A 57,671-nucleotide genomic window follows, 5' to 3' on the forward strand; every position below is an offset into this window, starting at 1 on the left:
CGAAGCGTTTGTGCCGGCCATCGGCAAGACCGGCGGGGAAATAATCCTGTCGTCCTTTTCCGACCCGAAATCCTTTAACCCGATAACTTCCATCGAAACCACGACGAGCGAATTCACCGGATACCTGTATGAGGGCCTCATCCACATCAACACCGTGACGCTCAGGCCCGAGCCCGGCCTCGCACAATCGTGGGACGTTTCGAAGGACGGCCTCACCTGGGTGTTCCATCTCAGGCCCGGCGTTGTCTGGTCGGACAACGCACCGTTCACCGCTGCCGACGTCGAGTTCACGTTCAACAGCCTCGTGCTCAACGATTCCGTCAACCCGAATTCGTCGCGCGACATGTTCGTGATCGACGGGAAAAAGCCGGTGGTGAAAGCGCTTGACAGCATGACCGTGCAGTTCACGCTGCCGACGCCGTTCGCGCCGTTCCTCCGTGCCATGGCGCAAGAGATCTTGCCCAAGCATAAGTATCAGAAATACCTGAAAAACGGGAGTGGAAACTTCTCGAATTCGCTCGGCATACAGACCCCGCCCGATTCAATGGTCAGTACGGGGCCGTTTCTCGTGGAATCGTTCATCTCCCAGCAGAAAATCACTTACAGGCGCAACCCGCTGTATTGGCGGAAAGATTCGGCGGGAAACCGTCTGCCCTATCTGTCGCGTATCGCGTACATGATCGTACTCGACCAGAACGCGGAGCTGCTGCGGTTCAAGCGCGGCGAGATCGACTACCTGCACGCGAACGGCGAGGACTTCCCGGGCCTCAAGAGGGACGAGGCGCGGGGCAACTACACGGTGTACCGGCTCGGCCCGTCCTCGGGCAGCTATTTCGTGTTCTTCAACCAGAACACGGGCCGCGATCCCAAGACCGGAAAATTATATGTTGATTCGGTAAAGCTGTCGTGGTTCCGCAATGTCAAATTTCGCAAGGCCGTCGCCTATGCGTTTGACAAGGAAAGCATGATCCGCATCGTGATGAACGGCCTGGGCTACCCCCAATGGGGCCCCATGAGCCCGTCGGAAGGTTATTTTTACAACCCGGACGTCGCCACCTACCCTTACGATCTTGCAAAAGCAAAGGCGACGCTCGCCGAGGCAGGGTTTACGGATAAGAATAACGACAGCATCGTCGAAGACCCGTCGGGGCACCCCGTTGATTTCTCTTTTGTCACCAACAGCGGCAACCCCGTCCGCCAGAAGCTCTCGGAGATCATCCGCAAGGACTTCGAGCGCCTCGGATTCAGGGTGCATTTTCAGCTCATTGAGTTCAACAGCCTCATCCAGCGCATCGACAACCCGCCGTACGAATGGGACGCCATCATGCTCGGCCTCACCGGCGGCGTTGAGCCGCATATGGGAAAGAACGTGTGGCACACCACGGGCTCGCTGCACATGTGGTTCCCGCGCCAGAAAACGCCCTCGACGCCGTGGGAGGCGCGTATCGACTCCATCTTCGACGCGGCGGTGAAGGAGCTTGACGAAAGCAAACGCAAGGCGCTCTACGACGAATGGCAGCGCATCGCGGCCGACCAACTTCCGCTCATCTATACCGCGCTGCCCGAGCAGATCTTCTGCCTCGCGAACAAGTTCGGCAACATCAACCCCTGTCCCAACGGCGGCGTCCTCCACAACATCGAGTGGATCTACCGCCTGCCGGTGAAGTGATGCGCGACGACCTCATCAGACGTACGCTCATTTTGCTCCCGCAGCTGCTCGTCGTGACGTTCATAACTTTCCTTTTTATCAACCTCGCGCCGGGCGACATCCTCGCCAAATACCGGTTCGACCCGCGCATCTCGCCCGAGTCGGTGAAGAAGATCGAGCAGAAATACCATTTCGACAAGCCCGCCGTGGTGCAATACGGCTACTGGCTCGGCCGGCTTTGCCACCTCGACCTCGGCTACTCGTTCTCGCGCGAGGCAAACGTCACCACCGTGATCGCGGAGCGCGTGGGCAACACCCTGCTCATGTCGTCGATGGCGATCATCTTCACCTGGCTCATCGCGCTGCCGCTCGGCATCTACGCGGCGGTCAAGCAGTATTCGTGGGGCGACCGGATCCTTTCCTTCATCTCCTATTTCGGCATGTCGCTGCCCGGTTTTTTTTTCGCGCTCATCCTCATGTTCTGCATCTATTCGCTCAGCAACATCCCGTTCTTCGCCGCGCTTCCCATCGGGGGCATGGTGTCGCCCAACCACGAATCGCTTCCCTGGTTCGCCAAGATCGGCGACGTGGCGCTCCACCTCATTTTGCCCGTGCTCGTGCTCACCGTGACCGCGCTCGCAGGGCTGCAGAGGATCGCGCGCGGCAACATGCTCGAGGAACTGCGCAAGCAGTATGTGATCACGGCGCGGGCCAAGGGGCTTCCCGAAAACCAGGTGATTTACAAACACGCATTGCGCAACGCCATCAACCCGCTCATCACCCTGTTCGGCTATTCGTTCTCCGAACTCCTGTCGGGCGCGGCGATCCTCGAGATCGTGATCAACTGGCCGGGCCTGGGAAGCCTCATTTACCAGGCGGTGCGCGCGCAGGACACCTTTCTCGTGATGGGCAGCATGCTCATGGGCGGCGTCATGCTCATCGTGGGCAACCTCATCGCCGACCTTTTGCTCGTGGTCGCGGACCCGAGGGTGCGCTCATGAACCTGTTCAGGAACCAGCGCGAACTGAGAAAGCTCTCCCGGCACCCGCTCGCCATCGCCGGGTTCGCCGTGCTCGCCGTGTTCTACTTTGTCATGCTGCTGGCGGAGTTCATCGCGCCCTACGGGTACGACAGCGGCGACCGAGAGCTTTCGTACGTGCCGCCGAGCAGGGTGCATTTTATTTACAAGGGGCATTTCTCTTTGCGGCCATTCATCTATCCGTATTCCTATACCTTCAACGCCTATGCCGAGCGCGCGTACGTGGAAGACAGCGCAACCCCCTATTACCTTTCGCTGTTCGCAAAGGGCGACAAGGTGAAGCTGTGGGGGTTCATTCCCCTCAGCCGCCACCTCTACGGCGTGCAGGGAATGCCGCAAAAATGCCGTTACTACTGCCTTGGCGGCGACGGCGTGGGCCGCGACCTTTTTTCGCGCATCGTGTACGGTTCGCGCGTGTCGCTCACCATTGGTTTTTTCGGCGTGGCGATCACGTTTTTGCTCGGGTTCCTCGTGGGCGGCATCTCGGGCTATTACGGCGGCATGGTCGACAGCGTGCTCATGCGGTTCGCCGAGTGCTTCATGCTCGTGCCCGGGTTCTTTCTCATGCTCGCGCTGCGCAGCGCGTTCCCGGTGAAGCTCTCGTCCACCGCCGTGTACCTTCTCATCGTGGTGATCATGAGCTTCATCGAATGGGCGGGGTTCGCGCGCATCATCCGCGGCATGGCCCTCTCCATCAGCAAACAGGACTTTGTCAAGGCGGCCAAGGCCCTCGGCGCGTCGGACCTGCGCATCATCACGCGCCACGTGCTGCCGCAGACGCTCAGCTATGCCATCGTGGCGCTCACCCTCACCATCCCGGCGTACATCCTCGGCGAGTCCACGCTCAGCTTCATCGGCCTCGGCATCCAGGACCCGCAGGCAAGCTGGGGCAACCTGCTCTCCGCCGCCATGAACGTGTCGGACATACAGTACCATCCGTGGATTCTGATTCCGGGGATTTTTATATTCTTGTCGGTGATGGCGTTTAATTTTGTGGGTGACGGATTGCGGGATGCTTTGGATCCAAATAAATGATAATAAAAATTATTCGGGGGAGAAGTATCTCCCCCGGCCTCGGCCTCCTCGCCGCGCTACGCGCGTCTGCGGGGTCCTCGGCACTCCCCTCTCCTGGGTGCGGCCGGGTACCGACAGTGGCAAGCTTCACACATCCGCTGGGCGCACCCACGGACGGCGGCTGAATTGGAATTGTGTACTGCCGAGTTAATTGTTTGATGATTGCCGGTGGTTATAAGATAATGGAGCGATTATAATTGTATCCGTTTGGTACTGATTCCAGCACTTATTACATTTCAAAAAGAGGGGGAGGTTTCTTGCGCCAGGGGCGACTGGAGGGTGCGCCAAAGCGCATTGCCGGCCGACCCCGCCGATAGGCATCGGGGCGGACCGGCAACGAGGCCGAATGGCCGAGCCCGTAAGGAGAACCGTTGCCGACTGGCAGGCGCCATGAATTTATAGTAAATTAATATTACAGGAGGATTGATGCCAGACATACTTTCCCAAATAGCAACGTGCGTGGAAAAAGGGAAAATCAGCGCGGCCGCGCCGTTTCCGCCCGACATGAAGGGCAAGGACGGGGCCGACGAGCTCACCGGGCTCGCCTTGACACAAGGGATTCCTCCCCAGGAGGTTCTGTCGAAAGGGCTCGTGCCGGGCATGTACAACGTGGGCGAGAAGTTCAGGCTCAACAAGGTGTTCATTCCCGACGTGCTCATGGCGGCCAAGGCCATGTACGCGGGCATGAAGCACCTCAAGCCGTATTTCCTGTCGGGCGCAGTGAAGCGCAGGGGCACGTTCGTGATCGGCACCGCAGCGGGGGACCTGCACGACATCGGCAAGAACCTCGTGGCCATGATCGTGGAGGGCGGCGGCTGGGAGGTGGTGGACCTCGGCGTGGACGTGTCCATTGACAAATTCGTAAAGGCCGCGGGCGAGCACCCGGGCTGCAGCGTGGGCATTTCCACCCTGCTCACCACCACCATGATGAACATGGAAAAAACGACCAGGGAACTCAAGGAAAAATTCCCCGGCATCAGGGTGATCGTGGGCGGCGCACCGCTCACCAGGGAGTTCGCGGACAAAATCGGCGCGGCATATTCCGCCGATCCCCAGGGAGCGGTTGATTTCTTGAATTCGGGAAAATAAAACAAGATGGCCACAGAGGCACAGAGACACTGAGATTAATAATGTTTTAATGGTAACCTTCACAAATGTTTAATTGATGTTGAAGCAATAAGCATTCCCTATCAAACTCTCATTTTGCCTTCTCTGTGCCTCCGTGTCTCTGTGGCTAAATCTTTTGAGGAAACCATGAAAACAATCGTCGAAACCGTCAAATCCGGTTCCATCCTCGTCTCCGACGGCGCATGGGGCACCTTTCTCCACAAGAAAGGGCTCGAGCCGGGCCAGTGCCCCGAGCTTTGGTGCATCACCCGGAAAAACGACGTGCTTGACATTGCGAAAAGCTACGCGGGCGCGGGCGCCGACATGATCGAATCGAACAGCTTCGGCGCCAACCGGTTCAAGCTCATTCATTACGGCCTCGAGGCACGCGCAAGGGAAATGAACCGCGCCGCTGCCGCGATCTCGCGCGAGGCAGCCGGTCCAAACCGGCACGTGATCGCGTCCGTCGGCCCCACGGGCAAGATCCTCATGATGGGCGACGTCACGGAAGAAGAAATCTACGGCGCGTTCAAGGAGCAGGCAGTTGCACTCGAGGAGGGCGGCGCCGACGCGTGCTGCATCGAGACCATGACCGCGCTCGACGAGGCGTGCATCGCGGTGAAGGCGGCCCGGGAGAACACGAGGCTCGAGGTCATCTGCACGTTCACATTCGACAAGACCGTCGACAACACCTTTCGCACCATGATGGGCGTGTCGCCCGCCGAAATGGCGGCCGCGCTTGTCAAGGCCGGCGCGCACGTCATCGGCACGAACTGCGGCAACGGCATGGAGCGGATGGTCGAGATCGTGCGGGAAATCCGCGCTGCCGACAAGGCCACGCCCGTGCTCGTGCACGCGAACGCCGGGCTGCCGCAGGCCAAGGACGGCCAGATCGTGTATCCCGAAACGCCGGAGATGATGGCGGGACTGGTGCCCGCGATTGTTTCCGCCGGCGCGAATATCGTCGGCGGGTGTTGCGGGACGACGCCGGAGCATATAGCGAAAATTGTAGCGGCTGTAAAATCGATTAGAAAATAATAATGCGGTCTCGGCCATAGGCCTCGGGCCGCCACGGCACTATTTGCAGAGACGCACTGCCGTGCGTCTCTGCAAAAGGCGGGTCCGGGCGGCATCGTGTTCCAGCACGACCTCCAGTCCGGCCTAACGCGAAAACCAAAGATTTCAATTGTGTTTTGTTTCTTCCCCATCAGCGCCGACTCCGAGGACGGTAGGCCATTCCGAACGGGCATACCCATTTATACCTCAGAATTCCAGGTTTTCCGCTAGAAAACACTTTTATCATCTATCGGTTTAAATATTATGAATTTTATTATATATTACTTTTAGCAGGCCTAAAACATGGAGAAATGCAATATGAAAAATAAAGTCATGGCATTTACAGTACTTTTTCTATTTTCCATGAATGCGAATGCGGAGATAGCGGTTGGCGATACTTTTGTACTTTGGGCCGGTTTTGGTAATTTTTTAGGCATGAGCGGTGGCTACATCGAGGGGACCGAAGTGCTCGATTCCTCCCTGGTAAAAGGAGATACCTCGGTCTACTTCTTCTCCTGCATTAAAACGACAGCATACCAGTTCTGGGAAGGCACGCCGCAAAGACTACCTGGATTATCGATGCAGTCTAAAATGACAATCCTGAACAAGACCCCGTCCACTATTGCAAGCAGTTCCGTCCGATTCAGGAATGCAACCTGGATAATTGGAGAAAAATCAGATTTCCTTTTTTATCCCGCGCTTAAAAATGCCTCTCCCTACTGGTCAATCCCGATCAACACAACGGATTCCGCGTTTCTTCCTAGTGATTATTACACAGTCAGGGTATCCGACACAACCGGCATAAAATGGTGCCGTGATCCCAGCGACGATCATTTGTTTAATGGAAAATTCCTTCAATTCAATGACCGGTTTGACACCATCGGAAAATATGACCCGGATTCCTTGAAGTATTCCAGTTTCAATGGCCCCCCGTCGTGGCGTGCAATCGGCGGGTATATGAGCGGCGACATCAATCCCTTTCATGTGTTGTATGTTGCAACATCGAGCACCATTCCCCCCTTACAAGCTGATTCCTTGACAATTGAGCAAGGCCTTTATAGCAACCAGATTACATATTATAGGCCCAAACAAACCGTAGGAGCCGTTATTCCCCCACCTGCGAAGAGTCCCGTTTATAATTGGAAGGTTGTCGGCCTGTATGATGTGCTTGGAAGGGAAATGCGTGGTTTTTCGCAACCAAAATCTTCAAACATCTTTATTATCAAAAAAACAGCTGCAATTAATTCAACGATGAAATACGAATTGAAATTTAAAAATTAGCACATTGAATTAAACTTTTATCTCGGCGTCGCATCCGGCAGCCCACCGTCAACAGGAATAGTCGCACCTGTCGTCGGGGTCTGGTGGGTGACAAAGAACAAAACCGCGTTCGCCACATGCCGGGCGGTGACCTTCGCCTTGAGCAGGTTCCGCTGGCGGTAATACTCTTCCAATCCCTTTTCGTCAAGCCCGCGCGCCTTCATGCGGTCGGGCCCCACCTGCTGCCACAGCCCGGACTTGGTCGCCCCGTGCGAAAACACGGCGTCGGGCGACACCATGTTCACGCGCACGCCCATCTCCGCGAATTCGAGACTCGCGATGCGGCCGAGCTGATGCGCGGCCGCCTTGGTGGCGCTGTATGCGCCGAACTTCGCGCCGGGCGCGAAAACGTTCTTGGTCGACACGAGCACAATATCGCCGCCCGTGTTTTGCGCCCTGAAGAGTCGGCCCGCCTCGGCGAGCAGGTTGAGCGTGCCGTCAATGTTGACGCGCTCGAGCCTGCGGAACGCCTCAACGTCCATTTCGACGAGCGGCGACACATGGGCAAGCCCGGCGTTTACGATCACGATATCAAGGCCGCCAAATACTTTTATTGCCGTTTCGAAGGCAGACGCGACCGAAGAGGAGTCGGTCACGTCGAGCGGGGCATGTGCGACGCGGTTTCCATGGGTTGCTTTAAGGGCCTTCGCCATCGCGTCGAGACGATCGCCCGCGAGGTCGGTGACCATGAGACTGCACCCCAGCTCAAGCAGCGCCTCGCAGATGCCCGAGCCTATCGCCCCCGCCGCGCCCGTGACCAGCGCCGCGGCGCCGCCAAGCGGCGCGTTTCCGCTTTTCATTTTCGCCACCTGGAAGCCGCGGAACTCCATTTCGAACAGATGGCTTTCCGCAAGCGCCTTGTAGGTGCCTCCGGTTTCAAAAATGTTGCGCTTGACAAACAGCGCCTGCTCGGTGATGTCTGCTACCGCAACGGCCCTTTTCGGGTTTTTAGCGGCGCACACGGCGCCGAGCCCGGGAATAAACACCACGCGCGGCAAGGCATCGAATCCTGGGGACGCGGTTTGGATTTTTGTTGACGAATATTTTTTGATACGCGACGCATACATTTCGGAAAACGAGGCGACGGCCTCGGCACATTGCCGTCTGAACGCGTTGCCATCACTAAAGTTTGGGTTGTCAATCCACAACGGATATGATTTTGTCCGTACGCAATAGTCCGGCGTGAGGGGCGCGGTGCAGAAAAGCTCTTTTGCACCATTGGCGCCCAGAAGGCCAAGCACTTCCTCGGAAATGAGCGGCGCAAGCGATATCTTGTCATGAGGATTGTCGGGATCGCCCGAATCCGGCGACAACAGGCCGCGCAGCATGGGCGCGACCGCGGCGTACCGCTTCCAGGCGGTCTCGACCGGCGTGTCGTTGACAACAGGCAGTTCGCGGCTGCGCGATTTTTTAAGATACGCCTCTGCCCGGCTCACCAGCTCTATGGTGTCGTCGTAGGCCTGCTTCGGCCCCGCGCCCCAGGTTATGAGCCCGTGATGCATCACCACGACGGCGCGCGCATCTTTTTTCTTTTGTACGGTGTCGGACACGGCGCGGCCGAGCGCGAGCCCGGCGTCGGCATAGGGCAGCACCGCGACGTTTTTACCGAGCGCCTCGGAAACCGTCTTCTCCCCGCCTTCCCTATTGCACAGCGCGAGTACGGCGGCCGGGTGCGTATGGATGATGCAGGGCTTGTCGAGAAACGCATGCATGAGCGTCTCCACCGACGCGGTGGCGTCCGATTGCTGGAGCAGGTGCGTTCGGAATTCATTTGCCATGCCTGAATCGCTTATTGACCGAAGCTGCCTGAACTTCTTGACGTATGCGAGATCGAGGCACACGAAACCCGACGGGCCTATCGAATCGAGCGCAAGGCCCGAGGCTTTGACAAACAGCGCGGCCGAGCCGCCCGCCATGGTCTTCACCGTTGCTTTTATGGAGGTGTTGCCGCCGCCGTGCAGGGCAAGCCCGGGCTCGCTTCCCACCAGCCGCGTTGCGTACGCCAGCAAGGCAACGGAGTTGCCGGCGGTCGCGCCATGTTTTGACACGAATTCCTTGGCGTTTTTTTCAGACCATTTGTTCTTCATGTATGATCCTATTGTTCAAATAAAATCACCACAGGGACACGGAGAGCACAGAGAAAAAACAGAGTTGAAAGTTGAAGGTTAAAAGTTGAAAGTCACAGCACACGCAAAACACATTTAACTTTCAGCTTCCAACTTTAAACTATCTGCATTCTCTGTGTCCTCCGCGTCTCTGTGGCGGACTGTTTTATTTTATCGCATCAGTCATCATCCTGATGTTTTGCGCCACATTCCTGTCCTCAAACACGGCGCTGCCGGTCACCACGATGTCCGGCTCCATCTTCGCCACCTCGTTGATGTTCTCCTTTGTCACCCCCCCGTCGATACACAGGAATATATCCCTGCCGCTCTCCTCGATGAGCTCCCACAGCTTCGCCGCGCGGGCCGCGGTGTCGGGATACAGGGTCTGGCCCGGATACCCCGGGTTGATGCCGAGCAACGTCACCACGTCGGCGTCCTCGAGCAGCGGCTTCACGTCGCACAGCGCCGTGCCGGGATTCACGGCCACGCCGGCGGCGATGCCGCGCTGCGCGTCGTTGATGTTCTTGAGCGTGCCGATGAACTGCAGGCACGCGCGCACGTGCACGCACGACTCCACGTGAACCGAGATGATGTCGGCCCCGGCCGACGCGTACTGCTTGATGGAATCGAAGGGGTCTTCGACCATCAGGTGCACGTCCTTGAGCATCTTGGTCTTCACCGCCTTGACAAACGCGGGCCCGACGGTGAGCTGCGGGACAAAATGCCCGTCCATCACGTCGAAATGGAGCATGCCCGCGCCGCTGTTCTCCAAAAGCGCGATGTCGTCCGCAAGGGACATGAGGTCGGCGCTCAGGACCCCAATGCTCAGCCTTCCGCTCATACTGTTGCTCCTTACGGGTCTTCCCGTCTATTCGTCATGTTCCAATAAAAATCTGCCACAGAGACACAGAGAACACGGAGAAAAATTACCCATAGTTGGAAGTTAAAGGTTGAAAGTTATAGGTTAGGAGCAAAGAAAAAAAACACCTTCAACTTTCAACTTCAAACATTAACCTTACATGTCTTCTCTGTGCCTCCGTGTCTCTACGGCTATCTCATTTTTCCTTCTGCTTCCGCAAATTCGCGTGCGCCAGGTACAGCTCGAACGCCTGCTCGGGCTTCATGTGCTCGTGCACCACCTTGCGCACGGCCTTGATCATTGCCACGGGCGCCTCGGACTGGAAGATGTTGCGGCCCATGTCGACCCCGGAGGCGCCCTGCTGGATCGCCTCGTACGCCATCTTGAGCGCGTCGAGCTCGGGCAGCTTCTTGCCGCCCGCGATCACGATGGGCACCGGGCAGGCCGAGGTGACCGTCTCGAAGTCCGGCACGAAATACGTCTTGACAAACGCGGCACCCAGCTCCGCGCACATGCGCGTGGCGAGCCGTATATACTTGGCGTCGCGCACCATGTCCTTGCCCACCGCGGTCACGCCGAGCACCGGCATGCCCACCTTGTTGCCCGCGTCCACCAGGCTGGTGAGGTTGGTCACCGACTGCGTCTCGTGCTCCCCGCCCACGAACACCTGCGTCGCCACCGCGCACGCATTCACGCGAAGGGCGTCGTCCATGTCCATGGCGATATGCTCGTTCGAAAGTTCCTTGAGGATGCTCGGCCCGCCGCTGGCGCGCAGCACCGTTGCCTTATTGAGCGACGGCGGGATCACGGAGCGCAGAATCCCGCGCGTGAGCATGAGTGCGTCCGCAAACGGCGCAAGCGGCAGTATCGTGATGTCGGGCCGCTCAAGGCCCGTGGTGGGACCCTGGAAATACCCGTGGTCGAACGCGAGCATCACGGTCTTTCCCGACTCGGCGTTGAAGATCCTGGCAAGCCTGTTCTTCATGCCCCAGTCGTAGCTGTTGGAGCCTTTTAGAAAGAAAAGCTCGCTCTTCTGCGGCACATCGGTGTAAAAGTTTTTTTCGACTTTTGAGGTGTCTGCTTCGGGCATGTGGGACTCCTTGTATTGGATGTTTTTCGTGGGTATTTGGCTGGAAAGGAAAATAATTAATAGGATAGATGCGGGATGGGAATTAATAGACGTATAATTTGCAATTCTAAAAAATAAAAATATAAATCCGGGCGTTCCGCCGCTCCGCGGCGGCGGCCCTCCTTCCGGGCTAGGCTATTCGCCTCGTTCCCGGACCGCCCGATGCCGCTTCGCGGTGGGGTCGGCCGGCAATGCGCTCCAGCGCACCCTACAGTCCGGCCTAACGCGAAGAGCAAATCTAAGGAATTCTGGCGGGGGTTGGAGTTGCGTTTGGGGAGAGGGATATTTAGTTTCTTGGTGTTATCGCAAGAACAGACCTATTCCGATGATGCGAAGAGCCTGTTGAAAAATGAAAGGCCGAAATTGATTAAATATCTCGTTACCGTATTACTCATCGTCGTGGTTTTAGTCGTGCTTCTTCTGACAATGAATCATTCTCATCCTATCAACATGAATGCAATTAACGTTGTAATGAACAGCCTCTTTATTGTTACAGCTCTTGCTGGCATCGTACTCTCGGTAGTTGCATATGGGCGGAAAAAGAACCTTGCATTGTTAACCATCTGTACAGTATTCGTACTTGAACTCGTTCTTGTTTACGGCAATTATGCTGTGACCAAGCATCTGCTTACAGTTAATCAATTGGAGATGCAAGGCACCGCTTACGCTGGATACAGTTCGGACACTACAGTGAATGCTCGATTTGTTCAAGAAAAGAGGGTCGGCGGCTATCGGTTTAAAATCCCCCTTGGCAATATCCTTTTGCTGCTTGCTGTTTGGCAGTTAGGATGGGATAGAAAGAATAACAATTCTCCGTGACCTCCTTTAAAAAATGTTTAATTCTTCGGGACGAACCATTTTTTGTCGTGCAATTCCAACGCGGCAGTTTAATTGAAGTTAAAGGATAACAAACATGGCAAAACTCCTCGTCTTCAACAACATTTCCCTCGACGGCTTCTTCACCGACGCGAACAGCGACATGAGCTTCGCGCACAATGACGTGCCTGATCCCGAGTGGGACGCGTTTGTGCAGGGCAATGCTGCCGGCGGCGGTACGCTTTTGTTCGGAAGAAAAACCTACGAAATGATGGCTGGATTCTGGACCTCGCCGCTCGCGAAAAAAAACATGCCTGTTGTGGCGGAACAGATGAACAGGCATTCCAAGGTGGTGTTTTCAAAAACGCTTGAAAAGGCGTCATGGAACAACACGCGGCTGGTGAAAACCGGCATGATCGCCGAAGTCCGGAACATGAAAAAGGAGCCCGGACCCGGCCTGGCCATTCTCGGGAGCGGCAGCATCGTTGCGCAGCTGGCGCAGGAGGGGTTGATTGACGAATACCAATTCGTGGTGAACCCCGTGGTGATCGGCAGGGGAAGGACGATGTTTGAGGGAGTGAAGGAAAAAATTTCGCTCAAACTGACAAAGACCCGGGCTTTTAGAAATGGCAACGTCTTCCTATGTCATGAGCAAATCAACTGAGAAATAAACCGGTTTTTTCTTCTCGCCGCACAACCGTTCTTATACGTCCTGTCAAGGAACATTAAAACATTCGTTGCCATTTTTTCGTGAGTATGGCATAATCAATGAGCGGGTTGACAACTCATAAAACCGGTAAAAAGAGAACCGCCGATGCCGTTTTCCATTTCATACGATCCTAATGACGGGATTGTCTGCGTGCAGATTTCCGGCGATGCCACGCATGAGGCCTACTGCGGTTTTCGCGACGAGGCGCTGCGGATGTACCGCGAAAAATCATGTTCATGCCTCCTTGTTGACCTGAGAAACCTGGTCACCTCGAAGAGCTCGATACTCACCTGCTTTGATTTCGGGCAATCTTTCGCGCATGTTTTGCCGCACCTCCGGATCGCCCATGTGCTGCCGGAGGACGAAAAATCCAGGAACGACGTGGTTTTCACCTCAACGGTGGGCGCGAACCGGGGGCTGATATCAAAGGAATTCATGACGGTTGAAGAGGCGAAGCAATGGCAGATGGAGTGACTGCGCGAATAACTATACCTGATATTTTCTTAGGTTTCTCCTATGTCCTTTTGGATCCACAAAACCGATAAAAATGGTAAAGGGTATTATTATCTCTCTTCAGCGCATCTTGTTCTTGGCTTGCCGGTACCAATAATTATTGTTGGAATAATGGTCTCCTTCGTACTTCCGAAATTCCTAGACTCTCACAGAATTGTTTTAGCAAAAGTTCAAGCGGAGAAAATGGGGCTTACGGTCTTGACTGATAATAGTAAAATCAACACGGATCAGAAGCAGATAATCGGCAATCTGCGGGGATATATTTCAGAAAATCATCTTGATCCAAAATATTTTTACATTGATATAAAACAAATCAATCCGAAAAACAATTCTTTTGATTTGTGGCACATCAGCGCATTTTTTCCGGAAAACCGGGGCATGAAGGGAAATCCTGGCGGGTTGTGCCGGACATTATATACTGATTCATCAGGGCATATCATAAATCAATTACTTTGGAAATAATGAGCGAATTTTTTCGTGACCATGCCTACCCTTCTCCTCATCACCGCATCCTCCCCCGAAATCCGACGCATCAGAAAGCCGCGCGTGCTCAATTTCCAGCAGATCACCATGCCCTATCTTGCCGCGCGGGTGCCCGGTCATTGGCGGGTTTTTCACGTTGACGAAGAAGCGGAAAAAATCGATTGGAACGCGAAGCCCGACGTGGTCGGCATCACCTTTCACACGCCGAGCGCGTATCATGCGTACGAGATCGCCGCGCATTTCAGGTCGCGTGGCGCGTGCGTGGCGCTGGGCGGCCCGCACGTGACGCTCGTGCCCGAAGAGGCGCAGCAGCATGGCGATGTGATTTTCATCGGCGAGGCCGAAGGCCTGTGGGAGAAATTCCTGAGGGAGTATGAAGCCGGGGTTTGCTCTCGCGTTTATCAACAGACAGCCGCGCCGCCGCTCGAAAACATTCCCATGGCCCGCAAGGGATTGTTCCACCGGCGCGATCGCACAAGCGGCGTTCTCTTTGCCACGCGCGGCTGCCCGCATTGCTGCGATTTCTGCACCGTTGCCGTGATGTACTGTCACGGGCTGCGCAGAAGGCCCGTTGCCGAGGTCGCGGCCGAATACGGTTCGTTCAAGGGCAAGGTGATTATTTTCTGGGACGACAACATCGCCGGCGACATGGCATACGCCAAGGAACTGTTCGCCGCCATTGCTCCCCATAAAAAATGGTGGAGCAGCCAGGCGGCCGTTCAGGCGGGAAAAGACGAGGGTTTTCTGGAGGCGGCCAAAGCCAGCGGGTGCAGGCAGTTGTTTCTGGGGCTGGAGTCCATTTCCCAGCCGAGCATGAGCGGGGTGAACAAGGGGTTCAACCGCGTGGAGGAATACGCGGAGATCATCGGGCGCATTCATGCGCACGGCATCGCAGTGCAGGCCGGGATCGTTTTCGGGTTTGACAACGACACGCCCGAGATATTCCGCGACACGCTTGACTTTCTAGAAAAGACCGGCGTGCAGAACGCGACGTTCAACATTTTGACGCCGTTCCCGGGCACGCCGCTTTTCAGCAGGCTCGAGGCGCAAGGCCGCATCGTGACGCGCGACTGGCGGAAGTACAACAGCCGCAATGATGTGGTCTTTTTGCCAAAGCTTATGAGCGCGGCCGAACTGTCGGCCGGTTTCCGATATGCAAACGAACGGTTTTATTCACCCGCCTGCATTGTCAAACGGGCGCTGCGCTCGCCCGTTCAGGCATGGTGGACAATGCCGCTGAATATGGCGTACCGGCATCGATGGAGGAAGATGGCACACTATGCCGGTCAAACGTCCGGAACGGTCCCGGTCGCCTTTCCTACTCCAGCTCCAAGCATTTTAACAAGCAAATGAAACAACGGCCTCGTCGATTTTTTCCGCCTCATGTTTGAGATATTGTTGATAATACCGGATATATTTTTAATAATTCCCGTTCGGATTATGAACCGGTTTTTTCCAAACCTCTTGACAGCACCATGAGGGAAAAATCATGGCCACTATCGGCGTTTGCGGCGACAATTGCGACGTATGCCCCCGGTACCATGCCACTAAATCCGGCAAGATTGAGGATTTGGAAAAAATAAAGTCATTATACGTCCGACTCGGCATGCGCAAGGAATCCTCCCTTGCTGCCGAACTGGCCTGCAACAGCTGTTCGCCGGAAAAGCCGTGTGCTTATCCTGATTTGTTGCAGTGCGCAAATTCCAAGAGGATGAAAAATTGCGGATTTTGCTGCGAATATCCATGCGGAAAGATAAACGCCGTTTTCGCGAAAACCGATTCATGGCTGGATGCAATACAGGGTAGCTGCACAGAAGAAGAATTTCAGATGCTGGCAAAGGCGTTCGGTAAGAAGAAATGTTATCTGGACGAAATTCATAAAGAAAAACATTCCTGACCTATCCCATCATTTTATAACCGCGATTGGATCAAATTCATGAAAAATTTCTTTGCCGTCATCCCTAGTGTTCTTTACCTCATCGTCGGCGTCATTTCATTGACCATGGCGCAAAAATCCCTGTTTGCAATAAATTTCCTGCCTTTTCATGAACATGCCGCCGGCGGGTCATTCAACGCGCTGAGCAAAGGACTGCAACAAGTCATCCTCGCCTTAATGGAAACAACGGGCCTCGGCTTCTTGATTGCCGGCATATTATTGATCCTCTCTCCGCTCCTATTCATATTCAAGGCCGGTACATTGGTAAAAATCGAAATTCCTTCCCTGTGCGCGCTGTATTCCCTTGGATTGTGTCTGACCAACCTTCGCTTTCACCGGAATACCGGCGCGGACACACCGTGGAAAGGCTCGCTGATTGCGGCGGTGCTGATTATCGTCGGCATTGTGCTGTCAAGCTTTTCATTTTAAACGGCTGGATCTCGGGTGAAAGCCGGGCACTTCCTTAATCAAACCTGAAAAGCAAAAAAAAGTCCTACCGGAATCCGGCAGGACCTAAAAAGCCAAGCACAATCCATTTTACATTTCCGGGGCGAAATCATCGCTCCCGCCGTCGATGAACGGCAACGGCCGGGGCGGCACTTGCGCGAATTCATAATAGATGGTCAGGACATCGGCGGTATGATACATGCCCGCGTCATAATGAAACTCAACATCGACCACGTTGTTGTTCTCCCGGTTGCCCATGCCCGTGCCGGCCCTGCTGGATTTTTCCTGCCTTGACTCGTCCGCCGCAGCCGATCGTGCCGCCGAAGGCGCGCCTGCGAGGAACTTGTCCTTTTTGCACTCCTCTTCCCTTTGGGCAAACGGTGTGGGCGGGCGGAGGACCGCGTCGAGCTCGGCGCGGTTCCAGAAATAGGCGACACCGATAACGCCGAGGTTCCGGATGTAATTCTTATTGTCGCGGCTTCCTTTCCAGTCCGCATAGGAATTGCCTTGGTCGGTAAAAATGAACCGCCGCAAAGACCCGCGGTCAGTCTGCCATCCGCGGAGGGTGAGCGACGAATTCGCGTCAATCATCCATTTCTGCGCTTTTTCCGGCGTGGTCCGCTTGCCGTCTATGGTATTGAGGCCGTCAATGGTCACCGCCACCGCCACCCTGACCGGAAGCGGGTTATTGATGACTATTGAATATTCCGATCCCGGCTGCACCTGCAGCCAGGGCCTGCCGTTCTTTCTGACTTCCGGGAAACTTCCGTAATCGTTTGCGATGACCCGGGATTCGAAGTTGTAACCCTGAAAACGGGTGGTCGCCGCATCGGCGGAAGAAAGGAGTGCGGCGCAGATCCCGCAGAGAACTAGGCGCTTGAACATAGAACCTCCTTGAAAAAGTGATTGGTTGTTTTCATTGCCCTTATACCGTTTTGGACAGAGCAGAACGGAAAAAGTTCCATGAAATTGAAACGGAGGGATTTTGAGGAAAATCCAAGAAGGTCGAACATACTTGGATGAGGCCGGAATGAAGATATTTTTTAATTAAGGAGAAAAAGATCTCAATCGGCAAACTGCGGTCAAGGTATATGCTAGGACAAACGCGCTTGATGGTCGCTTTTTTCCAACACTATTTATGCGACGCAATAAACTTCGCGAGTATATCCTGAGAGGTTCCTGCGCCGATGTCGAACCATTTGCGGGAGAAATTCGTAATCGATTTCTTAAATTTTGTCCCCTTTGCATCGGCCCAATACACCACCCGCATCACAGGCCTTGATTTAGTGAGCGGGACGTTGAATTCGTACTGGAGCTCGCAGACCAGGCACTTCTTTTTGTAGGTGTTCACATTATCGAAATAGGCGATGAGGCATTTGTAGGTCCCCCGGGGGGTCGTGACGATGCTGTTCTTGACATATGCGCATAACGGGTTCTTGTCGGCGGCTTCGGTGCCGCCCTTGAGCGCACCGTCGGTTTTTGTCCACACGCTCTCCGGGAATACCACCGCCGCCACCTTGGCCTCCACCTCGAGAAACACGGAGGATTTCGGGCAGCGCTCCGACGAGCACTGGCCAAAAACGCAATTCGCCATCACAACAAGCAAAACGGCGGCAAGTTTTTTCATAACATCCCCTTGCAAAACGATTTTGCCGCCCAGCCGGTCAATTTCCGGCGTGGAAGGCTGCACTATGGTAAAATAAAGCATGTCTTTGTTTCTGTCAACTTTGACAAATCGAACTATCCGTTATTGGTTTCCGGGCAGGACACGTGCATTTCAATGTTGGCCGCTACCATCCGGGCAGATAATAAAATTAAGCGCCATGGAAGAACCGTTGAAATCCCGGCAATAGTAAGAACTCCATTACTAATTATCACATTTTATCACAATTCGGATTTATCAATTATGAGAACATTTCTCATCCTTGAGAAGTTTTCCAGCTGGTGCAAATCCCCAATATCTTTATTTTTAAATTGTTTAAGAGATTTTCGCTTTATCGAATTCTCCTCGCTTTTTAATGCATGACATGAATGGTATGGCAGTTGCTGATTCCAATATGCTTTTCAGATTCACGCCCTCAAAGATCAGTAATATTTTTACACCGGTATCCGACATTATTTTGGAAGGTTTCCGCAAATGGACATTCATCCTACCGCCGTTATTGATCCGGATGCCCGATTGGCCAGCGGAGTCGTTGTCGGCCCTTATGTGGTGATTGAAAGCGGAGTGACGATCGGCCCCCGCACCACAATAGGGGCTCATGCGATTATCCACCGTTTTGTACGAATGGGGGAAGATAACCGCGTGCATCCGAACGCCATCATCGGCGGATTGCCGCAGGACATTTCTTTTACGGGAAAAGAAACCTGGGTTGAGATCGCCAATCGTAATGTTTTCCGGGAGGGCGTTACAGTCAACCGGTCCACTACACCGGACGCACCAACAAAAATCGGATCGGACTGCCTGCTCATGGCAAACGTACACGTCGCCCACGATTGTTGCCTCGGCGACCGGGTCATTCTCGCCAATAACACGGCGCTCGGGGGCCATGTGAAAATCGAAGATTTGGCGTTTATCGGCGGTGGAGTCGTGGTACACCAGTTTTGCAGGATAGGATCGCTCGCAATGGTGGCGGGATTCATCGCCGTCCGCCAGGACGTGCTCCCCTATTGCATGGTTGCGGGAACGCCGGTGCGGCATTACCGTCTCAACACCATCGGCCTGCGGAGAAACGGCATCACCGGCGAACGTTATCACGCACTTGAAACAGCGTTCCGCGCGCTGCGCGACGGAAGAAACCCGGGCCCCGGCGCAGCATTTCCGGAGGTGGAACACCTTCGGCGGTGGCGAGCGCAGCCTTCGCGGCGCGGCGTTTATCGTTTCTTTCGTCCTGAATCAAAGACGGTTGAAGCAGAGCTACTTACATTTTAGGAAAACATGCCGGACGGCACAGACCCGCCCACCTGATACCGCGTCTGCGAAATTTTCCCTTCTCCCGCGTGCGGCGATTAGTCATCTTCTTTTACTTTTCGGTTTCGCATTTTCATTCCCAAATCCGACGTTGCGCCGCCATCTGTGGCATTTTGCTTGCTCATTTTTTCCTGATTAGTCATCAGTCAATACGAGGCGCTCGCGATGCCAGTACTGCAGCTCATTAAAAAGAAGGCCACCTCAGTGTTGCCGCGCCGCCCGGTTACCGAAGCCCGGGAGAAAAGCGATCGGCCTGTGCAAACCACCAGGCATTATTTCCCGATTTTCCACACCGTGGCAATGCAGTGGAGCCAGGATTACCGGCGCGATCAGTCTGTTCCCGCCCGACAAAGAAAAATATGGTCCCGGCCGCTCTGCACGCCCGCGTTCACTGCCGCCGCGGCAATCGCTACGGTGCTGCTTGTCTTTGTGGAATTGACCTTCTCGCCGTTTGAGGAATGGTATTTCACGCGGCTTGCCAAAAAGTGCACCTTCACCGTTGAGCAGGGGCCTTCCACGAGCATCCGGTTTCCCGCAAACGGCCCCTATGACTTGCGGCTCGGCTACAGCAGAATACCAGGATTTATCGCGGCATTGTCAAGCGCCGGGTTTGCCGTTGTGCGCCAGGCAAGAATTTCGCCCGAAATGGGCGCCGCTTTCGACCACGGCTATAACCTGCCATTCAATGAAAAACAGCAGGCCGGCATGACCATGCGCGACAAGAACGGCCGCATCATTTTTCAATCGCTGTTTCCTTCCCCGGTCTATGCATCCTTCGACTCGATCCCGGACATCACCGTCAAGTCGCTCCTTGCCATCGAGGACAAGAAACTGCTTGACCGACGCCATCCTTCGCTCAACCCCGCGGTGAACTGGCAACGGTTTTTTCTTGCCGCTTTCCGGTACGCCGAGTCCAGACTGGGCATCCGCTCCCGCGTGCCGGGCGCAAGCACCCTCGCAACGCAAATGGAAAAATACCGCCATTCAAGCCGGGGAAAAACGTCGGGGGCCTCGGAAAAATTCCGGCAAATGAAATCCGCTTCGCTTCTGGCCTACCGCGGGGGCGGCAACACGGTTCCGGCGCGCAGGGAAATCACTCTCCAATATATCAACACTTCGCCCCTCGGTGCCGTTCCGGGTTACGGCGAGATATTCGGGCTCGGCGAAGGCCTCCGCAGCCTGTACGGCGTGAATTTCGATTCTGTCAATGCTGCGCTCCGCGGGGACGGTACAGCGTCCCTCGAAACGCGGGCGCGTTACTTTCGCATGGTCCTGAGCCTGCTGTTCGCCCACCAGCGCCCCGGATTTTACCTCGGCTCCCATCCCGACGCGCTGGCGAGGAAAACCGACGCCTATCTGCGGCTGCTCGCAAACCGCGGCGTCGTTCCCGAGGCATTGTGCGACGCCGCGCTTTCGTGCCGCGTGAGCATCGGGCGTCCGGCGCAGGCCCTCGACCCGCCCGCGTTCCCCCTGCTCAAACCCGTCAACAGCGTGCTCGACCCGCTCGCCGAGATGCTCCCGGTGCGCACCGTGTACGACCTGGCCCGCCTTGACTGCGGCGTGGACTGCACCCTCGATTCGGCCGCCACGGCATACGCGACGGGGTTCTTCCGGAACCTCGAAACCAGGCTGCCGTTCTTGGACTCGCTCGGACTCCGTGCGCCCAAGATGCTTGACAAAGGCGACCCGTCGGCGGCGATCTACAGCCTGATCCTTTTCGAACGGAAAAACGGCGTCAACATGGTCCGGGTCCAGGCCGACTCCTACGGCGCGCCCCTCAACTTTACCAGCGGCATCAGGCTCGATCTCGGATCGACGGCAAAGCTGCGGACCCTCATCACCTACCTCGAGATCGTCGAGGACCTTCACCGGCGGTTCTCCGCTTTCGGCAAAAAGGAGCTTGCCGCCCTTGCCCCGCGCGACCGCCTCAGCGCCTGGGGGAAGTCGTACCTGCTCGCGGCGGCGGACACAAGCCTCGGCGCCATGCTTGACGCCGCCCTTGACCGTACGTATTCGGCAAGCCCGCACGAAGTTTTTTTCACCGCGGGTGGAGTGCACCAGTTCGAAAACTTCGACCGCGGAGACGACGGCCGCATCGTGTCGGTGCGGGAGGCGTTCAAATTCTCGATAAATCTCGCGTTTGTCAGAGTGATGCGCGACATCGTGGATTACTACATCGCGATGGCCCCGGGCACGGCGGACCTTTCGTCCACCGCCGGCGCGCAGGAATGGATGTATTACCTCAACCGGTTCATCGTTCTTGAAAGCGACGTGTTCCTCGCGGAATTCCACCGGCAGTTGAAGGCCGTTCCCCCCGGCAAAATGGCGGACACCCTCGTGGCGGAAATTCGGTCGTCGCCGCGCAGACTCGCCGCGATCTACTGCGCCGTTGAAAAAAACCCAGCCCCGGAAGGGCTCATGAAGTTCATGCAGCGCCACGGCATCACCGACACCTCGCTCGACAACGTCACGAGGCTGGTTAACAAAACGCAGGGATTCAGCCTTTCGGACCGCGGGTTTGTGGCCGGCATCCATCCGCTCAAGTTGCTGACCGCAGGCTATCTCGCGCAGAATCCCGGCGCATCCCTCGCCGCCCTTCGGCTCGCAAGCATTCCCTCGTTCCAGGACGCGTATAAATGGATTTACAGCCGCAACCGGATCTCGTTCCAGAGATCCCGCATCCGCATCATGCTCGAAACGGACGCCTTTGTGGCGATCCTTCACAACTGGCAACGGCAGGGGTACCCCTTTGCCGAATTAACGCCGTCGTACGCCACGGCCATCGGCGCGTCGGCGGACCGTCCCTCGTCGCTTGCGCAGCTCGCCGGGATCATCCAAAACGGCGGCGTAAAACTGAAAACGGTGCGGATTGAACGCCTGACGTTCGGCGCGGGCACGCCCTACGAAACCGTGCTGAGCGACACGGGCGGGGACGCGAGCCGGGTTCTGTCGGAAGCGGTCGCGGCTAAGGTGCGCTCGTGCATGTTGGGCGTGGTGACGCAAGGCACGGCCGTGCGCGCCTGCAAGACTTTCGACGCGTCTACCGCCGTTGGGGGAAAGACCGGGACCGGCGACCACCGCCAGCGTTTTTTCGGGCCCGGCGGGGTCCTGAAAGGCGAAGTGTTCGTGGACCGGGCCGCAACGTTTGTGTTTTTGATCGGCGACCGGTTCTTCGGGGCCATTACCGTCGCGGTGCTCGGCCCGCGATCGAAGGATTACGACTTCACGAGTTCCTACCCTGTCCAGCTCTTCGTTGATCTCGCGCCAAAGCTGATTTCCCTGATGGACGGTAATAAAAACGGCATGGATCGTACTCCGGACAAGAGCCATTCAGTGGACATCGTGCAACGCAAAATGTCCGAGACCCGACCAGCCTGGCTGGCGGCCGCGCCCGACGCGGCCGGCCTTTCTCTTTTGTCAATATCCGGGGGCTTGCCGTCGCCATTCTTATTCTCGTCCGCGGAATCAAAAAGATAAATGTAACGATGACCGAGTTTCCGCCCGTATTCACGCCTGACTAATTGTCATTTTTCCAAAGCCCATATTGATCAACTCCCAAAACCCGACCCGAAGATCAGACCGTGCAAATCCCCATACCTTCCGTATAAAACTCCAGGCGTCATTTTAAAGGCAATCAAAAAATCATCTTGCAGCTTCTGAGTCTATCTTATATTTATTGCCGGACAGGAAGAACGATTAAGGTAGTATCCGCTTTTAATAAAAATGAATCTCAAACTCCTCGCCTGCGAGACCTTCACCCGCGAAATCTGCGCGTGCATGGAGGGCCTGCCCCACACGGTGGACCTGGAATTCACCGCCATCGACTCGCACGACCACCCCGACGCGCTGCGAAAGCAGCTCCAGGAAAAAATCGACGCCGAGGAGCAATCAGGCAGGGAATACGACGCCGTCCTTTTATGCTACGGCCTCTGCGGAAACGCCACGGCCGGTCTTATCGCCCGCTCGGTGCAATTGGTTATTCCGCGCGCGCATGACTGCTGCACCATCCTGCTCGGATCAAAACATGAGTTCAAACGGCATTTTGAATCGTGCCCCAGCCAGGCGTTTCTCTCGCGCGGCCATATCGAGCGGAATTCCGGCGCGCATGTCCACCATTTGTGGGTGAAGGCGCCGGAAGAACGGAAGACCGCTTTAGCCAAAATGTACGGTGATGAAAACGCCGAATCATTGATCAGGGCAATGAACCCGCCAGACTCGAACAGGATCGTTTACATTTCCATTAAACCAACCGAGAGCAGCGAGTGCATCCGGATTTGCAAGGAAAAGGCGGATAAGGAAAAGAAGGAATACCTCCAGATCGACGGCAGCCTCGCCCTCATCCGCAACCTCATGTCGGGAAATTGGTATGCCGACGACTTCTTGATTGTCAAGCCAGGAAAGAAAATAGTCGGCGTTTATGATTGGGACACGATAATCCAGTCATCTTGAATTTCGGGGGAGAAGTATCTCCCCCGGCCCCGGCCTCCTCGCCGCGTTAGGATGTGTTGCGAAGGGGCGGCGCCTCGCGAGCGTCATGCGAGCGAACTCGCGCGCCCCGTTGCTGGAGGGGGTGTGCCCCCGGATCACCGACGCCTCATGGATCTCGTTTTTCCATTTTAGCAAGGGAGGCGGCGGAAGCCGGGGGCCAGGGGGAAACGCGAAGCGGTGCCACCACCAAGTCTCAAAAACTATTTTATATAACTCACCAGCAGCATCACGTTCAATACAATCGCAATTCCGGCAATCAACAACAGGGCGATCAGCTCAAACGGCCGGTTGGCGTACTTCCCCATCACTTTCTTTGACGACGTCAAATAGATCTGCAGGCACACCGTGATCGGCAGCTGGATGCTGAGCAGCATCTGCGAAATCAGCAGCGCCTCAAACGAATTCCTCACGAAAAACAGCACGAACAGCGCGGCAATAATCGTGACGGCGATCCCGGACGTGGTGTGCCGGGTACGCACGTCGTAGGATTTGCCGAACAGGCCGGCGAAAATGGTCCCGCCGGCCATGCCCGCGGTGACGCTCGAGGCGATGCCGGAAAACAGGAGCGCGAACGCGAAAATGAACGACGAGACGCGGCCTGCGATGGGACGCAGCACTTCTTCCGCATGGTCAAGCGAATCGACCGCGATGCCCGTCTTGAAAAACGTCGCGGCCGCGAGGATGATCATGGCGCCGTTGATGGCCCAGCCCACGACCATGGAAAAAAACGTGTCGAATATCTCGAACCTGAGGTGGCGCACCATGGACGGCTCGCCTTCCTGCCGCCACTGCCGCGACTGGATCACCTCCGAGTGAAGGAACAAGTTGTGCGGCATCACCACGGCGCCGAGCACGCTCATCACCAGCGGCATGGCGCCGCTCGGCATGGACGGCACGAAAGCGCCCGACGCGGCCGCGGCAGGGTTCCATTTGACAAGGAACAGCTCGGCCAGGAACGACAGCCCGATGAGCGACACGAACCCGACGATTACCCGCTCGAGTTTTTTGTAGGAGCTTCCGAACAGCAGCCACACGGCCAGTCCGGCGCACAACACTGCCCCGATGCGAAGGGGGAGATGAAAGAGCATGTTGAGCGCGATTGCGCCGCCGAGTATTTCGGCCAGCGCGGTTGAAACCGCGGCCACCATGGCCGAAGCAAGCACCGGCCGCGAGAGCCACGCCGGCATGAAGGCGGTGGCCGCTTCAGCGTGGCACATGCCGGTGACGATGCCGAGGTGCGCCGCGTTGTGCTGGAGCACGATGAGCATGAGGGTGGAGAGCGTCACGACCCACAGGAGGCTGTATCCGAACTGCGATCCGGCCGCGAGGTTCGCGGCCCAGTTGCCCGGATCAATAAACCCCACGGTGACGAGCAGGCCGGGGCCGATATATTTGAGCAGGCTGTCGGTTCCGGAAAAAAGGTGCCTTATTTTTTTTAAATCGGGCTTCATGGCGGAACATTGCCGGGACCGCGGTCCCGCATCAACGCGTTGATCGTTTTCTGTAAATTTGGAAAATGACTGCCCTGCCAAAATACTTTGCCGCATCGGCCGCATTGGAAAAACTCGTCGTAGCATTCCCGCGTTTTTTCGGGAAGTGCGGAAGCCACCGACGCCTTGTCAACGCGGGAAATTGCGCCTCCGCATTCGATGCACAGGGTGAATGGTTTCATTGACGAATACAAATCGAACCGGCCGAGCACCTCGCGAATCTGTTGTTCCGGATCGGTGCTCCTGAGACAGTATCCGTGCGTGACCGCCTTGCGCTTTAAAATTCCCCGGTCCCTGGTAAGGATGCAACGGTTTTCCGCCAAAGCGATCTCTACGATCAGCTCGTCGCCGTAATCGTTGCGGTACAGGGTGTCGAACCCGGCAAGCCGCAAAAGGCGCGCGAGCGTTCCGAGATGCACGTCGCAGATGAATTTCGGCTCGCGCAGCGGCGCCTCGCGCAGGTGTAAAAGCGGCGTGATGTCCAATGCTTCGAACATGGGATATACCGATACGACGTCGTTGTTCCTGAGCCGATAATCGAATCCAACGGATGCCCCGTCGACAATGATGAGATCGATTTCGGTATGCGGGACGCCGATGGCTTCAATGGCGTCCTTTATTGAGGGTTTGCCGGAAAATCCGTATTCGAACTGCTGCTTGCGTTTACGGGAAGGGAGAAAATCGTTGAGTTCTTCGTAAAATCTGAAGCGGCATGTGTTGGACATAATCTTTAAATGATTATTTGATATCTAAAGATATGTTTTCTGCTTACTATAATTGTTTTAAATATACTCGACCGCAGCGGTCAATCGTCGCGCGCCAAAAAAAACATTCCACCTTCAGCAAGCATCATGGTATAATAAGGGCGACCTACCTCCATATCCTGTCCGCAGTCAAAACAAGGAGGGTCCTGATGCGCCTCATGATTACAACCGTATCATTTGCTCTTTGGGCGTTTACTTTGGAAATTTTAGGAGCTACCCACCATGTTCCGAATGATTATCCCCTTTTGCAATCCGCGATCGCCGCTTCGGGAAACAACGACACCATAGTCTGCGACACGGTCAAGGACGCGGACACAATCAAAATCGCGGGGAAAACCAACCTTGTCGTGACCGGCCCGTCGGCGGCGCCTCTCACAAAAATAACCAAGGTCTTTTTCATTACCAACAGCACTTGCGTGTTGACGATGCTGTCTTTTACCGGAGCAAAGGGCCTCGACGGCACGAACAACTTCAGCTGCAAAAGCGCGCCGGGTCTCGACGGCCGGCCGGGTGTGGACGCGATCATCATCGACAGTTCGACGGTGGCAATATTAGGATGCACGGTAAAGGGCGGCGACGGCGGCACGTACGGGGTCAGCTATCAGGGCACCATGCTTTGCACGTGCGGATCAAAAGGCACGCCGGGGACCGCTTTGAGGGCGGACAACTCAACCATTTCCTTATTGGGCGATTCACTGTTGCCCGGCTATTGCGCCGGTACATCGATAGCGGGATGCTTTACCAATACCTGTTCGGCTCAGGGATATGGTTGTGCCGGGCTAAACGGCTCCACAATAGACACCATTAATTCAATTGTCAACTCTTTATGGCTGGACTCGACCTCTCGTACGGGCGTGCTGACACGGGCAATTGAGGGCGGATTTCAGCCTTCATCATACCCAAAACATAGCGGCATTACCGTTTCCATGTCAGGCACGGTATCGGTTCCAAACAATTTTAAAGCGCCGTACACTGTTTCGGTCTATAACGCCAGAGGGAAGCTGCTCCTTTTCCAAAGCAATCAGGCGGCGACGGATTTCTCCCTTGCCAATAAGCTGCCCCACGGTATATTTATCATTTCTTTGCTATCGCACGAATCCAGACTTACCGAGAGGGTGGTGATTTCTAAATAGGAAACAGCGGTCAACCGGCGCACTTTCAGCCCGTTTTACAAAGAACCGTGTCATTCTGCGGGACAATCTTGGCTTAACCGCCGGTCGGGGCATCGTCGCAGAAAAACCGAAACAACAAGAGCGCGCCGGAGCCATCATGGGATCGGTATTCTCTAAAATCAACGAGTGTGAGGGGAAGCTCTTCAAGACCCATGCCATACAGCAAGAAGACGTGCAGCGTCTCGCCCTCATCGCCGCGATCATCCACACCCACTTCATCAATCCCAAGGAATGGAAGCGCTGCAAATCCTACAACGGCAGCCTCACCTTCCAGCACAAACGGGACGGCCACAAGGCGATAAAAATCTTCGTGGATCCGGGAAACGCGCTCGCCATTGAAAACCGCGTCTTCATCGACACCGACCCGCTCGTGGTAGGCGTAGAGCTTTCCACGTGGGAACCGTTCCCGCGCGAGTGCGTGCGCAACCAGCTGGCCGCAATGTCGCCGCACAAATATTTGGACCCGAGAAAGGGGCATCCGAAATATTTCATCGCGCCGCAACCGCAGCATTTTTATGACATCCTGTTCTTGACAAAAGCGCCGAGGTCATGCCCGGTGAAACAGGAAGTACTGGAGATGTATGTGAGGATCGTGGAGAAGGGGATGGAGGAAGATAAAGTTAAAAAAGAAAATAATAAAGAATAAAATATAAAGCTGGAAGGGCCTCGACGGCCCTTAGACCCGGCAAGGAAAATGCTTGTTGTAACAACCAACGGCGCTGAAAGCGCCTCCCCCTTGGAAAGGGGGAATTAAACAATTATTAGTCCACTGACTTCCGTAATAAATCGCGCGTCATCAAGCGCCACCATGAGTACATTCAAAAAAACAGGCGTTGTGGCCATTCCTATCTGCCAACTGTCTTCTTCCCCAATGCACATTCCATCATCACCTCAAACATCCCTATCCCCTTCCACCGCATCGCCGCAACTTCCCGGTATCTTTCGCACCAGGTAAAGAGCATGACAAGCGGGACAAGCTCCTCCTTTGTCCCGGTCAGCCCGGCCGCTGCCCTGGCGAGCGCGGTTGTCATTTTCCGGTGCACGGTAAGGCGTTTGATTTTTCCCTGCAGCGGATCGGCGCAGAATTCCGGCTCCGACGTCACGTTGTATTCCCTGCACGCGCAGGGACGCACCGGATGAATACCGCACGATTCTTCTGAGAGAAACGGGCACGGGACGCCGAGCCTGAAATAAGCCAGTGCCGTTTCCGGCCCGCGCTCATGCCCGTCCGCAATGCGCAGCGTGTCAAGAAGACCGCCGCAGCGCAGGACGTCCAGGGCATCATCAAAACGTTCTTTCAAAGCGATACGTTTTTCCGGCGCAAGCCCTTCGATATACCCGGCCAGAAAAATCGTCTCGGGAATTGACAAAGGGACAAGCTGCCTGCAGCACGCGCCGCAGCCGGGGCCGCACGTCACCGTTCTCCCCTGCCGCCGGCTTTTCTTTATCGCGAGCGCGGTTGCGCCGTTGCATAATTCATAGACCGGAGGCACGAGATCGGAAAGGCCCATGGGCGCATCGGGCACCTGCACCCGCGCCGGAGGCATTGCCCCGTCCGGGGTTTCCACAATTATTGTGAAGGCCTTGACCGGAATTTCCAAAGGGTCTGAACGGTCGGTCATGATTGGTATTCCGCCCTCACGGCAACCCGTCCTCAATATGCCATAAAAAATATTCCCTGAGCATGGGATCGATTTCCGATTTCCGCAAAACGGAAATCGCCCTTTCTTTCTGCTGCCGGCATAGTACGGCCGCTTTTTTATTCTGGCCCTTGGAAAGCTTCTGAGCCTGGTCCAGCATATAGCGCATCTGTGCGGCCTTGAGAAAGACCGGATAAAAGGAATAATCCTGTCTCAGCCTGAAAGGGACGGGGTGCAGTTTTTCCGCTTCCGAAGAATCAATGGCCGTGCACTGCCACCGCACCAGGTTCACGTCCCGCCGCAAGAAGTAGTTGCTGGTGTCAAAACCGGCGATGCGTTCGGGTACCCAACCGAATCTGTTGCCCGAAAAGGCGTCCTTCCGGTGAAATGCCATTGCCTCGTCAACTTCCTGAAACACGTAATACGCGGTGCCGGGAAATTCGGCCTGGAGGGACTTGAAAACCGCCTGCTTCCGCTCGGCCTCGGCCGCCTTGAACGGAGAAAGGAACTGGATGAGATATTCCTTTGCGGTGAACCTGGTGTACTGGGCGCTGTCGGCGCAGGTCTGAAGAAACACGAGGCCCGAATCGAGGCTGACATACAGCCCGTTGAAAAGCCGCAAGGCGAAATGGATGATGCCCGGCTCGTTTGCAAGCGCGCATTGGAAAAGCCCGAGCCCAAGGTAAACATCCTTCGCCTGCGGAACGAGCGTACGCACCGAGTCCATGGTCCGGTAGGCTCGGAGCCCGAGCGAGAGTGCCGTGAGCGGTTTCGCACGAATGAAAAGCGTGGCGTTGAAACCGTTGATGCCGGCCTCCAGGAACATACGCGTGGGACGGGTCGAGTCAGCGAAATGCCGCTGATGAAGGATGCGCAGGCCTTCGCCGCGGAAAAGCCCAACCTCACGGCGCAGGATTTCGGATTCCTCCTGTGTTGCGTATTCGTCGTTGAGGATGCGCCATGCTCGCGTGGCAACGCCGAGCATGCAACTCATGGGCAGCAGGTTGCCGGCCGCCTCCAACCGCCGCATTTCACGGCACACCGTGTCGGTGCGGTTATAGCGTTTTGAAAAAAAATCGTGCATGATCTCCTGCACAAGCATGTGCTGGCGGGTAGTGATGCCGGGAAACATGGTCGTCTTGGACGGCTGGGCGACAAGGGGCGCCGGCAGAAACGCCAGGAGAAAAATAATTTTTAAGGACCCGTGGAAACGACGCATAGGATGTTTGTCCCAAAGACCTCCACTGATGGAAATATAAGGCTTAAAAAAATTGTTGTCAACGATGGAAAATGAGTATGCCGAATTCGGTGCTCCTCAAATTATTTTTTAACCAATGACCATCCCCGTTCTTTTCGAAGACAGCAACGTTATCGCCGTCAACAAGCCCGAGGGCCTCACCTCCATTCCCGGAAGCGAAAAGGGCAAGGAAACGCTGCTCGAGCTCCTGTCGAAGCAGTGCAACCGGAAACTTTTCGTGGTGCACCGGCTCGACAAGGACGTGAGCGGCGTCATGCTGTTTGCGAAAAACGCGGCCGCGCATAAGAATCTCAACGACCAGTTTTCAAACCACACCACAAAAAAAACCTATGTCGCCGTCGTGCACGGAGCATTGGATGGCGCAAAAGGCGTGATCGCCAAGCCGATCCACAAATTCGGATCCGGACGCATGGGGGTTGATGAATTGCGGGGCAAACAGAGCAGCACGGATTACGAGGTCATTGAAAGGCTCGGCGCATTTTCTCTTGTCAAGGCGCTCCCGGGCACGGGCCGCAAGCACCAGATCCGGGTGCATTTCTACAGCATGGGCCACCCGATCGTGGGCGACAGATTGTACGGTGACAAAACCATTCAATCAACGTTTCCGCGCATGATGCTTCATGCGCAGGAGATTACGTTCAAGATTTCGTCCGGGGAAGATAAAACGGTCGAGGCGCCGATGCCGGAGTCGTTTGCGGTCGTCCTGGATTCTCTGCGCAATTGTTAAATAAAATTGCCGCAGAGACACAAGAGGCTTTGTCGTCTCTGTGTCTCCGGGTCTCTGTGGCCATCTTCTCCCTCATTTACCAAACATTTTTTCATTTCCGGAATTACCGTCATTCCCTGGCCGTTTAATCCCTTAAAAACATTTCAAAAACGGGGAACGATAATTGCTTTTATTCCCCGTAGAAACGAGAGAAAGAACGAGGGAAAGGAGCTTTATATGATTGTCATAACCGGAGCAAGCGGAAAAACGGGGTCAAGGACCGCCGAACTTCTGCTCCTCAAGAAAAAAGAAATCAGGGTAGTGGGCCGCAACGCCGACCATTTGAAAGTGCTGGAATCAAAAGGCGCGGAGGTGATGACGGGAGACCAGGCGGACGTGGGATTCCTGACAAAAGCCTTTGCAAAAGCGAAATCGGTTTACCTCATCGTCCCGCCGAAATACGACTCCGATGACTACCGCGCGTATTACAACGCGATCGGCGACGCCGCGGTTGCCGCGATCAGGAAATCGGGAGTCAGGAAAGTCGTTTTTCTTTCGAGCCTTGGAGCGGAACTGGATTCAGGCACGGGGCCCGTTTTGGGGCTCCATGATGTGGAGTCAAAGCTCAACACCTTGCGGAAGGTCGACACCGTGGCGATCAGGGCCGGGTTCATGATGGAAAACATTTTGTGGAGCATCGACATGATCAAGAACAAGAAGATGCTCGGGGATTCCATCGATCCCGAAGTCCCCATCCACCTGGTGGCGGCGCGCGACATCGGCGAGAAAGCGGCCGAATTGCTCGAACGGCCCCGGTTCAAGGGTCATACCGTTATCGAGCTGTTCGGTGACCAGCTCACCTACAAGGAAGCGGCGAAGATCGTCGGCGAAAAGCTGGGGATTCCAGACCTGCCTTACGCCCGCGTGTCGGACAATGATGCGCGAACGTCCATGACGGCCATGGGAGTTTCCAAGCATGTCGCCGACCTTTTTGTCGAAATGTCTGAAAGCATGAACGCAGGCAAACTGTCACCCGTAAAGGCCGCATCGGACAAGCCCAACGCTCCAACGCGGTTTGCGATGTTTGTCGAGGAAGTGCTGGCGCCGGCCTATCGCGCGGCGGTAAAACCCGCGGCATGACGTTTCAAAGGGAGTAGGTATAATGAAATGAAGGCAAGAAATTCGCAGCGGAGGCATGGTGATCACGGGGCGTCGTGAAGAGAGGCCTTTTGAGTGCTTATGTTTCCGTTGCGAATGTAAAAATCTCTCGCAAAGACTTGAGAGAGGCGGGTCGAGGGCTCAATTGAAGAACCCCGCCCCAAATGGCGGGGATTCTTCCTTGGCTATGGAATTAGAATATTTTATAGTCGCCCGCTAATCCCGCGCCAAGTCGCGGGGAATGCGCGGGCTGTGCCATTCAAGGTTGTGGAAGCAACGCCGGGACAAGGAGTGAAAAACTCTGAATGATCCGTGGTTCTTTGCGGGAGACTTTTTTATGTCCCCGTGTGCCCGAACCCGCCCGCTCCCCTCTTCGTTTCGGAAATATTTTTTCTTTCCGTAAAATCAACCTTGTTCGCCACGGGCGCGACCACGAGCTGGGCGACGCGGTCGCCGCGCCTGATGGTAAACGGCGCGCTTCCAATGTTGGCGAGGATGATCTTCACTTCGCCGCGGTAGTCGGAGTCTATGGTGCCGGGAGAATTGAGCACGAACACGCCGTGCTTTACCGCAAGTCCCGAGCGCGAGCGCACCTGCACCTCAAGCCCCTGCGGGATTTCGAAGCAAAATCCGGTGGGAACGAGTGCGCGGCCGCCAGGTTCTAACATAGTCTCGGCTTCAACCGCGGCGCACACGTCGCAGCCGCTGGAGCCTTTGGTCATACGCCGGGGAATAGGAAGGCCGGCGCCGTGCGGCAGGCGCTGGACGATGATTTTTTTAAAGGATTTTTTTGGCATATGCTCTTAAAAAATAAAATTGCCGCAGAGACACAGGGAACACAGAGAAAAAAATGAGGCCTGAAATTTAAAAACCCAAGCTTTCCCCGACAATAACCACTTTGATTCTATCCCTAAATGTTGACATGGTGGTAATCATCAGTTGACTGGCTGCGACTCTCGCTTTGTCAATCAGATCGTCAAAGGAGACGGGCTCACTTTTTGAATGCGGTAGTACGCACAACGGCGCAGCGACGGTCTTCGCGCGAGCCACTGCTGCGTCCAGGCTCTGCTCAACCTTATTTATTCCGGCGACCATGATTATGTGTTTGGGCCCGTAGCTTAAAGACGCCACCCTGTTGCCGATGCCGTCCATATTCACCAGTTCGCCCGTTGCGGAGATGGCATTGGCGCTCATCAGGTAATAATCTGCATTCAAGGCATGGTGGGCAACCCTGTCCATTTCAACGCCGCTTTTCTCGGCCCGAGGGTCCAAGACTTTATATTCGCCGTTTTTTATGGCATCTGTCAAGCCGACTTCGCCGAGCGTTTCGGAGCCTCCCCAGGACACCACGCTGCCTTTGGGGATCATCTGAAGCACCTTTTCCAAAGCTTCTTTCTTTGTCTCGCAGTAGAATCCTTGGATGTTTCGGTTTCCAAGTTCCTTGATCACCTTCTGCGCCAGCAGTGCGTTGTATTTTTGTCGGGGTGTCATAATTTAAATGCCTCGCTCAAAAAATTAATTCACCGCAAAGACGCAAAGGACGCAAAGAAGAAGAATCACCACGGAGACACAGAGAACACGGGGATTGGAAAGAGATCAAGAAAATTTCTGACCGCTGACCGGTGAATTCTGGCCTCCGTCTTTCTGCCCGCTTCAAATAAAAAGGGCGCCTCACCGCGCCCCCTCATTTTATCCTCAACTGCTATTTACTGCTGCATAGGTAAAATCCGCGATTCGGCGGAAATGCCGTTCTGCTCCAGCCGCAGCACATAAACGCCGTGGTGCGTTCCGATAGATGGGAGAATCAGTTCGTGCGTGCCGGCGGAAAGGAACCGTTCTTGCGTCGATAAAACGGTCCTGCCCGCGCAATCAATCAGGGAAATCCTCACCGGACCGGCGGCATTGCAGGAAACCGAAAGCCGGTCGTTTGCGATCAGCTCCGCCCTAAGGCCGGCCGGGCCGGCGTGCAATGGCGCTGCCGTCCGAACATCGGTCCCGCCCTTGAGCCGGAATCGCGCCCAGTCGGAATTCCAGGCACCTTGAGCAAACGTTATTTGAACGACCTGCAGACCCGTGTCGAGCGTGACGGAATCGACCGCGAAGTTGACGGTCCAATTGTGCCAGATCTCGGTGACTCCGCCGGGCGGAGGAGTCACCAGCACCACTGCGGGAAGGTTCTTCACCGAATCCGTTTGGACCTTTGTCCCGTTGTAGTAGGTGAGCGTTATAAGGTTCGGCGGCGCGTTGACATTGGCAAGCTTGAAGTCGACGTAGTACGTGCCGGCGGTGTTGACATGAACGGTATATTTCGGATTCAAACCCTGGGCCATGTATGCCAGATGCGAGGTGGGATGCGTGGCATTCACCGAGGAATCGAGCTGGCCGTTGGTGCCGTAGCCGAGGCAGTCATAATCCCAGTTGCTGTAGGCCTGCGTCGTCACGTTGCCGCCGCCGACATCCACGAATATTTCCTTTATAACGCCCGGAAGCTGTTGCGGTTTTCCCAGGAGCGTGTCGCCCGCATAGGGCGTGCCCGTGTAGCCTGGCGGAATCGCGGCGCCGGCCATAGTGACAAACAAGAAACAGACAATAGCTGGTAAGTAAGACTTAACGGGATAAAACATATCAACAACTCCTTTTTTTAAAAAATGGTGCTCTCCAACTGTTCAAAGACGATCCCAACCTTCTCCTTACACGTGTAATATAGCACGCGGAGATCTTTTTTTCCTTAAAAATTTTCCTCGTTCATGTGTAAACGGGCAGGTTGCATGACCATGTGAAGAAAAATCACCACTGAGACACAGAGAACACGGAGAAGAATAGAGTGAAGAGTTAAGAGTGAAGGGTGAAGACTGAAGATAAATCAGAAGAATGTTCTAGCCGGCCGCTGACTGGTGACTGATGGCTACTGGAAGCTGACCGCTGTCTTTCCGTCCACTCCAATAAAAAAGGGCGCCTCAAAGCGCCCTCTTATTTCATCACAATACTGCGGACTACTGCTATTGCTGCGGCTGCGGCGCCTGCTCAGGCTGCTTCAGCAGCGCTTTCCGCGACAGCTTTACTTTTCCGAACCGGTCGAAGCCGATGAGCTTCACCCGTATGATCTCGTCCATCTTGACCACGTCTTCGGTCTTGGCGACGCGCTTGAGGTCAAGCTCGGAAATGTGCACCAGGCCTTCCTTGCCCGGCAGGTATTCCACAAACGCGCCGAACTCGACGATGGACTTGACCTTTGCGTCGTAGATGGCGCCGAGCTCGGGCTCGGCCACGATGCCCCGGATCTTGGCCAGCGCCGCGTCGCGCTGCGCCTTGTTCGTGGCCGCCACCTGCACCGAGCCGTCGTCTTCGATGAAGATGGTGGTGCCGGTGGTCTCCTGGATCTCGCGCACCACCTTGCCGCCGGGGCCGATTATCTCGCGGATCTTGTCCTTGTCGATCTTGATCGTGGTGATCCGCGGCGCATAGTCCGAAAGCTCCTTGCGCGGAGCCGGGATCGCCTTCTCCATTATGTCAATGATGCGCAGCCGGGCGTCATGCGCCTTGGCAAGCGCCTCGGACAAAAGCTCGGGCGTCACGCCCGCGATCTTGATGTCCATCTGTATCGCGGTGACGCCGTCGCGCGTGCCCGCGACCTTGAAGTCCATGTCGCCGATGTGGTCCTCGGTGCCGAGGATGTCGGTGAGGATCACGTGGCGGTCGCCCTCCTTGACAAGTCCCATTGCCACGCCGGCCACGTGCGTCTTTACCGGCACGCCGGCCGCCATGAGCGACAGCGACCCGCCGCACACGGTGGCCATCGACGACGAGCCGTTTGACTCGAGGATCTCCGACACGATGCGGATGGTGTAGGGAAAACTTTTCTCGTCGGGCAGGATGGGCGCGAGCGACACCTCGGCCAGGTGTCCGTGCCCCACTTCGCGCCTGCTCACCGAACCGAGGCGCTTCACCTCGCCCACGGAGAACGGCGGGAAGTTGTAGTGCAGCATGTACGACTTGTCGTATTCGCCCTGGATGTCCTCGATGTGCTGCTCGTCGAGCTTGGTGCCGAGCGTGGTTGACACAAGCGACTGGGTCTCGCCCCGCGTGAACAGGGCCGAGCCGTGCGCGCGCGGCAGGATGTCGAGGTCGCAGGTGATGTCGCGGACCTGGTCGAACCCCCGTCCGCCGATGCGCTCGCCCTTGTCAAGGATGGCCCTGCGCATGTCCTCTTTCTCGATTTCGTGCAGCGCCTCGGCCATGGCTTTTTCCTTCTCGGGATATTTTTCCTTGAGTTTTTCTTGCACTTCCTCGAGAAGCTTCTTGACGCCCTTGTAACGGGTCTTCTTGTCGCCGTTGAAGCTTGTCTCGTGGAACCTGTCCTTGACAATCTCCAACACGTCGGCGCGGATCGCGCTCTCTTCGGTGGCGTCGGGCGCCACGTACGGTTCGCGCTTTACGCCTGCCTTGGCGACCAGATCCTTCTGCATGGCAACGAGCTTCTTGATCTCGCCGTGCGCGAGCATGATCGCGTCGACGATCACGTTTTCCTTCACCTCGCTGGCATTTCCCTCCACCATCACGATGGAGTCTTCCGATCCGGCTACGACCAGCGAGAGCCGTCCGGCCTCAGCCTCGGCCAGCGTGGGATATACCTTGAGCTTGTCGTTGGCCAGTCCCACCCGAACGGCCGCGATGGGCATGAGAAAGGGGATGTCCGAAAGGCAGAGCGCGCATGATGCCGCGGTGATCGCCATGACGTCGGCGTCGTAGGTCTCGTCGGCCGAAATCACGGTGTTGATGATCTGCAGTTCGTTACGGTAGGTTTTTGGGAATAGGGGCCTTATGGGCCGGTCGACGAGACGGGCGCACAGCACTTCCTTTTCGGTGGGCTTGCCTTCGCGCCTGAAATAGCCGCCCGGTATCTTGCCGGCAGCGTAGGTCTTGGCGATGTACTCAACGGTGAGCGGAAAAAAATCCTGCTCTTTGAATTCGTTGCCCGCGCATGCGGTTGACAGCACCATGGTGTCGCCGATCCGGGCGACCGCCGCGCCGCCCGCCTGCTTGGCGATACGGCCTGTTTCGAGTGTCACATTCACTCCGCCGATGATTGCATCGACTTTCTGATGACTCATGAATCTCTCCTGAAAGCAGCAACTCCGGTTGCGGAACTACTTTCTGATGTTAAGTTTTTTGATGAGTAACCGGTATTTTTCTATGTTGTGTTTCTTCAAATAATCGAGCAGGGATTTCCGCTGCCCCACCAGCTTGAGCAGGCCCTGGCGCGAGTGATGGTCGCGCACATGGCCCTTGGCGTGTTCGGTGAGGAAATTGATCCGTTCGGTGAGCAGCGCGACCTGGACGCCGGAGTCCCCGGTGTCGGCTGCGCTTTTTCCGTACTCCTTGACGAGCGCCTGATTGCGTTCCTTGGCTATCGGCATATTCCTTCTCCTGCAAAAAAGTTTTTTATTGCGTCAACGTCTTTTTTCATCTGTGCTACGAGCTTGTCCTGCTTCGCGAACTGCATGTCCTTCCTGACAAGACCGTGCAGCCACAGGTGCGCTGTCTCACCTTCGCCGGGAACCTCGCCTGTGAAATCGAACTCGTGGAATTCAAGGTGAAAATCACGGTTGGAAAAGGTCGGACAGTTTCCAAAATAAAACGCTCCCTGCCATTTTCTCGCCCCGTGCTCCAGCACGGCCGCGTACACCCCCGGCGGAGGAAGCACTTTATCAGCGGAAGGCCGCGAAAAATTCAGTGTCGGGAACCCCAGCTTCGTGCCCTGTTGCATCCCCGATATTCTCGCCGCGGATACAAGATACGGGTGTCCCAGCATCGCCACCGCTTCCTCAACCCCGCCTTCCAGAAGCTTCCTTCGAATCTCGGTTGAAGAAACGACCGTTTCCCGAAGCTTGAGGGGCGCCACGGGAAGGACGTAAATATGGTTCCTGCCAGTGCCGGACTGCAAAAAGTTTTTGTTCCCGGCTTGCTTTTTGCCAAAGGTGTGCTGCTCGCCCATCACCCACTCCCTGGCCCGGAGCTTCCCCACGATCACCTTTTCCACGAAGTCCGAAGAGGACGTTTCCGCGAATTCGCGGTTAAAAGGAATCCACGCCAGGTAATCAGCGCCAAGTTTACCGATCAGAAACGCCTTTTCCTCGAGCGTCGAAAGCACGGGCTGGGCAGATTCAGGTGAAACCACCGTGCGGGTATGGGGGTCAAAAGTGACAATGACGCTGGCAAGGCCTTTTTCCTTTGCCCGTTTCACCACCTCGCTGATAAGCGCGGCGTGGCCCCGGTGCACGCCGTCGAAATTTCCGACGGTGACGACGGAGGCCTTAATTGATTTCGGGAGTTTCTGGTATGGGATTAATTTCATAGATTAATAATTCAGTTGGGCGTTCCCCCTTGTAGAGGCACGGAATCGCGTGCCTTCACAAAGGGTCGGTTCTACCCCTTCGGGTACTTCCAAGGGGCGTCCGGGCAGCACCGCGCTCCGGCGCGGCCTCCGGTCGCCCCTAACGCCTGTTCTTAGTTATTGCTCCATTCCTTAAAGTCTAGTAATTAACAGAGAGAAAAACTTTTAACGGGTGATAGATATTATCGTCTTTTCGTGACAGGACCGCCGCTATTTCGTCCTTCTCCGTGTACGCAATCACCGTTTTATCCGTCAGATTAGTCCCGTCCGTCCTAATATCTTTTCCTTTGGCAATCGCCTCGCATTGGTCAGCCGTCACCTTTACCGACGGCAACGAACTTAACGCTTGACTGACAGGAACAACATGCTTTTCAATGTCATCGATTCCTTCCAGTAATACCGCATTCTCAACCGTAAACGGTCCTATTGCCAAACGTTTTATGAACGACGCGTGTCCGAAGGTCCCGAGTGCCGCCGCGATGTCCCGGCAAAGGGCACGCACGTACGTGCCGCTCGAGCAGGTGAGGTCGAGGGCCGCCTCGCCTTTTTTTTCGTCATACGACGAAAGCGCCAGCGAATACACCGTCACCCGCGCCCGGCCAAGCTCGAATTCCACCTGCTTTCTCGCAAGGTCGTAGGCCCGCCGGCCGCGCACCTTTTTCGCGGAATATTTCGGCGGCGTCTGAAGCAGTTCACCGGTGAACCTGGGCAACGCCGCCTCAACCTCTTCCCAAGACGGGACGCGGCCGCCGCCCTTTACAATAGTTCCCTCTGTGTCAAGCGTATCGGTCTCGGCGCCGAACCGTAACCCGAACGCATATTTTTTGGGTTCGGCCGGCAGGTACGGCAGGAGCCGCGTAGCGTCGCCGATGCCGCAGATGAGAAGGCCGCTGGCGAGCGGGTCGAGCGTGCCCGCGTGGCCGACCTTGGCGCCGCCGAGCCCCTTGCGCACCTGCCGCACGATGTCAAACGAGGTGGGCCCCGAGGGCTTGTTCACAAACAGGAAACCGTCCACACTTACCCGAGTTCCTTTTCAATGATCGCGAGCATGGCCGCCTTTGCCTCTTTGAACGGCATTTCCATGGTGCAGCCGGCCGCGCCCGAATGCCCGCCGCCGCCCTTCACCTGCATGGCGATTTTCCCCACGTCAACGCGGCCCTTGGAGCGCAGGGAGAAATGGGTCAGTTTCTCGTCGTATTTAATCAGCATGCCTACCTCGACATTCGCGCCAATGATGGTGAGATCGGCCATGCCCTCCGAATCGCCGTAGGTGGCGCCGAGATCGGCGATGAGGCCGTAGGGCATTTCCATGGAGCAGATTTTTCCGTCGCGGTAAAAGGCGAGTGTGGACCATATCCGCGACTGGAGCATGAGGCCGCTTGCTGAAAACGAGGCGTACACCTTTTCGTAGATTTCCGAGCTGTCCGCGCCGCGGTCGCACAAATCGGCGCACATGCGAAGGATGCCGGCGTTGGTATTGGAAAAGCGGAAGGCGCCGGTGTCGGTCATGATCGCGGCGTACAGCGACTCGGCCACGTGCGCCGGGTACACGACATTCCTGTGTGTAAAGTATTCGTGGATGACCTGCCCGGTCGCGGCGCCGTCGGGCATCACGAGGTTGATGGTGCCGAAGCGCACGTTGTCGCGGTGATGGTCGATGTTGACCACGCGCGGGCTCATTTCTTTCCAGCCGTTCCATCCCAGGCGGCTGGGGTTCGAGCAGTCGAGCACCATGAACACGTCGAAGGGTCCGGCCGGCCGCTCCTGCGTGAGCACGGCGGCGTTCGTGAGGAACCCGAATTTTTCCGGGAGCGAGTCGTGGTTGTAAACGCACACGCGCTTGCCCAGCGACGTGAGGTACCAGTACATCGCGAGCTGCGACCCCACGCAGTCGCCGTCGAGCCCCACGTGCGACGAGATGAGAAACGATGAATTCGCCCCGATGACCGCGTCGAGGTCAGACCAGATCATCTTTGATTTCATCAAGGAGTTCGTTGATGTGCTCGCTTTCTTCGAGGGACTTGTCGAGTTTGAAATACAGCTTGGGGAAAAACTTCACCACGATGTTCCGGGAAATGACGTGCTGGAGAAACGGGGCCGCGTGGTTGAGCACCGCGATCGCCTCCTTCTTTTCCCTGTCGCCGCCCATGACGCTCACGAAAACGGTGGCGTTGCGGCAGTCGGGCGCCAGCCGCACCTCGGTGACGGTCACCACGTCCGGGATCCGCGGATCGCGCATTTGTTCGGCGATGGCCAGGGTTATTTCCTTTTGCAATTCTTCCCTGAGACGGGGGATGTGCCAGTTCATTTTTGACGATGATTTTCTAATTGATGATTTTCTTTGCGCGCCTCACCCCTTTTCCCCCCAACCCCTCTTCCCCTCCCCACGAGTGGAGAGGGGAAGAGGGGTGCCCGAAGGGTGGGGTGATGAGGCGGGGCGCATCCAACTATAACGCCAGCTTCCTCGCCACCTGGGTTTCCTCGTAGGTCTCGATGCGGTCGTTTTCCTTGAAATCGGAGAAATTCTCGAGCGACACGCCGCATTCCATGCCGGCCGACACCTCACGCACATCGTCCTTGTGCCTGCGCAGCGAGGATATTTTCGAGTCCACGATCTCCACGTCATCGCGGATGACGCGCGCCTTGGTGCCGTTTTTCACGGTCCCCGAGACCACGTAGCCGCCGGCGATGGTGCCCACCTTCGACACCTTGAACACCTGGCGCACCTCGATCTGCGCGATCACGGTCTCCCTGATCTCGGGCTCGAGCATTCCTTCCATGGCTTTCTTCACCGCCTCGATGGCCTCGTAGATGATGCGGTAGGTGCGGATGTCGACGCCTTCCTTTTTCGCAAGCTCGCGTATCTTGCTGTTGGGGCTCAAATGGAACCCGATGATGATGGCGGTTGACGCGAGCGCGAGGTTGATGTCCGACTCCTTGATCGCGCCCACGCTCTTGTGGATCACGCGGATCTTGATCTCGCCGGTGGAGAGCTTCTCGAGCGACGAGGCGAGCGCCTCCACCGACCCGTCAACATCGCCCTTGATGATGAGGTTGAGCGTCTTGACGCTACCGGCCTGGATCTGCTCGTACAGGTGGTCGAGCGACAGGCTGCCGATCTGGCGCTGCTCGCGCTCCTTCTGGGCCAGCCGCCGCCGCGCGCTGATCTCGCGCGCTTCTTTTTCATCGGTAACCACGCGGAACGAATCGCCCGCCTGCGGAGTGCCCGAGAGTCCGAGCACGAGCACGGGCTGCGAAGGACGCGCCTTGTCCACGACCTTGCCGCGGTCGTTGAACAGGTCGCGCACGCGCCCGTAGTGGATGCCGGTCACGAAGGCGTCTCCCTTGGAAAGCGTGCCCTTTTCCACGAGCACGGTGGCAACCGGGCCTTTGCCTTTGTCAAGTTCCGATTCGATCACCACGCCGCGCGCCGCGCCCTCGGGATTGGCCTTGAGCTCCATGATCTGCGTCTCGAGCGACAGGACCTCAAGCAGCTTGTCGACGCCCTTGCCCGTCTTGGCCGAGATCTCCACGCTGGTCACCTGGCCGCCGTAGGAGTCCACGAGCACGTTGTACTGCGCGAGCTCGCTTTTGACGCGGTCGACGTTTGCCGTGGACAGGTCGACCTTGTTGATGGCAACTACGAGCGGCACGTTGGCGGCGCGCGCGTGGTCGATGGCTTCCTTGGTCTGCGGCATGACGCCCGCGTCGGCCGCGACGATAAGCACGATCACGTCGGTGATCTGCGAGCCGCGGGCGCGCATGGCGGTGAAGGCCTCGTGGCCCGGCGTGTCGAGGAAGGTCACGGTACCGTGCGGCGTGAAAACCTCATAGGCCGCGATGTGCTGCGTGATGCCGCCCGCCTCGCCCGCGGTCACGTTGGTCTTGCGGATGTAGTCGAGCAGCGACGTTTTTCCGTGGTCGACATGTCCCATCACGGTCACCACGGGCGCGCGCGGCTCGAGCTTTCCGGCCGCGGCCTCCTCCTCGACTTCCTCCGTGTCGGTCGCATATTCGGTCATGAGCTGCGCGGTAAAGCCGAATTCGTCGGCGACCAGCTCGATGGTCTCGAAATCGAGACGCTGGTTGATGGTGACGAACAGCCCGAGCTCCAGGCATTTGGCGATCACCTCCGATACCGGCGCCTGCATCATGTTGGCAAGCTCGGCCACGGTTACGAACTCGCTCACGTTGAGGACCTTCTTGTCTGTCGCCTCGGCGCCGCCCTCTTCCTTGGGCCGCGCCTCCTTCTTGTATTTCTTCCGCTCCGAACCGGAACCGATCTTTGCGAGCGTCTTCTTGATATTCGCCTTGAGCTGCATCTCGTCTATTTCCGGACGCTCGGATTTTTTCTTGCCGCCTTTTTTCTTTCCCTTCTTGAACGAGGGCCGCTTGTCTCCCCTGTCCTGCGGGGCCGGCGCGGCGCCCTCGGTGGGCGGGGCGACCTTGATAAAATCCATGCTCTTGATGCGGGGCGAGGCCTCCTCCCTCCGGAATTCCGCGGCCGCATATTCCCGGCGGATCTTGCGCGCCTGTTCGCGGCGCTCATCGATCGCGGGCGCGGGAACGGGCGCGGTGGGCGCCTTCTTCGCCTCCACGGGCGGCTCCGGCGGCTCCGGCTTTTCCACTTTGGTAAGCAGGTCTTCCTTCGCCTTCACGATAATCTGCTTCTTGCGCTCGTATTCCTTCTTTATCTCCGCGCGCTCCGATTCGAATTTCTTCTTGATTTCGTCGCGCAGGTTCTCGTCGACCGTGCTCATGTGGCTCTTGACGATAATGCCCATCTGCCTGAGCATCTGCACGAGCGCCTCGCTCGACACCTTGAATTCCTGCGCTAGTTTATATACTTTTTCTTTTGCCATACGTAACCTCTAACCGGATAACGATGATTCGCCGATGGTGAGCCTTCTCAATAATTCCACGTTCGATTTTATGCCGACTTACGCGTTCTCTTCCCCGCCACCTTCCTCCTCGCTAGCGGCCGGGGCACTTCCCGGCGCGAGCTTGTCGGGTTCGATTTCGATCTCGGATTCCGACTCCTCCTCAACGGCACCCTCAACGAGCGATTCCACCATCGCGTCGTCGGCCGTGGCCTCCGGCGCGGCGGCTTGGGGCGCATCGTTTTCCCTGGCTTCCTCGGGCTCGCCTTCAATTGCGGCCGGGCCTTCTTTTTCCTCCTGTGCCTCGGGCGGCTTGATCGGCAGGCCCGCCTGTATTGCGGTGCGTTCTTCTTCTGTAAAGGCGGCGAATTCCTCGTCGCCGTACACGTCGATGTCCTTTTCGAGCATCTTGGACGCGAGCCTGATGTTCTGGCCCTCCTTGCCGATGGCCTGCGCAAGGTCTTCCTCGCGGATGATGACCACGATCTTCTTTTCGCTCACCGGCACCACGCGCTTCACCTCGGCCGGCGAGAACACGCGCCTCACCAGGAGCGAGAGCTCCTCGGTCCAGTTGATGATGTCGATGCGCTCGTTCGAAAGCTCGCGCACGATCGCCTGCACGCGGTTGCCGCGCATGCCCACGCAGGCGCCCACCGGGTCGACCCGGTCGTCGCTCGTGGTCACCGCGATCTTGGAGCGGAACCCCGGGTCGCGCACGACCTTCACGATCTTCACGGTCTTATCGAATATCTCGGGCACCTCGAGCTCGAACAGCCGCGCCAGGAACTCCGGCGCCGTGCGGGAGATGATCACCTGCGGCCCCTTGGGATTGTTCTTCACCTCAACGATGCAGCCGCGGATCGGGTCGCCCTGGCGGTACCGCTCCCGGCGGATCTGCTCCTTGTAGGGCAGCAGCGCCTCGGTGCGGCCCAGGTTGACCAGGATGTTGCCTTTGTCAATCTGCTGCACCGACCCGGTCACCAGCTCGCCGATGCGCTCGCCGTAGTCGGCGAACACCTTTTCGCGTTCGGCCTCGCGCACGCGCTGGATGATCACCTGCTTCGCGGTCTGGATGGCGCTCCGGCCGAACCGGTCGATGTCGAGGTCCTGCATCAGCTCGTCGCCCACCTCGAGCTCGGGATCGATTTTCTTGGCGTCGGCGAGCGTGATCTCCTTTTCTGAGTCGACAATGGTCTCCACCACGGTCTGGCGCGTGTACACCTCGATGAGCCCCTTTTCCTTGTCGACCTTCACCTCGACGTTGGTGGGCGTGCCGAGGTACCGCTTGGCCGCGGTCACGAGCGCGTCGCGCAGCGTGTCGGTCACGAGGTCCATGCTGATGCTTTTTTCCTTGGTGACGCTCGCGAGCGCCGCCGCGATGTCAAGCGCCTTCACATTCTCGCTTTTGTTTTTCTTGTTCATGCTCCGTTTCCTTGTTTGTTTTTATTTAAACCGTATGTCCATTTTCGCCTTTTGTATCTGAGCGAGCGGGACCTGCTTTTCGCTGTGGTCGTCCAGCTCGATCATAAGCACGTTGTCGATGCAGGACACGCATTTCCCGACCAACACAGGCTTTTGTTTCTCTTCGGATTTGAGCTCGAGGCTCACATAATGGCCGATAACCTTTAAAAAGTCCCGTTGCGTGGCAAGCGGCCGGTCGGCGCCGGGCGACGAGACCTCGAGGGTGTAGGGGCCCTGCGAAAAATTCTCCACGTCGAGCAGCATCGAGAGCTCGCGGCTCGCCTTTTCGCAGTCGTCAATGGTCACCCCGCCCTCTTTGTCGATGAACACGCGCAAAATAGAGTGCCTGCCCGCCGGAATGAACTTGATGTCGTATAGCTCCATGCGCAGGAACTTGAGCTTGTCCTCGATGATAGGGGTGATTTCTTCAAGCGTCATGCCGCGCCTTCTCTTCCTGGTTTTCTTCCCAACAACAAAAAACGGGCTTTCGCCCGCCTACACATTGGATGCAAAACTCTTACTCAGGGGTAAAATATACGATATGGGAGTGGAGGAGTACAACGATGGATTAATTTTTTAAATTATTCGATATAATTTAATAAATTAAGATTCGGGGGAGAAGTATCTCCCCCGCCGCGGCCTCCTCGCCGCGCGGCAGCGGAGTCCTCGGCACTCCCCTCTCCTGGGTGCAGCCGGGTACCGGCCTCATGATCAATCAGAATTGAATTTAGTTTGCAGTCCCGGAGGGACGGAATGTTTGTAGAAAAAATGATGGTTGAAAAATTTGCAAGTCCCGTTAGGGACGACATGGAATTTAAAAAGCGTCTGAGTTTATCTATCTCACACCGGAGCAGATAATAAGAAGATTATTATACTTGACTGACCAGCATCGTTCGACCGGTGTCGCAACCGGTGGTCTATACACACGAAGTTTGCCGCCGCGTTAGGTGCCGGACTGGAGGCCGTCGCCATAGCGCGGTGCTGCTTTCCGATTGATGATTGCGGATTTCGGATTGCGGAATTAAAGACAAGAATAGGATGTATTTTCAATCTGCAATCCGCATTCCACAATCCGCAATTTTGAAGGGCCGTGGCGGCCGGAGCCGGAGGCGAGACCGGAAGGAGGGCCGCCCGCGCCCCCGTTGCGGGGGCGCGGGAACGCCCAGATTTTTTTATTCTTTTTTTAAACTATTTTTTACCCACTCTATCGCCTCATCCCTCGTCTGCAATTTATTCTCCAATTGTAAATCATACGCCTCACCCAAAATTTTCCCAAATATCGGCCCAGGTTTATATCCTAATTCAATCAGGTCTTTTCCATTTATTAATGCCTTCGGCTTTATCTCCTCCACCGGCATCTCCGCCTGCTTCTCCTTTATAAAGGTATAATTGGATATATCGCCGTGGCTGGCAAGGCAGTCAACGCGGTGGACCTCGAGCTCGTCTGCCAATGTGGGCCGCGCAAGGAACCTCTTGAGCGTGGACAGCCGCATTTTCCGTACGTTGATGAAATTCATGTGGTTTGCGATGACGTCGCACACGCTTTCAATGAGTGCGGAAGGCGCTTTGAGCCTGCGCAACAAGCCGGCGGCCATGCCCGCGCCCACGTTGTCGTGGTTGGAAAACCGTATGCGGTCGCTCACCTCCATGGTGGGCGGCTTGCCGATGTCGTGGAGGAGCGTGCTCCAGGCCGCCACCTGCGTCGGGTTTACAAGCAGGGAAAGCGCGGTCACCGTGTGGGTGAACACGTCGCCCTCGGGATGGAACTGCTGCGGCTGGCCCACGCCCACCGTCTTCTCCACCTCGGGGAGAATCCTTGTAAGCAGGCCGCTTTCGTGAAGCATGGTCATTGCCTTGCCGCTGCTGGGCTCGGCAAGGATTTTGTCAAGTTCCTGAAATACGCGCTCGGCGGATATTTGCAGAATGCCCTCAGCTTTTTCTTTTAGCGCGGCCCACGTTTCCTTTTCAATTGCAAACCCGAACCGCGCGCTGAACCGTATGGCGCGAATCATGCGCAGGTAATCCTCGTTAAACCGCAGGCGCGCTTCGCCGATCGCCCGGATTATGCCTTTTGAAATGTCCTCCCCGCCGCGCACATAGTCGAGCACTTTGTCGCTGAGCGGGTCGTAGAACATGCCGTTGATGGTGAAGTCTCTGCGCAGCGCGTCTTCCTTTTCGTCGCTGAATGTCACCGATGCCGGGTGCCTGCCGTCCCCGATTCCCACGTCTTTCCGGAACGTCGCGACCTCAAAGGGCATTTCGTTGTGATTGACAATCACCACGCCGAAATGCTCGCCCACCGTCACCACATGCGGGAACAGTTTGCACACAACCTCGGGCGTCGCGGAAGTGGCGATGTCGATGTCTCCCTTGGTGGGCAGGCCCATCACCATGTCGCGCACGTACCCGCCGGCATAGAGCGCCCGGTGGCCGTGATCGGCAAGGAGCTTGACAATCTCAAGGGCAGCGGCTTCTTTGGGCGTTTTCATGGAGCGTTTTCCAATTTGATTTTTTGTATTGACAATACCCCTGCAAAAAACCATCTTAATGTATTAATTATATATTTGTCATATACAAACTTACATAATTAATGAGGAGGATGGCAATGAAAAAGGTTTTGAAAGGATTGGCGTATTTAAACGTTTTTCTCCTGGTGATTTCCTTTTCCTCCTGCACGTCTGACGAGGCAAAGGGAAACACGGCCTACAACCAGGCCAAGCATTCCGAAGGCATCAATAAGCGCACGCTCGAAAAACGCGCGTATATTTTTTATCAGAAGGTGTACCAGGCCCAGCCCGACAAATCCAAGCTCAGCCTGCCGTTCCGCAAGAAATTCATTGAAATGACGCTCATCAGGGCCAACATGGTGCTCACCGAAGGCACCTACGACATGGACCCGCTCAAGCTTTTTATCAGAGACATCGACACGCTGCTGACCAAGGAACTCCCCAGCGAGATCCGTCAGGACTACGCGAAATTCCTCCTTCTCATGGCGGATTCGAGCGTGGCACGCAACAAGCTCGACGACGCGCTCGACTGGATCTCGAAAGCGCAGAAGGTCGTTGACGATCCTTCGTCCATGGATGCGAAACGCAAGGCCCTCATCACTGATTTCACCAAACAGTTCTACGAAATGGCGGCGCAGGCATACAGCGAGGGCAAGGATTCCAAGGATGTTGAAGCACTTCTCAAGGCGGAATACTACGTCCAGCTCGTGCTGGTGTATGATCCCAATTATCCCGGCGCCGCCGATCTCCTGAGCAACCTGCGCAAGGCGAACGTGAGCACCTATTCCGGGTATGCTCGCGTCATCGAAGGCAAGCTTGATCCCCGCGTCAACAAATACGACATCTACCTCGCGGTCAAGAGCGGTACCACCAACATGACCCTTTCGATGTTCAATTATTCCTACAACCCGCTGCGCCTCAAGGCCGAGAATTTCTACCTCGTGGATGTCAAGGGCGAAAAATACCGCGCGCTTCCGTCTTCGAAACTCGATCCGGAGATCCTCGACACCCAGCACGAGACCAACAACCTCAAGCTGGTGTTCCCGAAGCCCAAGGCCGAGCTTAAAAAAGTCATCTATGACAACGGGGAACACTATACGGAGAAATGCTTCTTCTGATGTTTTAAAACGTTCCAGTGCAAAAAGGGCGGAGGCGAAAGTCTCCGCCCTTTTTATTTGTTTTGGGGTATTTCGCCACCCAGGGTGTTATATAAAAAATCCCGTCAAACAGTCATGTAAATTCTTTAATACAGACCGCTCAAGAAAGTATATTTGATAGTTACTTTTTTCTTCAACCTGCCGATCAAGAAACATTTCAGGGCCCGCAATGCCAGAACGTTTGTACGTGGGAAACAAATATCAGGTGCGGGACGCGCTTGGCGAGAAAATCCGCGCGAAAATCATCGCCGACCTCGAAATAGGCACGGTCAATTCGGTGCGGACCGCTTCGGTGTATGTCCTCAACGGATCCCTGTTCCCCGCCGATCTTGTCGCGCTCGCCGAAGGGCCACTCTCCGATCCCATTGTCCAGGACTACACGATCAACAAATCCTTCATCGAGAATTTCGACTGGATGGTCGAGGTGGGGTTCAGGCCGGGCGTCACCGACAATGTCGGACGGACGGCGCGTGAGGCGGTGGTCATCGCGCTCGGCCGGAGCTTCCCGGAAAGTTTTTCGGTGCACACCGGCACGCAATACTTCTTTTTCGGCAACATCTCCAAAAAACAGATCGAGCGGATTTCCGATGAGATCCTCGCCAACACGCTCATACAGACCGTAAAAATATTTTCCAAAGACGAATGGTTCCAGGTGCACACCAAGGATTTTCCCGCGCCGGTGGTGATCGACACGCACTCCGCGCCCCTGTTCCGCGAGGTGGACCTGAACGTTGACGACGAGGCGCTTACGGCCATCAGCAAAAACTGCATGTTGGCCCTGTCGCTCGACGAGATGAAATGCATCAAGGCGCATTTCGCAAAGCCCGAGACAGCAAGCCAGCGCAGGCAGCGCGGCATGCCCGCGAACATCACCAACGTCGAGCTTGAAATCATCGCGCAGACATGGTCCGAGCACTGCAAGCACAAGATTTTCAACGCCGACATCATTTACCTTGAAAACGGCAAGACGCCCGTCCACATCAAGAGCCTGTTTAAAAGCTACATTCAGAAGACCACGGCCATTGTCTGCGAGCAGAAGGGAAGGCAGGACTTCTGCCTCTCGGTGTTCAAAGACAACGCCGGGGTGATAAAGTTCGACGACAAGAACGCCATCGTGTTCAAGGTGGAGACGCACAACAGCCCGTCGGCGCTCGACCCGTACGGCGGCGCGCTCACCGGCATCGTGGGCGTCAACCGCGACCCGTTCGGCACCGGCCTGGGCTGCCGGCTCATCGCCAACACCGACGTGTTCTGCTTTGCCTCGCCGTTCCACACGGGCAAGCTGCCGCCCCGCATCCTGCACCCCAAGCGCGTGCTCGAGGGCGTGCGCGAGGGCGTGGAGCACGGCGGCAACAAGAGCGGAATCCCGACCGTCAACGGCACCATCGTGTTCGACGAGCGGTTCCTCGGCAAGCCGCTGGTCTATTGCGGCACGCTCGGTCTCATGCCGCTCGACGTGGGCGGACGCAAGGGCTGGGAAAAGAAGGCGCTGCCCGGCGACCACATCATCATGGTGGGCGGCCGCATCGGCAAGGACGGCATCCACGGCGCGACGTTCTCGTCCGAGCCGCTGCACGAGGGCTCGCCCGTCACCGCGGTGCAGATCGGCGACCCGATCACGCAGAAGCGCATGACCGATTTCCTGCTTCGCGCGCGCGACCGCGGCCTGTACAACTCGATCACCGACAACGGCGCGGGCGGGCTTTCGTCGTCAATCGGCGAAATGGCGAGCGACACGGGCGGCGCAATGGTGCACCTCGAAAAGGCGCCCCTCAAATACCACGGCCTCGAGCCGTGGGAAATTTACGTTTCGGAAGCGCAGGAACGCATGAACGTCGCCGTGCCCGCCCTCAAGGTGTCAGCCTTTCTGGCGCTGGCGCAGGAGTGGAACGTGGAGGCGACCGATCTCGGCGAGTTCACCAGTGACGGCTTCCTCGACATCAGGTTCGGCGACACCGCGATCGCGTGCCTGTCCATGGATTTTCTGCACCACGGCCTGCCGGGCATGCGGCTCTTTGCAAAATGGGAAGACCGGAACAAGGGAAAAAAAGGCGACTTCCCCGCCGCCGATTTGAAGGCCGACCTGCGCGGCCTGCTCAAACGGCTCAACATCTGCAGCAAGGAATACGTGGTGCGGCAGTACGACCACGAGGTGCAGGCCGGCAGCGTGGTGAAGCCGCTCTGCGGCGCGAAGAACGACGGCCCGTCCGACGCCGCGGTGATAAGGCCCGTACTTGATTCCTTCGAAGGCATCGCCGTGAGCAACGGCATCGTGCCCCGCTACAGCGACGTCGACACCTATGCCATGGCCGCCTGCGCCGTGGACGAGGCGGTGCGCAACGCGGTGTGCGCGGGGGCCGACCCGCATTTCATGGCCGGGCTCGACAACTTCTGCTGGTGCGACCCGGTGCAGAGCGACGCGAACCCGGACGGCGAGCTCAAGCTGGCGCAGCTCGTGCGGGCCAACAAGGCGCTTCTTGACATATGCGTCACCTACGGCATCCCGCTCATCTCCGGGAAAGATAGCATGAAAAACGACTACCGCATCGGCAACACGGCCATTTCCATCCCGCCCACGCTGCTTTTCAGCCTCGTGGCGAAGGTGCCCGACGTGCGCAAGGCCGTCACCATGGATTTCAAGGAGAGCGGCAGCCTCATCTACTGCGTCGGAACCACCTTCCCCGAGCTCGGCGCCTCCGAATACGCGCTTATGCAAGATGTTAAAGACACCAGGGTGCCGGTCGTGCACGACGCGGGGCAGGCGTTTGCCTGCTACGCCGCGCTGTTTTCCGCGATCCAGGCCGGGCTCGTCCGCGCCTGCCATGATCTTTCCGACGGCGGGCTCGGCGTGGCCATTGCCGAAATGTGCTTTTCGGGCGAGACCGGCGCGAGCATCTCGCTTGCCGCCATGAACCAGTCCGGATGCACCGAAGACTACGAAGTGCTGTTTTCCGAATCGCAGGCCAGGATCCTCGTCGAGGTGAGGCCCGAGCATGGCCAGCGGTTCGAGCTGCTCTTTAAGGGGCTGCCGCTGTCGCGCATCGGCGCGGTTGTCAAGGGCGATATGATCCAGGTGATGGGGCTCAAGCAGGCGCCGGTGCTGAGCCTGTCGCGCATCGACGCGAAGGCGGCGTGGAAAAGCACGCTGCAATTTTAGGATTATTTTAAATTATTGGATGACTTAAAAAAAATTGCTGTCACTCCCGCGGACGCGGGATTGACAATTTCAATAAAAACCGTCCACAGGAATTGTATCGTGAGTAAAGACATTGCCGCAATCGTCCTGGCGGGAAACGGCACCAACTGCGAAATGGAGACGGCGCACGCCTGCCGCATGGGGGGATTCCCGGTCGTCGACATCGTGACGATCTGGGAGCTCGTCGCCGGCGACGCGTCGCTTGACAATTATGATTTCCTGTGCCTGCCCGGCGGCTTTCTCGACGGCGACGACCTCGGCTCTGCAAAGGCGCAGGCCAACCGGCTCCTCCACACGGTGGTCAAAAAAACCGACACGCCCCTCATCGCGCAGTTCACCGCGTTCATCAACGGCGGCAAGCTCATCCTCGGCATCTGCAACGGGTTCCAGCTCATGGTCAAGCTCGGCCTCCTGCCCGGGATCTTGGGCGGCTTCACCCAGCAGGTGACGCTTACCAACAATGATTCCGGCAGGTTCGAGGACCGCTGGGTGTGGCTCAAAACCAATCCAGCCTCTCCGTGCGTCTTTACAAAAGGGGTTTCTTCGCTGTATCTGCCGGTACGCCACGGCGAGGGGAAGTTCGTGGCGCGCGACCGCGAGGTGCTCGACGCGCTCAGGGGCAGCAACCAGATCGTGCTCTCCTACGTGGACCCCGACACGCAGGCGCCCACCATGAAATATCCCGACAACCCCAATGGTTCGCAACTGTCAATAGCCGGCATCTGCAACCCCACCGGGCGGCTGCTGGGGCTCATGCCGCACCCCGAGGCATTCCTCCACCGCACCAACCACCCGCGGTGGTCCCGCGAAGACCTTCCCGAGGAAGGCATGGGGCCGCAACTCTTCCGCAACGCTTACCAGTACATTGCAGGGCAGGTAAGGCCCTAACCTGATTTATTCACATAAATCCAATAAAACCTCACCGCAGAGAAATTGAAACAAAGTTGGAAGTTGGAGGTAAGCCTCAAATTTTCAACTTCCAACTCTAAACTATTTATGTTTTCTCTGCCTTGAATTCTCTGCGCTCTCCGCGTCTCTGCGGTGAATTTCAGCCGGCGCTCACGGCGTCCGCTTGAATTGTTGCGACGCGCCTTTTTCCCTCGGTTCCTCAAAAAGCGGGTACACACCGATGGCCTGTCCGGTTTCGAGCGCGATGTCACGCTCGGTCTTTTCCTCGATCACCGGAATCCACACCTGCGTCCCCGGCATGAGCCGGGCGAGGTCGGCGTCCTTATTGTGCTTGGCGAACAGCCACAGCGGGATCTGGTCCTCGTTGCAGATGCTCCAGAGCACCTCCCCGCGCGTGATGGTCTTCTGCGTTACATCCGCGACTTTGTACCTGCTGTAGAAGTCCTCCTCCAGCGCCATGTGGTACTCAAGCCGGGCCTTGACAAAACGCGCAAGAAGGTCCTGGCCCGCCGGGACCAACAGCGCGCGGCCGATCCGGATCTCCGAACGCGCGCCCAGGCCGTTGAGCTGCCGGATCGCCGCGGCGGGGACGCCGAGCCAGTCGGCGTAATGGCCGATCGTTTCGTCAACCGACACCCTGATGCGGGCGGTGGTCCCTTCCGGCGAAAGCGTCGCATCCAGCGAATACACCGACACGTCAAACGCGGGCATCAGGCCGTGTTTTCCGGCCTTTGAAAATTTCGGCGGCGCACCGGCCCTGGCCATCACGGTTTCCTTGAGAGAATCGGCGACAGCTGGTTGCGGCGCCGGCGTTTTGCTTTTTGCGGGCTTTTCGGCTTTCGGCTCTTCCGGCGGCAGGGAGGGCGGAACAGGGGCCTGCATTTCCTGCTCGGCAGGCGCCATGGTCGTTTCCGGCGCCGAAACAGCCGGAGTGCCTGTCGCGGGCGGAACCCTGAGTACCTGTCCCGCATAAATTCTTCCGCCGTGCGTTATGCTGTTTTCGAGCGCGAGCGCCGTCACCGGAACGCCGAAGTTCGACGCGATGCCGTACAGGTTGTCGCCGCGCCTGACGCTGTAGTACTGCTGGCGTTCAGGCGTCTCGCTTTTGAGCGAATCCGGAACCGCAGCGAGCATTTTTGCCGGTTCGGTTATTTTGGCCTCTTCCGGAATCCTTATTGTAAAGCCTGCCGGGATCTGCTTCTGCTGGAAAAACACCACCGGCCTTAATGCAGGGTTGCACTCCATGAGCGTCTTGAGCGGTATATCAAGGTACTTGCTTACCACCGCCGGCCGCATGTACGAAGGCAGGACAAAGGATTTGTATTCGTACCGCGGCGCGAAATGCAGGTCGCTGAAATAGGTTTGAGGATTGCTTGCGATCTCACGCGCTGCGAGAAAACAGGCATAGAAATTCTTTGATGCGAACTGAAACAAATGGCTCTTGTAATTCTTGATGATGTCGCTGATGTCGCGGGAACCGGCCGCCTCGACCGCCCGCTTTATGCCGTTGACCCCGTGGTTGTAGGCGGTGACCGCGAGCGGCCATGACTGCAGCTGCTCGTAGTTCTGCTTGAGCAGCCGCGCCGCGGCCACGGTCGCCGCCACCGGATCGCGCCGCTCGTCGACCAGGTAATTGATTTTAAGGAAAAGCCTGCCGGTGCCGCGCATGAACTGCCACAAACCCGCGGCGCCCACCTTCGAATAGGCCTCGGCGTTGAACGACGACTCGACGTGCGGAAGATAGGCAAGGTCGCCGGGAAGGCCGTACCGGTTGAATATGGCGCGGATGGTGTCGAAATAGGCGGCCGAGCGCTCGAGCCCCTCCTTGAACCGCTCCTTTTCCCCCTGCTGGAGACGCACCCGCTCCGCAGCTCCGGCCAGCGCGCTGTCAGGCGCGTGGGCCTTAAACAGGGCCAGGATCTTCTTTTCATCTTCGGTCCAGGTGGATTCGGGCTTAAAGGCCAGATCGTTCAATTTCTGTTGGATCGCCCGCCGTTCGCTTTCGACATACCTTGAGACGGCGAAATCCCCCTGGCGCGGCAGCTCCAGGGTTTTGTAAATAACGAGCGGATATTCCCGGTCGTGAAGCAATCCCTGGGTGGTGGAGAGTTCGGCATATACCTTTTTCCAAAACGCGACATTGTCTTTGAGGATTTCAGGCGCGGGGAAACATGAAGAATCGGCTTGCTGTGCCTGCGGAGAAAAACCGCAAACAATAACGACCAAAAACACCGCGCACAGCTTTAGATTGATTTTCAGCATTTAGAAAAACCTGATTATGCCATCCCTCGCTGCCGTCGCCTCAATTTTCATTTATCAAGAAACAGCCTGAGAGTCGCTAAGATGATACAGCAATGACCGTTCAAACGTTACGCTAAGGTCTATAAAAATAAGGCATGCGCAGTTGGATGGATGAAGGTTCAGGGGGTCTGATAAAAGAAAGTCCTCCATTGCGTCGGGAGGACATGGCGTACCGAGGGGTCAAAAGGTGTTTTTAATTTACCAGCTGCTTGAAGTCGGTGCCCGGCCTGAATTTTATGATATTGGATGCTTTCACCGTGAAGGTGGCGCCGGTCCGCGGGTTCTTGCATTTTCGCGCGCGTCTCTTGACAACAGAGAAACTTCCGAATCCGATGATCTGGATCCCCTTCTTGGCGTTTTTACGGATTGCGCGCAGCACGGAGTCAACCGTTTTTCCCGCCAGCACTTTTTTTATGCCCGCCTCACGCGCGACAACGGCAATGACGTCCCTTTTATTCATGGTTCCCCCCTCACCGGTAAAACGCCTTATCAGTATCCCGGATAATCGAAAAACGCCCGCGCAAGTTCCGGTTTTGTCTTTGCCCAGAATTCATAGGCGCCTATATAGGCTTTTTTCAATGACGGATCCAAGTTCTTCTGGGGCTTTGACGGCGTGTACTGCGCAAACCGTATGTCCGCAGACCCCGACATTGCCCTGTATTCGTCCTGCGAGATGGGCTGCAGCGTCGTCTGCACGCGGGTGAGCCCTCCCGACGGCGCGCCAGAGCCCGGGGTGGGCGCCGTGACCCTGCGCGCCGTTATTTTTTGCAGAAGATAATACACCTTCCCCGGCTTGAAATTAAACTTGACAGTTGCGATATTGTCAATCGCGGCAAGCACATAATGCTCCCCCGTGTCCGCCGCCATCTGGACCACGGTGTTGTCGGTATTCACGCAGCCGAAGGCGCCGTCTATATACACCGTGCCGATTTTGTCAGCATTATATGACGCGCCGGTTTTGGGAAGCGGGCGCAGCACAACGACGAGTGCCTTGTCCTGCGGGGCCTTTAAAACGGGGACGGGCGTCGAATAACGGATCATGGGCGCGCATGACGAGAGCATCAGCGCGGCCGACAGCATCGCGCCGCACCAGGGTTTCGTTTTCACTTTGTCCTCCTCTTTAAGCAATCGTTAACGGGCGCCGCAACGGCGGCACCCGGCTCCCAATCATACTCACAAGGTCATTTCAAAACTATTTGAAACCGCAAAGCATTCCATGCGGGCTCCGCCCTTTTTGACAATTCCTTTCGAACGCTCCACCATGGCGTCGATCTGGGCGTCGGTGCGGTGCCTGTTGTGATGGAACAGACCCAGGCGTTTTGCGCCGGCCCTGATGCCGAGCTTGACAGCATCGGAAAATACCGAATGGCCGTACGACCGGTTGCGCGGATAATCGCCCAGCGAGAACTCCGCGTCGTGGATGAGCAGGTCGGCATCCTGCGAAAATGCGGCATACTCTTCGAAGGTCTGGCCGCCCGGGTGATTGAATTCGAGCTCGTTGTCGGTGAGGAAAACGAACGAGGCGCCGTTTTCCTCGAACCGGTATCCCAGCCCGCCGTTGGGATGGGAAAGAAAAATGGGCCTCACCGTGATCCCGCCGACGGTAAAGGGCTGGGAGCCGGCCTGCGAAAAACGCAAAATCGCCGAAACCGACTCAAGATCGACGGGGAAATACGGGGCGGACATGACTCCCTTAAGGATCTCCCGGTACGAGGGAAAATGAAAGCTGCACCCGTGGATGGTGATCTCGATGTCCCTGTCGTAGACGGGATTGAAAAAGGGGAATCCCATGATATGGTCGAGGTGCGCATGGGTGAACAGCAGGTTTATTTTTTTCACCTTGGACCGGGCCAGCTTCAACCCGAGGCCGCGGATGCCCGACCCGGCGTCCACCACGATGACATCGCCCCTTTTCGAACGGATTTCCAGACACGTCGTGTCACCGCCATAACGGTCAAATTGTTTGCCGCTCACAGGCAGTGAACCACGCGATCCCCAGCAACGCAGGTACATGGCTTCTCCGGATATTGTTGCGCCGGCGCAACAGGCATCGACCGCACGGTCTTTGCTGTTGAAGTTTGAGTAGTAATTATAACAATTTGTGTAAAACAAAGCGAGGAAAAAATGGTGGGCAAAGTTTTTACCGGATCGGTGAAAAAACCGGGAAAATTTATTTAATAAAAATGAAATAAAGGTATTGACATGATTTTCAATTTTGGTTATATTTTAAATAGTTAATGTTGATAAACTTTGTTTACATTATTTCAATATAATTATAATGCATTGATATTTAAAAAGATGGAGGTTTTATATGCGAATAGCGCCAACTATTACAAACCTTATCGGAAACACGCCGCTGGTCAGAATCAACAAGCTTAACAAAAACGGAAAAGCGACGGTGGCCGCCAAGCTGGAATTCTTCAACCCCCTATCCAGCGTAAAGGACAGGATCGGGCTCGCCTTGATTGAAGACGCGGAAAAATCGGGCGTCTTGACAAAAGACAGCATCATCATTGAGCCCACGAGCGGGAACACGGGCATCGCGCTGGCGTTTGTCGCCGCGGTCAAGGGCTACCGCCTGATCCTCACCATGCCCGAGACCATGAGCGTAGAGCGCAGGAAAATGCTCAAGGCGCTTGGCGCAGAGCTCGTCCTCACCGAGGGCGCGAAGGGCATGAAGGGCGCGGTGGCAAAGGCCGACGAACTGGCCCGCGAAACCAAAAATTCGTTTGTGCCCCAGCAGTTCAACAATCCGGTGAACCCGGCCATCCACCGCAAAACCACCGCCGAGGAGGTTTGGCGCGACACCGACGGCACGGTTGACATTTTCGTTGCCGGCGTGGGAACGGGCGGCACCATCACCGGCGTGGGGGAAGTGCTGAAGGCCAGAAAACCGTCCGTTAAAATCATCGCGGTGGAGCCTGCGGCATCGCCGGTGCTTTCGGGCGGCCAGCCCGGTCCGCACAAGATCCAGGGCA

The 57,671-nt window shown here is 56.5% G+C and carries 50 protein-coding genes (2 of these 50 cut by a window edge); 24 read left to right on the top strand and 26 right to left on the bottom strand.

The genetic code is table 11. The annotated features are described in order from the left end of the window. From VLX68_07455 to VLX68_07480, 6 genes are all read left to right on the top strand, one after another. On the top strand, positions 1-1,669 hold the 3' portion of the coding sequence (locus VLX68_07455) for an ABC transporter substrate-binding protein (GenBank protein ID HUI92066.1). 125 nt of this gene lie to the left of the window's left edge; only the last 1,669 of its 1,794 coding nucleotides appear in the window; its start codon lies beyond the left edge, outside the window; it ends in the stop codon at positions 1,667-1,669. Then, positions 1,669-2,649 carry an ABC transporter permease gene (locus VLX68_07460; GenBank protein ID HUI92067.1) on the top strand — a complete coding sequence of 327 codons (981 nt, stop codon included), beginning with the start codon at positions 1,669-1,671 and terminating at the stop codon, positions 2,647-2,649. The genes VLX68_07455 and VLX68_07460 overlap by 1 nt, the downstream gene beginning before the upstream one ends. Beyond that, on the top strand, positions 2,646-3,722 hold the full coding sequence (locus tag VLX68_07465) for an ABC transporter permease (protein HUI92068.1): 1,077 nt from the start codon (positions 2,646-2,648) through the stop codon (positions 3,720-3,722). The genes VLX68_07460 and VLX68_07465 overlap by 4 nt, the downstream gene beginning before the upstream one ends. 465 nt (positions 3,723-4,187) lie before the next feature. Continuing rightward, positions 4,188-4,850: a corrinoid protein gene (locus tag VLX68_07470; GenBank protein ID HUI92069.1), complete on the top strand. Its 663-nt coding sequence runs from the start codon at positions 4,188-4,190 to the stop codon at positions 4,848-4,850. A gap of 165 nt (positions 4,851-5,015) precedes the next feature. Then, complete coding sequence (locus VLX68_07475) at positions 5,016-5,906, top strand: homocysteine S-methyltransferase family protein (GenBank protein ID HUI92070.1); 891 nt, start codon at positions 5,016-5,018, stop codon at positions 5,904-5,906. A 336-nt stretch (positions 5,907-6,242) separates the two neighbouring features. Further along, positions 6,243-7,205 carry a hypothetical protein gene (locus VLX68_07480; GenBank protein HUI92071.1) on the top strand — a complete coding sequence of 321 codons (963 nt, stop codon included), beginning with the start codon at positions 6,243-6,245 and terminating at the stop codon, positions 7,203-7,205. A 17-nt stretch (positions 7,206-7,222) separates the two neighbouring features. Here the strand turns inward: VLX68_07480 and VLX68_07485 are convergent, their stop codons facing one another. The 3 genes from VLX68_07485 to lsrF form a co-directional block, all read right to left on the bottom strand. Beyond that, positions 7,223-9,331: a bifunctional aldolase/short-chain dehydrogenase gene (locus tag VLX68_07485; GenBank protein HUI92072.1), complete on the bottom strand. Its 2,109-nt coding sequence runs from the start codon at positions 9,329-9,331 to the stop codon at positions 7,223-7,225. Between the two features lie 184 nt (positions 9,332-9,515). Then, positions 9,516-10,190 (bottom strand): ribulose-phosphate 3-epimerase, encoded by a 675-nt coding sequence (locus VLX68_07490; protein HUI92073.1) that lies wholly within the window; start codon positions 10,188-10,190, stop codon positions 9,516-9,518. A gap of 214 nt (positions 10,191-10,404) precedes the next feature. After that, complete coding sequence (gene lsrF / locus VLX68_07495) at positions 10,405-11,298, bottom strand: 3-hydroxy-5-phosphonooxypentane-2,4-dione thiolase (GenBank protein HUI92074.1); 894 nt, start codon at positions 11,296-11,298, stop codon at positions 10,405-10,407. Positions 11,299-11,499: 201 nt separating this feature from the next. On the opposite strand from lsrF, the gene VLX68_07500 reads away from it, so the two are divergent. The 7 genes from VLX68_07500 to VLX68_07530 all read left to right on the top strand — a co-directional run bounded on the left by VLX68_07500 (position 11,500) and on the right by VLX68_07530 (position 16,223). After that, positions 11,500-12,156, top strand: a complete 657-nt coding sequence (locus tag VLX68_07500; GenBank protein ID HUI92075.1) for a hypothetical protein — start codon at positions 11,500-11,502, stop codon at positions 12,154-12,156. A gap of 94 nt (positions 12,157-12,250) precedes the next feature. Further along, a complete protein-coding gene (locus VLX68_07505) occupies positions 12,251-12,817 on the top strand; it encodes a dihydrofolate reductase family protein (protein ID HUI92076.1) in 567 nt (188 codons plus the stop codon). 150 nt (positions 12,818-12,967) lie between these two features. Next, positions 12,968-13,336: a hypothetical protein gene (locus tag VLX68_07510; GenBank protein HUI92077.1), complete on the top strand. Its 369-nt coding sequence runs from the start codon at positions 12,968-12,970 to the stop codon at positions 13,334-13,336. Positions 13,337-13,378: 42 nt separating this feature from the next. Then, positions 13,379-13,837, top strand: coding sequence for a hypothetical protein (locus VLX68_07515; GenBank protein ID HUI92078.1), 459 nt, complete (start codon positions 13,379-13,381; stop codon positions 13,835-13,837). 21 nt (positions 13,838-13,858) lie between these two features. Then, positions 13,859-15,211, top strand: a complete 1,353-nt coding sequence (locus tag VLX68_07520; GenBank protein HUI92079.1) for a radical SAM protein — start codon at positions 13,859-13,861, stop codon at positions 15,209-15,211. A gap of 136 nt (positions 15,212-15,347) precedes the next feature. Next, positions 15,348-15,755 carry a DUF3795 domain-containing protein gene (locus tag VLX68_07525; GenBank protein ID HUI92080.1) on the top strand — a complete coding sequence of 136 codons (408 nt, stop codon included), beginning with the start codon at positions 15,348-15,350 and terminating at the stop codon, positions 15,753-15,755. Positions 15,756-15,794: 39 nt separating this feature from the next. Then, complete coding sequence (locus tag VLX68_07530; GenBank protein HUI92081.1) at positions 15,795-16,223, top strand: hypothetical protein; 429 nt, start codon at positions 15,795-15,797, stop codon at positions 16,221-16,223. Positions 16,224-16,331: 108 nt separating this feature from the next. On the opposite strand, the gene VLX68_07535 is transcribed toward VLX68_07530, so the two are convergent. Further along, a complete protein-coding gene (locus VLX68_07535) occupies positions 16,332-17,126 on the bottom strand; it encodes a hypothetical protein (protein HUI92082.1) in 795 nt (264 codons plus the stop codon). A 247-nt stretch (positions 17,127-17,373) separates the two neighbouring features. Next, complete coding sequence (locus VLX68_07540) at positions 17,374-17,868, bottom strand: hypothetical protein (GenBank protein ID HUI92083.1); 495 nt, start codon at positions 17,866-17,868, stop codon at positions 17,374-17,376. Between the two features lie 510 nt (positions 17,869-18,378). On the opposite strand from VLX68_07540, the gene lpxA reads away from it, so the two are divergent. The 3 genes from lpxA to VLX68_07555 all read left to right on the top strand — a co-directional run bounded on the left by lpxA (position 18,379) and on the right by VLX68_07555 (position 23,661). Beyond that, complete coding sequence (gene lpxA / locus VLX68_07545) at positions 18,379-19,173, top strand: acyl-ACP--UDP-N-acetylglucosamine O-acyltransferase (GenBank protein ID HUI92084.1); 795 nt, start codon at positions 18,379-18,381, stop codon at positions 19,171-19,173. A 294-nt stretch (positions 19,174-19,467) separates the two neighbouring features. After that, positions 19,468-22,689 carry a transglycosylase domain-containing protein gene (locus VLX68_07550; GenBank protein ID HUI92085.1) on the top strand — a complete coding sequence of 1,074 codons (3,222 nt, stop codon included), beginning with the start codon at positions 19,468-19,470 and terminating at the stop codon, positions 22,687-22,689. A gap of 246 nt (positions 22,690-22,935) precedes the next feature. Continuing rightward, on the top strand, positions 22,936-23,661 hold the full coding sequence (locus VLX68_07555; protein HUI92086.1) for a DUF1638 domain-containing protein: 726 nt from the start codon (positions 22,936-22,938) through the stop codon (positions 23,659-23,661). 239 nt (positions 23,662-23,900) lie between these two features. Here the strand turns inward: VLX68_07555 and VLX68_07560 are convergent, their stop codons facing one another. Both VLX68_07560 and VLX68_07565 read right to left on the bottom strand, forming a co-directional pair. Further along, complete coding sequence (locus VLX68_07560) at positions 23,901-25,151, bottom strand: Nramp family divalent metal transporter (protein HUI92087.1); 1,251 nt, start codon at positions 25,149-25,151, stop codon at positions 23,901-23,903. Beyond that, positions 25,148-25,915 carry a Mut7-C RNAse domain-containing protein gene (locus tag VLX68_07565; GenBank protein ID HUI92088.1) on the bottom strand — a complete coding sequence of 256 codons (768 nt, stop codon included), beginning with the start codon at positions 25,913-25,915 and terminating at the stop codon, positions 25,148-25,150. The genes VLX68_07560 and VLX68_07565 overlap by 4 nt, the downstream gene beginning before the upstream one ends. A gap of 188 nt (positions 25,916-26,103) precedes the next feature. Between VLX68_07565 and VLX68_07570 the strand changes: the two genes are divergently transcribed. Continuing rightward, on the top strand, positions 26,104-27,087 hold the full coding sequence (locus tag VLX68_07570) for a T9SS type A sorting domain-containing protein (GenBank protein ID HUI92089.1): 984 nt from the start codon (positions 26,104-26,106) through the stop codon (positions 27,085-27,087). Between the two features lie 136 nt (positions 27,088-27,223). Next, entirely contained in the window at positions 27,224-27,772 is a 549-nt protein-coding gene (locus tag VLX68_07575; GenBank protein HUI92090.1) for a hypothetical protein, read from the top strand. A gap of 199 nt (positions 27,773-27,971) precedes the next feature. On the opposite strand, the gene VLX68_07580 is transcribed toward VLX68_07575, so the two are convergent. Both VLX68_07580 and VLX68_07585 read right to left on the bottom strand, forming a co-directional pair. Continuing rightward, positions 27,972-28,748, bottom strand: a complete 777-nt coding sequence (locus VLX68_07580) for a YkgJ family cysteine cluster protein (protein HUI92091.1) — start codon at positions 28,746-28,748, stop codon at positions 27,972-27,974. A gap of 16 nt (positions 28,749-28,764) precedes the next feature. After that, entirely contained in the window at positions 28,765-29,985 is a 1,221-nt protein-coding gene (locus VLX68_07585) for a hypothetical protein (GenBank protein ID HUI92092.1), read from the bottom strand. Between the two features lie 115 nt (positions 29,986-30,100). On the opposite strand from VLX68_07585, the gene VLX68_07590 reads away from it, so the two are divergent. Together VLX68_07590 and VLX68_07595 are read left to right on the top strand one after the other, a co-directional pair. Further along, complete coding sequence (locus VLX68_07590) at positions 30,101-30,751, top strand: RluA family pseudouridine synthase (GenBank protein HUI92093.1); 651 nt, start codon at positions 30,101-30,103, stop codon at positions 30,749-30,751. A gap of 216 nt (positions 30,752-30,967) precedes the next feature. Continuing rightward, positions 30,968-31,870 carry an NmrA family NAD(P)-binding protein gene (locus VLX68_07595; protein HUI92094.1) on the top strand — a complete coding sequence of 301 codons (903 nt, stop codon included), beginning with the start codon at positions 30,968-30,970 and terminating at the stop codon, positions 31,868-31,870. A 353-nt stretch (positions 31,871-32,223) separates the two neighbouring features. On the opposite strand, the gene dut is transcribed toward VLX68_07595, so the two are convergent. From dut to VLX68_07660, 13 genes are all read right to left on the bottom strand, one after another. Beyond that, positions 32,224-32,685: a dUTP diphosphatase gene (gene dut / locus VLX68_07600; protein HUI92095.1), complete on the bottom strand. Its 462-nt coding sequence runs from the start codon at positions 32,683-32,685 to the stop codon at positions 32,224-32,226. A 67-nt stretch (positions 32,686-32,752) separates the two neighbouring features. After that, a complete protein-coding gene (locus VLX68_07605) occupies positions 32,753-33,379 on the bottom strand; it encodes a lactate utilization protein (protein HUI92096.1) in 627 nt (208 codons plus the stop codon). Positions 33,380-33,594: 215 nt separating this feature from the next. Next, complete coding sequence (locus VLX68_07610) at positions 33,595-34,512, bottom strand: hypothetical protein (protein ID HUI92097.1); 918 nt, start codon at positions 34,510-34,512, stop codon at positions 33,595-33,597. Positions 34,513-34,887: 375 nt separating this feature from the next. Then, positions 34,888-36,999 (bottom strand): polyribonucleotide nucleotidyltransferase, encoded by a 2,112-nt coding sequence (pnp, locus tag VLX68_07615; GenBank protein HUI92098.1) that lies wholly within the window; start codon positions 36,997-36,999, stop codon positions 34,888-34,890. Between the two features lie 36 nt (positions 37,000-37,035). Next, a complete protein-coding gene (gene rpsO / locus VLX68_07620) occupies positions 37,036-37,305 on the bottom strand; it encodes a 30S ribosomal protein S15 (protein ID HUI92099.1) in 270 nt (89 codons plus the stop codon). Beyond that, the gene (ribF, locus tag VLX68_07625; protein HUI92100.1) at positions 37,296-38,243 is read right to left on the bottom strand and encodes a riboflavin biosynthesis protein RibF; all 948 of its coding nucleotides are present in this window, start codon (positions 38,241-38,243) and stop codon (positions 37,296-37,298) included. The genes rpsO and ribF overlap by 10 nt, the downstream gene beginning before the upstream one ends. A gap of 178 nt (positions 38,244-38,421) precedes the next feature. After that, positions 38,422-39,297, bottom strand: a complete 876-nt coding sequence (gene truB / locus VLX68_07630) for a tRNA pseudouridine(55) synthase TruB (protein HUI92101.1) — start codon at positions 39,295-39,297, stop codon at positions 38,422-38,424. A 2-nt stretch (positions 39,298-39,299) separates the two neighbouring features. Next, the gene (locus VLX68_07635) at positions 39,300-40,265 is read right to left on the bottom strand and encodes a DHH family phosphoesterase (protein HUI92102.1); all 966 of its coding nucleotides are present in this window, start codon (positions 40,263-40,265) and stop codon (positions 39,300-39,302) included. After that, positions 40,240-40,590, bottom strand: a complete 351-nt coding sequence (gene rbfA, locus VLX68_07640; protein HUI92103.1) for a 30S ribosome-binding factor RbfA — start codon at positions 40,588-40,590, stop codon at positions 40,240-40,242. The genes VLX68_07635 and rbfA overlap by 26 nt, the downstream gene beginning before the upstream one ends. Before the next feature lie 139 nt (positions 40,591-40,729). Then, a complete protein-coding gene (infB, locus tag VLX68_07645; GenBank protein HUI92104.1) occupies positions 40,730-43,144 on the bottom strand; it encodes a translation initiation factor IF-2 in 2,415 nt (804 codons plus the stop codon). A gap of 78 nt (positions 43,145-43,222) precedes the next feature. Further along, positions 43,223-44,584 (bottom strand): transcription termination factor NusA, encoded by a 1,362-nt coding sequence (gene nusA / locus VLX68_07650; GenBank protein HUI92105.1) that lies wholly within the window; start codon positions 44,582-44,584, stop codon positions 43,223-43,225. 21 nt (positions 44,585-44,605) lie between these two features. Further along, positions 44,606-45,061, bottom strand: a complete 456-nt coding sequence (rimP, locus tag VLX68_07655; protein ID HUI92106.1) for a ribosome maturation factor RimP — start codon at positions 45,059-45,061, stop codon at positions 44,606-44,608. 734 nt (positions 45,062-45,795) lie between these two features. Beyond that, complete coding sequence (locus tag VLX68_07660; protein HUI92107.1) at positions 45,796-47,112, bottom strand: CCA tRNA nucleotidyltransferase; 1,317 nt, start codon at positions 47,110-47,112, stop codon at positions 45,796-45,798. A 116-nt stretch (positions 47,113-47,228) separates the two neighbouring features. Here VLX68_07660 and VLX68_07665 point away from each other — a divergent pair, with 116 nt between their 5' ends. The 3 genes from VLX68_07665 to VLX68_07675 all read left to right on the top strand — a co-directional run bounded on the left by VLX68_07665 (position 47,229) and on the right by VLX68_07675 (position 52,371). Beyond that, the gene (locus VLX68_07665; GenBank protein ID HUI92108.1) at positions 47,229-48,248 is read left to right on the top strand and encodes a hypothetical protein; all 1,020 of its coding nucleotides are present in this window, start codon (positions 47,229-47,231) and stop codon (positions 48,246-48,248) included. A gap of 208 nt (positions 48,249-48,456) precedes the next feature. Beyond that, the gene (locus tag VLX68_07670; GenBank protein HUI92109.1) at positions 48,457-51,444 is read left to right on the top strand and encodes an AIR synthase-related protein; all 2,988 of its coding nucleotides are present in this window, start codon (positions 48,457-48,459) and stop codon (positions 51,442-51,444) included. A gap of 99 nt (positions 51,445-51,543) precedes the next feature. Beyond that, the gene (locus VLX68_07675) at positions 51,544-52,371 is read left to right on the top strand and encodes a phosphoribosylformylglycinamidine synthase subunit PurQ (GenBank protein ID HUI92110.1); all 828 of its coding nucleotides are present in this window, start codon (positions 51,544-51,546) and stop codon (positions 52,369-52,371) included. A gap of 171 nt (positions 52,372-52,542) precedes the next feature. Here the strand turns inward: VLX68_07675 and VLX68_07680 are convergent, their stop codons facing one another. From VLX68_07680 to VLX68_07695, 4 genes are all read right to left on the bottom strand, one after another. Continuing rightward, entirely contained in the window at positions 52,543-54,654 is a 2,112-nt protein-coding gene (locus VLX68_07680) for a transglycosylase SLT domain-containing protein (protein ID HUI92111.1), read from the bottom strand. 232 nt (positions 54,655-54,886) lie between these two features. Next, entirely contained in the window at positions 54,887-55,153 is a 267-nt protein-coding gene (locus VLX68_07685; GenBank protein HUI92112.1) for an HU family DNA-binding protein, read from the bottom strand. Positions 55,154-55,182: 29 nt separating this feature from the next. Next, positions 55,183-55,800: a hypothetical protein gene (locus VLX68_07690; GenBank protein HUI92113.1), complete on the bottom strand. Its 618-nt coding sequence runs from the start codon at positions 55,798-55,800 to the stop codon at positions 55,183-55,185. Between the two features lie 66 nt (positions 55,801-55,866). Further along, positions 55,867-56,706: an MBL fold metallo-hydrolase gene (locus VLX68_07695; protein HUI92114.1), complete on the bottom strand. Its 840-nt coding sequence runs from the start codon at positions 56,704-56,706 to the stop codon at positions 55,867-55,869. A gap of 298 nt (positions 56,707-57,004) precedes the next feature. Here VLX68_07695 and cysK point away from each other — a divergent pair, with 298 nt between their 5' ends. Beyond that, on the top strand, positions 57,005-57,671 hold the 5' portion of the coding sequence (gene cysK, locus VLX68_07700; GenBank protein HUI92115.1) for a cysteine synthase A. Its footprint extends 269 nt past the window's final position; 667 of the gene's 936 nt are visible here — the first part of the coding sequence; its start codon is at positions 57,005-57,007; its stop codon lies beyond the right edge, outside the window.

This window comes from Chitinivibrionales bacterium (assembly GCA_035516255.1).
Classification (GTDB): Bacteria; Fibrobacterota; Chitinivibrionia; order Chitinivibrionales; family FEN-1185; genus FEN-1185.

Bases quoted from the DNA above. Each gene is read 5' to 3' on its own strand.
- VLX68_07460 (HUI92067.1), top strand. From the start codon at position 1,669: ATGCGCGACGACCTCATCAGACGTACGCTCATTTTGCTCCCGCAGCTG.
- VLX68_07465 (HUI92068.1), top strand. From the start codon at position 2,646: ATGAACCTGTTCAGGAACCAGCGCGAACTGAGAAAGCTCTCCCGGCAC.
- VLX68_07470 (HUI92069.1), top strand. From the start codon at position 4,188: ATGCCAGACATACTTTCCCAAATAGCAACGTGCGTGGAAAAAGGGAAA.
- VLX68_07475 (HUI92070.1), top strand. From the start codon at position 5,016: ATGAAAACAATCGTCGAAACCGTCAAATCCGGTTCCATCCTCGTCTCC.
- VLX68_07480 (HUI92071.1), top strand. From the start codon at position 6,243: ATGAAAAATAAAGTCATGGCATTTACAGTACTTTTTCTATTTTCCATG.
- VLX68_07485 (HUI92072.1), bottom strand. From the start codon at position 9,331: ATGAAGAACAAATGGTCTGAAAAAAACGCCAAGGAATTCGTGTCAAAA.
- VLX68_07490 (HUI92073.1), bottom strand. From the start codon at position 10,190: ATGAGCGGAAGGCTGAGCATTGGGGTCCTGAGCGCCGACCTCATGTCC.
- lsrF (HUI92074.1), bottom strand. From the start codon at position 11,298: ATGCCCGAAGCAGACACCTCAAAAGTCGAAAAAAACTTTTACACCGAT.
- VLX68_07500 (HUI92075.1), top strand. From the start codon at position 11,500: ATGCCGCTTCGCGGTGGGGTCGGCCGGCAATGCGCTCCAGCGCACCCT.
- VLX68_07505 (HUI92076.1), top strand. From the start codon at position 12,251: ATGGCAAAACTCCTCGTCTTCAACAACATTTCCCTCGACGGCTTCTTC.
- VLX68_07510 (HUI92077.1), top strand. From the start codon at position 12,968: ATGCCGTTTTCCATTTCATACGATCCTAATGACGGGATTGTCTGCGTG.
- VLX68_07515 (HUI92078.1), top strand. From the start codon at position 13,379: ATGTCCTTTTGGATCCACAAAACCGATAAAAATGGTAAAGGGTATTAT.
- VLX68_07520 (HUI92079.1), top strand. From the start codon at position 13,859: ATGCCTACCCTTCTCCTCATCACCGCATCCTCCCCCGAAATCCGACGC.
- VLX68_07525 (HUI92080.1), top strand. From the start codon at position 15,348: ATGGCCACTATCGGCGTTTGCGGCGACAATTGCGACGTATGCCCCCGG.
- VLX68_07530 (HUI92081.1), top strand. From the start codon at position 15,795: ATGAAAAATTTCTTTGCCGTCATCCCTAGTGTTCTTTACCTCATCGTC.
- VLX68_07535 (HUI92082.1), bottom strand. From the start codon at position 17,126: ATGTTCAAGCGCCTAGTTCTCTGCGGGATCTGCGCCGCACTCCTTTCT.
- VLX68_07540 (HUI92083.1), bottom strand. From the start codon at position 17,868: ATGAAAAAACTTGCCGCCGTTTTGCTTGTTGTGATGGCGAATTGCGTT.
- lpxA (HUI92084.1), top strand. From the start codon at position 18,379: ATGGACATTCATCCTACCGCCGTTATTGATCCGGATGCCCGATTGGCC.
- VLX68_07555 (HUI92086.1), top strand. From the start codon at position 22,936: ATGAATCTCAAACTCCTCGCCTGCGAGACCTTCACCCGCGAAATCTGC.
- VLX68_07560 (HUI92087.1), bottom strand. From the start codon at position 25,151: ATGAAGCCCGATTTAAAAAAAATAAGGCACCTTTTTTCCGGAACCGAC.
- VLX68_07565 (HUI92088.1), bottom strand. From the start codon at position 25,915: ATGTCCAACACATGCCGCTTCAGATTTTACGAAGAACTCAACGATTTT.
- VLX68_07570 (HUI92089.1), top strand. From the start codon at position 26,104: ATGCGCCTCATGATTACAACCGTATCATTTGCTCTTTGGGCGTTTACT.
- VLX68_07575 (HUI92090.1), top strand. From the start codon at position 27,224: ATGGGATCGGTATTCTCTAAAATCAACGAGTGTGAGGGGAAGCTCTTC.
- VLX68_07580 (HUI92091.1), bottom strand. From the start codon at position 28,748: ATGACCGACCGTTCAGACCCTTTGGAAATTCCGGTCAAGGCCTTCACA.
- VLX68_07585 (HUI92092.1), bottom strand. From the start codon at position 29,985: ATGCGTCGTTTCCACGGGTCCTTAAAAATTATTTTTCTCCTGGCGTTT.
- VLX68_07590 (HUI92093.1), top strand. From the start codon at position 30,101: ATGACCATCCCCGTTCTTTTCGAAGACAGCAACGTTATCGCCGTCAAC.
- VLX68_07595 (HUI92094.1), top strand. From the start codon at position 30,968: ATGATTGTCATAACCGGAGCAAGCGGAAAAACGGGGTCAAGGACCGCC.
- dut (HUI92095.1), bottom strand. From the start codon at position 32,685: ATGCCAAAAAAATCCTTTAAAAAAATCATCGTCCAGCGCCTGCCGCAC.
- VLX68_07605 (HUI92096.1), bottom strand. From the start codon at position 33,379: ATGACACCCCGACAAAAATACAACGCACTGCTGGCGCAGAAGGTGATC.
- VLX68_07610 (HUI92097.1), bottom strand. From the start codon at position 34,512: ATGTTTTATCCCGTTAAGTCTTACTTACCAGCTATTGTCTGTTTCTTG.
- pnp (HUI92098.1), bottom strand. From the start codon at position 36,999: ATGAGTCATCAGAAAGTCGATGCAATCATCGGCGGAGTGAATGTGACA.
- rpsO (HUI92099.1), bottom strand. From the start codon at position 37,305: ATGCCGATAGCCAAGGAACGCAATCAGGCGCTCGTCAAGGAGTACGGA.
- ribF (HUI92100.1), bottom strand. From the start codon at position 38,243: ATGAAATTAATCCCATACCAGAAACTCCCGAAATCAATTAAGGCCTCC.
- VLX68_07635 (HUI92102.1), bottom strand. From the start codon at position 40,265: ATGAAATCAAAGATGATCTGGTCTGACCTCGACGCGGTCATCGGGGCG.
- rbfA (HUI92103.1), bottom strand. From the start codon at position 40,590: ATGAACTGGCACATCCCCCGTCTCAGGGAAGAATTGCAAAAGGAAATA.
- infB (HUI92104.1), bottom strand. From the start codon at position 43,144: ATGGCAAAAGAAAAAGTATATAAACTAGCGCAGGAATTCAAGGTGTCG.
- nusA (HUI92105.1), bottom strand. From the start codon at position 44,584: ATGAACAAGAAAAACAAAAGCGAGAATGTGAAGGCGCTTGACATCGCG.
- rimP (HUI92106.1), bottom strand. From the start codon at position 45,061: ATGACGCTTGAAGAAATCACCCCTATCATCGAGGACAAGCTCAAGTTC.
- VLX68_07660 (HUI92107.1), bottom strand. From the start codon at position 47,112: ATGAAAACGCCCAAAGAAGCCGCTGCCCTTGAGATTGTCAAGCTCCTT.
- VLX68_07665 (HUI92108.1), top strand. From the start codon at position 47,229: ATGAAAAAGGTTTTGAAAGGATTGGCGTATTTAAACGTTTTTCTCCTG.
- VLX68_07670 (HUI92109.1), top strand. From the start codon at position 48,457: ATGCCAGAACGTTTGTACGTGGGAAACAAATATCAGGTGCGGGACGCG.
- VLX68_07680 (HUI92111.1), bottom strand. From the start codon at position 54,654: ATGCTGAAAATCAATCTAAAGCTGTGCGCGGTGTTTTTGGTCGTTATT.
- VLX68_07685 (HUI92112.1), bottom strand. From the start codon at position 55,153: ATGAATAAAAGGGACGTCATTGCCGTTGTCGCGCGTGAGGCGGGCATA.
- VLX68_07695 (HUI92114.1), bottom strand. From the start codon at position 56,706: ATGTACCTGCGTTGCTGGGGATCGCGTGGTTCACTGCCTGTGAGCGGC.